Origin of the sequence: Peptoniphilus ovalis (assembly GCF_018919265.1) — a bacterium.
Taxonomy (GTDB): Bacteria; Bacillota; Clostridia; order Tissierellales; family Peptoniphilaceae; genus Peptoniphilus_A; species Peptoniphilus_A ovalis.
Genome location: NZ_JAHLQO010000004.1, coordinates 173,015 through 228,169, shown reverse-complemented (window position 1 = coordinate 228,169; position 55,155 = coordinate 173,015). Strand labels below are relative to the sequence as shown.

Sequence of the window (55,155 nt, the reverse complement as noted above, 5' to 3'; positions counted from 1 at the left end):
CATCAAATTTCTATCAAGCAACAAAAAATATGTGCGACTTTATCTTATTTAAGTCGCCTTATTTAATTTTATTAGAACTAAAATCAACAAAAGCAAATCAAATATCAATGGATGAGAAAATAGTAAAAGAACACCAAATACAAGAACTATATCAAGCCAAACACTTGAGTGAAAACATAGTTGCTGGATTCTTATTGAATTATAGAGGTAGAGAATTAAAAACAAAAACAGTATTACCAGAAACATATTTTATACCAATAGAAAATATGAAAAAAGTATACGAAACTCAAAAATCACTTCATAAAGAGCAGGCAAAAGCAATAGGAATAGAAATACCATTTACTAAAAAAATAACAAGATTCACTTACGATTTTCCTATAGATTTAATATCTAAAGAGTGTTAAAAAATTAATCAACTATTGACAAAATTAAATATGAACCATATAATAGGGTATGTATTCAAACCTGTAACCATATGGTATGGCTACTAGGGAAAACTAACCTATTTTGTAAAATGGCTTAAAATAGCCTACAAACGTTGAAATCATGTATCCTTAGCTCAGCTGGATAGAGCGTCTGGCTACGGACCAGAAGGCCGGGGGTTCGAATCCTCTAGGATACGCCATGGACCTCGAATACCGAGGTCTTTTTTTATATGCAGGTGTGCTGGAATTGGCAGACAGGCATGGTTGAGGGCCATGTGCAAGAAATTGCGTAAGGGTTCAAGTCCCTTCACCTGCACCAAGCTATATAGTATCTTTACATATCTTTACAGATTAGCTAAAAATAGCTATTTATAGAGATTTTGTAATTTGTGAAATTATGTTATTTTTACATATTTTTACATATCTTTACAACTTTATAGCCAACTTTTAGCCAACTTTTAAGTTGCTTTAAGACAAGCATTGTCTTAATTTCAAGAATAGTGATTCTGTATTTGTATCTAAAGTGAGTTGTAGATTTTATCAAATACTTGAATCGCTTTTTCTTTAGTATCAGGCATAACATGAGTATAAATATTAGATGTAGTCTCATAGTTAGAGTGGCCTAATAACATTTGTACCGTTTTAATTTCTACGCCATTTTCAAATAATCTAGTGGCGTAAGAGTGCCTAATTGAGTGAAAAGGACGTGGTTCAATACCTATTTCTTTACAAATTTTCTGTAATCTTCTATTCGCTCTTTTTTCCTCAATAATATTACATAAATCATCAGTAAAGATAAAACACTCATCATTAAAAAGTAAATCTATTCTAAAATGTTTTAACATAGATTCATTTTTCCACTTGTCTAAGTACTTTATCAATAATTCAGGTAAAGGTACTATTCTTTCGGAATTTTCAGTTTTAGGAGTGGTTAAAGCATTTTTATCCAATATCTTTTTCTTTCCATTGTCACTAAAAGAATAATCTCTAGATACTTGCTCTGATACATATATTTTCCCGTTTTTATATGCTTTCCACTTTAGACCTCTCAACTCATTCCTTCTTAGACCAGTAAAAAAGTCAGTATAAATCATTTGTTCAACTGGGTCAGATAAATCAAGATTCTTAATAATTTTTGACTGTTCATCTTTAGAGAATACCCTATATTTATTCATGTTATTTTTCTTAGTTCTTTTTTCAACTTTAGGTAAATCTACATATTCACAGATATTTTTGTTTATAATTCCAAGCTTAATACAGTTATCCAAAAACATTTTAATCACAGTTACTATATTCATTAAGCTACGATGTGAACAGTTCATTTCTTCCACAATATAATCAAAATATTTTTGCAACATAATAACCGTTAAGTCTCTTACATCTACAATCGCAAAAGGCAAGTCTAATAAGTATTTCCTTATAGAGCCTATATAAGCATCTAGTGTAGTTGATTTAATTTCTTTAGCCTTAGTTTTTAAAAGCCAGGATTCGAGAGATTGGCCTAGAGGACAAGAATCGGTATTAATAATACCTGCAAAATTTTCTTCTTTGCTTGCTTCTCTCATTTTATCTATAACATCAGATTTTTTATAACTAGAAAAAGACTTTCTAACTTGCTTTCCGTTTATATCTTTACCAAGTGTGATTCTTCCAGTCCAATACTTTTTTCCATTTCTTATGGTATAGGTTAAACTGCCTAGACCACCAATTCCATTTGCCATAATTACCCCCTAATTTATATTTAAAATTAAAATAATCACCACTTTCACCATTTATTTGATATAATAAAAGTGAGATTCAATTCCGTACCAAAAAAATTAATCTCAATCCCTTACTTATTGCAGTTGAGTAAGGGACTTTTTTAGCCGTATAATAAATTTGATTTTTATATAAGATTTATTTATAATATATACATCAAGCACTATAGGTGCATAGTCCCTAGGATTAGCTCTCTCAACATCAGAGAAGTGGCGAAACTAGGGACTTTTCAATTTTAAACTTCTAAATCATCTGTACTAGTCCACCATTCTTTATCTTCACTGGTCTTTATCCACCACTTATCTTCATAAAAAATATAGTCATAAACGGTTATTTCATCTCCTTTTATCCAATAACCAACTATACTTGCACTTGTAGAAGGTTCGGCTCTGTTATAAGCTTTGTCACTAATAACAGTAAGCTTTTGACCCTTTTTATAAGGTGAAACTTGACTAGAGTTATACTCATCTAATTTTTCCATTTCTTCAAGTTCTTCGTCGCTAGGAACATATTCCATAGGTTTACCATCATAAACATAATTATCTTCTAAATCTTGATTCATATAATTATAAGAATTATTAGAGTTTTTCACATTACGAGAAATTTCATATTCATTTTCGCTATTTTCATTAAGATTAATTTCATTATTATTACTAGTTTGAGTATAAGATTGAATACTTGAATTTGATTCTTCTTTGTTAAAACTACTAACAATAAGAAAAATTAATAAAGTAAGAATTAAAGATACAATTACTGAAAAAACAACTTTTCTAATTCTATCCATTTAAGACCTCTCATTCTATTTTAGAACCCTTCGACCTATTGCATCTCCAACACAAAGTTTGCAAATTAGAAATCTCACTAGTTCCACCTTTTGATAGTGGGATAATATGGTCTATTTCTAACAATAAGTTAGGTTCAAGGTATATGCTATTGCCACATTTACAACAAGTGTAATCATCACGCTTTTTTATCTGTTCTCTTAATTTAGAAGTCATTAAAGCACGTTGGCCTTTTATAGATTTTCTCCATTTGATATGAGTATCTAAATAATTAATAAAACTATCCAAAGTACCTGGATTTAATTCGATTATAGTTTTTAAAGAGGAGTTACCCCCAGCACTTATATAGTGAAAACAATATTTAGGGATATATAAATCAGAAAAATCAATTTCTTCAAAACCTAGTTCATATACTAATTTTTCAAGAGAAAAGAATAAAATATATTTAGGTATTGAATTTCTTATAGAATCTAAAATAATATTTTTCTTCTCAATCAAGATAGATTTACCTTCTTCAATAGCCATAAAATCATTCAGCATATTTTCAAAACAACCTAAAGATTCTTCATCTTTGCTTATATTGAAATACTTACATAAATAATCAAAAGGCTTATTTCTAGCAGCTCTGCATATATTTAAACTACAATTATAAGTTAAATCAGAATTTGAATAGTCATGCAATGAATCTCTTTTAAATTTATATATACTTTCATCTTCTATTAAAGCATTTCCATAATCATTTTTATTATAAATATTTGAAAAATCTTTTAAATTATCAATATGTTCGTTAAGTTCATTACATTCTTGTACAAAAGTTGAAATCCTACCTTTTAATAAAATAAATTTTTCACTTTTAAAGTAGAAATATTCAATCGCAACTAATAAACAATAAACGGCAAAAGTAAATAACAAAAATAATATTATATACATACAGATTCTCCTCTATAGATAGATTTTGTATTTAAACTTACGTTCTTTTTTCTTAAAAAAAATATAATTTTAACAACTCTTCACTAATTCCTAGCATATATGATAATTGTTTTAAATTATATCTTTCTAATTCTTCTTCCTCTAAAGCATTTATCAGCATCGCAACAGTAAATAGGTCAGCTTGGTTTTCTAACTTAGAAGTCACTTGATGAGTTTTAAGACTAGTAAAGATTCTGTTTTCGTCATGCTTGCAAAATATATGACCTAATTCGTGTAAAATTGTATTTCTAGTCTCAATTTCATTTAAATTTTCGTTGATATAAATAAGATTAGACCTATATATCTTTAAAGTATAACCTTTAATTTTAGCCGGCATATTAGAATAGATAACAGTACAGCCTATATTAAACGCTATCTTTAAAGGGTCAGTAGTATTGTATTTGTTATAAATTTTTTTCGCTAAATTAATAATTTCTTTCTTCTGCATATTATCACTTCGCCTTTTTGTAGTATAATATAGTTATTGAGTTATGGAATTACACATAGAACCACCTCATGTTATTGAATTATTTCGGAATAAGCATCAGTTTTATTTACTAAAATTGGTGTTTTTTTCGTTATAATCCTTTATCATTTCTATATTTCTTAGGCGTAAATTTTTCTTTAGATTTAATCTTTGCAATAGTTAAAGCATCTTCTAGATTATCTAAAATATATTGAATAATTTCATCGTCTAATTCTTCGCCATCTAATTGCATTTGCAACATACCATTACTAAAATTTTCTTTCATTTCTTGTAAATTTTTTTGAATATCTAATTCGTTCTTTCGGGACAGTTGAGGATTGCTTGATGCACCTAGCAAGTAGTCAGTTGTAACATTAAAAAACTTCGCAAACTGTGTCAATAAGTCGCCGGAAGGTTCTCTCTGTTCTAATTCATAAAAAGATATAGCTTTAGCGGTTAGGCCAAACTTATCAGCTAATTCTTTTTGAGTCATTTTTTCTCTTTTCCTTAATTCAGCTAATCTTTTACCTACCATTTTTCTACCCCCTTAATGTGAACTCTCTGTACATAAATTATATAAAAAATATTTAAAAAAAACAATTGACAAAGTACAAAACGTGCTGTACAATATGTACAGATAGAGAAACAAGAATACGAGGTGAGAATTTGACACGACTTAAACAGTTGAGATTAGAAAAAGGAATGTCTCAAAGTGAGTTATCGAAAGCGGTCGGAGTAAGTCCTAAATACATCAGTTTTCTAGAGAATGGCGAAAGGACGCCATCATTAAGGATAGCGAAACGAATAGCAGATTTCTTTAGAGTACAGATAGAGGATATTTTTTTGAAATAAAAAAGTACAAAACGTACAATTAAGGAGATAAGAAATGGGAGTTAGATTTTATACGCCTAAAGAGCTGGCAAGTGAAGAAGACTTCCCACTAGGAGAACACAAATTAAGAACTTTAGCTAACAGATATAAAAACTTCCCTCACTTAAGAAATGGTAACAGATTGTTACTTATTAGGTCGGAAGTCGAAAATTGGTTGGTTGAATGTAATAAGTTAGGGATTAAATTATAGTCTAAAAATAATTCAAGAGGTGGAGAATGAGAGCAATTAAATTTAGTACAAGAAACATTATTTTGACAATAAGAAGATTAATAGGTATTAGCTTAGCTTTAATCCTAGGGTATTGGGTAGTTAATTTCTTTATAAAATCCGTTTGTTACGCCATGTTTTTAGGAACAGAACTAATGGATAGCCTATTTAGATATTTAATGGGGATTTGAAATGGAAGGGAGCAAAAGTAAAAGCTCTACCACTACAAAGAGCGATAGAGCAATTAAAACATTTGAAATATAGATTGTCTTTATTATACCACAAGGAATCAAAAATGGAAATTGAAAGATTAAAAAATGATTATAAATTTGCAGAAATGCTTTATTACAAGCTGCAAGACAAAGGTTTAAAAGAAGAAATAAAAAAGAACATGGAAGATATAGAGAATAAGATAAATCAATTAAGAGGAGAAAAAACATGCGAAATTTAGAAAACTTAAACGACAGAATAAAAGAAGTAAAGACTTACACTTTAGACAATAAAAAGTTCTACAGCACAAAACAAGAACTTATCGAAGATTATAAAAAACAACTTATTCAAGAGATAATCGAAAGCTGTTTAAATAATGTATTTGATTACGACAAGTCATTTTACATCGAACAAACAACTAAGAATTTAATGAATAAGATAGACGACATTATAAATATTTACGAAACTAACGAAATTTAAGGAGATATAGAATGAGCGAATTTACATTATATGAACTAACTGATATGTACAGAAATCTTAAGGATTTAGATTTAACTGATGAAGAATTACAACAGAGTTTAAACAACATCGAAGATGAAATAGAAATAAAGGCAGAAAATATAGCAAAGGTCATTAAAGAAAACAACGGATATATTGACCTACTAAAAGAAGAGGAAAAACGATTAGCAGATAAAAGGAAAGCTATAGAAAATAGACAAAATTATCTTAAGGATTATATAGAAACTTCTATGATAGCTACAGATAAAAGAAAATTTAAAACTAATTTATTTAGCTTTAATATTCAAAAAAACCCTGCATCGGTTAAGTGGGAAGATGAAACAAAAATACCAGTAGAATTTATTAAGACTGAAACCAAAGTAATGAAAAAAGAACTAAAAGAAGCTGTACAAAACGGTCTTGAAATTGAGGGAGTAGAACTTGTATCTACTGAAAGTTTAAGGATTAGATAGGTAGTGATTAGATGATTAAAAAAGTTACCAATGAACAAGCTATTTTATCAAAAGAAAGACCAAATAATAAATATCAACAAGCTTTAAATGACCTAATAAAAAATAAAGAAAGTTGCGAAGATATAAAAAGTGATAGCTATTATCTTCTTCAAGAACTGATAGATAAATATATATTGATTGATTATGAAAGAGGTGCGGAATGAAAAAGATTAGAACATTAAAACCTAATGAAATTGATGCTAGAGTACAGTCTTTGAAACTTGATTATATAATCCTAGTGCTTTATAAGGACGCTAGAGTTGACATGAAAATTTTAGATGAAACTTATGGACCTATGAATTGGCAACGAAGACATGAGGTCATAAACAATAATCTATTTTGTACTGTATCAGTTTTTGATGAAGATAAACAACAATGGATATCTAAGCAAGACGTTGGAATACCTTCTAATACGCAAAAAGAAAAAGGTGAAGCATCTGATGCTTTTAAAAGAGCTTGTACTAACTTTGGAATCGGTAGAGAACTTTACACATCACCCTTTATTTATATAAAAGCTAATGACAAAGAAGTACAACAAAAAGGAAGCAAATTTACAATATATACACGATTCAGCGTAAAAGATATCCAGTATAACGATGAAAATGAAATAACATACTTAGAGATAATTGATAATAAAGGTGCTATACGTTTTAAATGGGGTCAAAAACAAGACTTTAAACAAAATGAAGGGAATAAGTCTATCGAACAAATAAGAAACGAAATAGCACAAGTTTTGAACATTAAGAAGATAACTGGAGATAAATTTATAGCTTGGTTAAAAACAACTTATGGAGTAGATAAGGTTGAAAAATTAAATAATCAACAATTGAGCACGGTAAGAAATGAAGTAGCAAATTGGTAGAGGAGAATTAAAAATGGGAGTTAAGAGAATAGTAGACACAGATTTTTGGACTGATATTGATGTTATAGACAATTATACGATAGATGATAAATTTTTTGCACTGTATTTATTAACTAACAAATACACTAAGCAAGCAGGTATTTATAAGTTGCCTAAAAAATATATATCGTTTGAAACTGGATTCAATAAAGAAGTGGTCGAAGTTCTTTTAGATAGATTTGAAAATACTTACAAAAAAATTAAGTACAATCATGAAACACAAGAAATAGCAATATTGAAATATACATCTTTTAGTATTGTAAAGGGCGGCAAACCAGTCGAAGACTGTATACGTAAGGATTTAAGAGAAGTTACTGATACAAGTTTAATAAATATGGTCTATCAGTCAATGGTCGAAATCTGGGATTCCAGCCTTAGGGATTTTGATTTGAAGATTAAAGATATATTTTTTGAATTTTGCGAAACTGACAATGACAATGACAATGACAATGACAATGACAATGACAATGACAATGACAATGACAATGACAGATTCGTAGACGTATCGTATAACGATTCGTACCACGATTCGTTAGAATCTAGTAATTCCAATACTTTGAATAATTTCATTAAAAATAAAAGTAGCAACGATTCGTACCACGATTCGTCTATCGTATCGTCCATCGATTCGTATAGCGATTCGTTCAAAAAACATAAGACAACATATTATGAAAATATAGATTTAGATGATGCAGTAAAAGAATTTATTAAACATAGAAAACTATTAAAAAAGCCAATGACTGTAAATGCTGTTAAAAGATTTATAAATAAACTTAATAGAGAATTTGAAACAGATGATGAAAAGTTAGAAGCAATAGATATGGCAATCATTAGAGGTTGGTTAAGCGTAGAAAAAGCATGGGTTGAAAATGCTAAAAAGGAAAGTAACGGTAATATAAAATCTTTTAAAGATTCTAAAGAAGATGCAGAAAAACGATGGGGTGGATTCTTAAATGCTTAGTAAAACAGATTTTATAAGAGCGGTTGAATATCTAATAGCAGTTTATCCTGAAATGGAAAAAACATTTAATAGACAAATTTCTCAATCCGTTTGGTATGAGTTATTAAGAGATATAGACGGTGAGAATTTACTATTAGCTGTAAAGATGTATACAACTACTCAAAAATTTGCACCTAAGCCAGCAGAAATAAGAGAGATGGTCTTAAAGACAACTACCGAAGAAAAGGACTGGACTAACGGCTGGTCACTAGTTCTTAAATCTATAGGGAAATATGGAATTTATAGAGAAGCAGAAGCTTTAAGGTGGATAGGTAATCAAGACCCTATAGCGGAAGAATCTATAAGGCGTATGGGATATAAATCTTTGTGTGAATCAGAAGACCAGGCGGCTTTTAGAGCGAATTTTAGACAAGCTTATAATAATCAGCTAGAAATAAATAAATTTAAAGTACAATTACCACCTGATGTTAGAGAACGAATGATTGAAAATAGAGAAAAAGCAAAAAGTGAACTTCTAGAACTAGGTTATGGGAATGATAGAAAAGTAGCAGAGCTTTTTAAAGCTATAGGTAGTTAATATGACATATCAAGAAGCTAAACAAGCGATGAAATCTAGGTGCAAGGTTAAACTAAAGGGAATTGTATATAAGCATATAAATGCAATAATTTTCAGAAAAACAGAAAACCTAGAAATCATACAGCTAGAATTACAAGATATGCAAGCAGATTCAGTATCTATATGTAGAATTGAACAAGCAGAGGTAGCAGATGAAACTTAAAGGGAAACTAAAAAATATAAGCTATAACAAGTTTGGAAAGCCTTTAATAACGCTAGAGCTTGAAAGGTATCTAGATGTAAACAGAATAAATGATTTACAAGAAGATGAGCTATTAAACATCAACTTATCAAACGCTAAAGACTCAAGAACCTTAAGACAAAACAATCTTCTATGGGCGATTATTTCAGATATTGACAAAAAGATTAACGGTATTCCATCAGAAATTACAAGATGGGAGCTATACGTGCAAGGTATAGAAGAAGTAGGAGCAGAATTTGAAGATGTGATTATACCTAGTAAGAGTTTAAAGATATTTAAAGGTGCTTTTAGAGCTTACAAGGTATTGCAAGAGCAAGGCGACAGAATACTTTTAAGATGTTTTATAGGCAGTAGCAAATTTGATACTAAACAGATGGGAGACCTAATAGACTATTTCATAAAAAAAGCAAGTGAATTAGGAATAACGATAGTGGACTACAGATTAGAATATGCGAAGTTATTTTGAGAGTTTATAAATAAGGAGAATTAAATGAAACTAACAAAAATAATTTTTTTAGAGAGTGATACAGCAGAAAAAGAAAATATTATTGAGACTGTTTTACATTTAGACAGCCACAACTTTATTACTAAAGATGCACTAATAGCAATCATAAAATATCAAAACGAATTAATTAAAGAAATGGAAGCATATATGGCAGATGAATCAAACAGAGTTAAAACTATTTATTAAGGCGAAAAAATGAAAGAGAAAAAAGAATGTGAAGTATGTGGTAGATATGAGTATTTAGAAGAACATCATCTAATACCAGGCAGAGGACTTAGAAAGTTGTCAGACCAATACCACTTAACTATAAACATATGCAGAAATTGTCACCATATGATACATCACGATAAAGAGTTCTTAGAAATTAGCAAAAAATGGGGTCAACAGAAATTTGAGAAACACCACCCTAGAAAAGAATTTATTGAAATATTCGGAAGGAGTTACCTTTGAAATATACACTTACTTATGAAATACAGTTACCAACGATGAATCAAGTTATTAAATCTAACAGAGGTAATAAATATGCAGCCGCAAGTCAAAAGAAGAAATACACTAAACTTATTGCATACTACACGCTTGCACAGATGAAAAAAGAGATAACTAAAAAAGTTGATATTAAATGCAATTGGTACTGCAAAGATAAAAGAACAGATAAGGATAATGTTTCAACAGGCATTAAATTTATTTTAGATGGACTTCAAGAAGCTGGAATACTTAAAAACGATGGTTGGAACGAAATAGGATACATACATCACTATTTTTACTTAGATAAAGACAATCCTAGAATAGTACTGGAATTACAAGAAATACAAGAAGAAATATAGAGCTGGAGAGATTAAGACATGGAAGCGTTAAAGATACAAAAAAGAAAAAAAGAATTGAAATGCGAATTATACAGAGATAATTTTCAAAACTTTAAAAGATACAACATACCTAAAGCACAACTCGTAATAGCAGATATACCTTATAGAATTGGAGAAGATGCATTTGCAAGCAATCCTATGTGGTATGAAGGTGGAGATAATAAAAATGGAGAAAGCAAATTTGCTAAAAAATCATTCTTTAAAACAGATGACACCTTTAGAATTGCAGAATATATGCACTTTTGCTCTAAGTTGTTAATTAAAGAACCTAAAGAAAGAAATAAAGCACCTGCAATGATAGTATTTTGTAGTTTTGAACAAATGCCAATGGTAATTGATTATGGGAAAAAATATGGATTTATGAAATCTTATCCGCTATTTTTTATAAAAAATTATTCAGCACAAGTATTAAAAGCAAATATGAAAATTGTAGGAGCAACAGAACACGCCGTTGTTTTATATAGAGATAAGCTACCAAAATTTAACAACGGGAAAAAAGAAACCGGAAAAGGAAAAATGATTTTTAATTGGTTCGAATGGAGAAGAGATAATTCAAAAGAATATCCCAAAATACACCCAACACAAAAACCAGTAAACCTATTAAAAGAACTTATCAAGATTTTTACAGACCCAGGAGATGTGGTTATAGACCCAGTAGCAGGAAGTGGAACAACTTTAAGAGCAGCACTTGAATTAGGAAGAAATTCCTATGGATTTGAGGTAGAAAAAAAGTTTTATGATTTAGCAGTGGAAAAAATGTTAAATAAAAAAGACATTTGGCAGTTATCACAAATAAACATGGCGGAATTTGAATAAGGAGAAGTTAAATGGAAGATACATTAATACCATACAGTCCTTTAGCGGATAAAGAAGTAGACCATTATGAATATAAGTACCTATACGGAAGTTTAGATAGCAACTACCCAATAGTAAAGCTAGATAGGGAAATGGAGAAAGAAGACTTACAAGGTCATTCTACAGAAAGTAAAAAACAATTAATAGAAAAGCCTATAGACATCAGTAGAGGACTACTGTATAAAGAAAAACTAACAGAGGAAGAAATTGAAAGTTATAACTTGATTCTATTAGCTAGAATCAGCGAGCCAGTATACGTGGAGTGAGAAAATGAAAGAAGAAATAAGATATTGCATACCATTACCTCATCTAAAAACAAATGATGGAAGCAAACAATACCTAAGCCACAACAAAGGTAGTTGGTTTGCTAGTAGATGGGATGATAGATTAAGACAAGCGTGGAAAGAAAAACACTTAAAGTATATACCTGAAGAATATAGAAAATATGCTGTAGAAGTTAAAGAGGTACAGAAATGAAAACTAAAGAAGAAAAGAAATATTATTTGAAGTATAAGCCTAGATTTTATGATGGGCAATCTGAAGAATATTTAAATTATAACAAAAAAAGCGAATCTTATTTTCTAAGCAACAACATTGGGGGATTTGTTGTTAAAACAAGTTTTACACAAAAAGAAATAGAAGAGATTAAAGAAAAATTTGATACAGATTTAGCAGATTTAGAAATGATTGAGGTGGAAAAATGAAAATAACTTTTAACAATCCGTATATAACAAAAACAATAAATTGCATTGAAAATAAGGAATATTGGGAAAATGGAATAAAGAATATAAATCTTGAAAATATAACAACAATTAAACTACACGGAGAAGAACACAAAGTAGAAAAAGATTTTTATATAAATCCAAAACATTGGGCAATGATTGAAGTGGAAGAATGAAAGAAGCAAAACAAGAAATTAATTTAATTTTAACAACACTACTCAAGATGCTAAAAGAATATAACTACAAATTAGAGATTTATGCAAATGGAACTTTTGTATTTGTAGATAATGAAAATGATAAAAAATACATGGTAGATGAAGAAGAACTTAATAGACTTTATAAAGAGATTTGAAAATGAGAATGTTAAGGCAAGCTACACTAACTAGATTACCAGTATTAAAAATCAAAAACGAATCATACGATAGATTTCTAGGCGAGAATATCCATGATTTGTATGTTTTAGGAAAAGATGGTGGTTTACATTATCTAAATATACAAGGAATGTATGGGACTGAACATGATGGACTGGAATTTGATGTAGAAGAAGATGAATACTGGGGAAAAATATTTGAATCATGGGACTTTATAGAACTTATGGAGCATGATGCAAAAAGATTAGGAATAGAAGATAACGAAGAATATATAAAAATCAAAAACAAACTTGATGAACTTTTCGAAGATGCGTTGAATAAAAAAGAAGAATCAAGAGATGAGCTAATAATGAAAATGATTAAAGAGTATGAAGATAAATACGAATATTAAGGAGCAAGCATGAACCTATTAGAGTTACAAGATATTTTAGGAAACACAATTTTAGAAGTTACAGATAAAAACAAAAGTGATGAAGAACATAAAATATCATTAACAAATGCTGAATATATAGCAAAAATAGCTAAACAAATGATAAACAATGCAGACATTGTTTTAAGAAGTGAAAAGCTAATGCAAGAAGGATATGAAATGCAAAATACTAGAGAGATGATAGGCGAAAAGTAAATGGGAAATAAGAGATATACCCAAACACAATTAGATTGGATTAAAGAGAATGTAAATGAATTTGAAAATTACAAAGAAATGACAATTGCATTTAACGAAAGATTTAATGAAAAAAGAACTGAACAAGGTATATCAAATACAGTTACAAAAAAATTAAAACTAAATAAGTTTTTTAATTCGGGTCAGTATTCAAATGTATATAAAAAAGAGGAGTTACCAATAGGAACAATAAGAGAATGTGGTAATGGAACAACGTATATAAAAGTCAAATTACTAGGAAATTGTAGACCTAAATACACAGGTTATAGAGAGCCTTATTGGTTACCTATACAGAAAAAAATATACCAGGATAGATATGGTGAAGTAAGCGAAGATGAAATGGTTATATTTCTTGATTGCAACAATAAAAATTTAAACATTGAAAATTTATATTGCATAAATAGAAGAATATCAGTTATTTTAGCGAAAAACAAATGGTACTCTACAGACCCGAATATAACTAAAACAGGAATATATTATGCAAAGTTAATTTTAACATTATTGAATAAGGAGAAATAAATGAACAATATAAGTTTACTTGGTCGTCTAGTGAAAGACCCAGAGTTAAGAAGAACACAGCAAGGAACAGCAGCCGCTAGATTTACAGTAGCGGTAGATAGAGGACTTAGCAAAGAGAAAAGACAACAAGCAGAAGCAAATAATCAGCCTACAGCAGATTTTATTAATTGCATAGCATGGGGAAAGGCCGCAGAACTAATAAGCAATTATTTTAGTAAAGGAAGCAGAATCGGAATAGTAGGAAGAATTCAAACTGGTAGCTATGAAAAGAACGGGCAGAGAATTTACACAACAGATGTAGTTGTTAATAGTATTAGCTTTATTGATAGCAAGAGCGAAAGCAACAATAATTTTAGCAATACTAACAACACTAATAACACTCAAGATGATTTTGAAAATCCTGGATTTTTTCCTATAGACAACAATGATATTCCTTTTTAAGAGGTAACTATGGTCAACATAAATTATAAAGAAGTAGAAAAATTAAGGGAAAAAATAAAATCTAAAATAGCTGAACAAAACGAGTTAATAATTAGAAACGAAGCAATTTTAGAAAGAATGAAATCAACCGGTAAAGAAAATTCTTTCGATGAAGTTATGAGATTAACAGAAGAGACCATAAGAGCTTATGGAATTCTAGAGGGAATAGAATTTATTATGAAGTTATATTAACCAAGTGGGTGAAAAATGAAATTTTTAGATGTATTTAGTGGCATAGGTGGATTCAGAATGGGACTTGAACAAGCTGGTCATACTTGTATAGGGCATATAGAAAAAGATAAGTATGCATTAGCTAGTTATAAAGCCATATACGATATAAAAGAAGATGAATATGAAGGTAAAGATGTAACAGAAATTGAAGATTTTACTGAACTTAAAGGCAAATATGATTTACTTGTAGGTGGATTCCCGTGTTTTAGTGGAGATACTTTAGTGACAACTATTACTGGAGTAAAACCTATTAAAGATATTAAAGTAGGAGAAAGGGTCTTAACACATAATAGTAAGTTTAAAGAAGTTTTGAACGTATGGAAAAAAGAAAGTGACGACCTATATAAAATAAAATATCAAGGTAGTGATGGATTAAGAGTTACTGGGAATCATAAACTTTATGTTAGGTCTAAAACAGAAAACGGATTTACTGATGCTTATTGGAAAGAGTGTAAAGACTTAGATACTGATTTAGATTATTTAATAGTACCTAGCATAAAAAATGCAATTGGTAAAAGTGTACAACATATTTCATTGGAAGAAGCATGGATTTTAGGAAGATACGCAGCAGATGGTTATATTCAAGACAACAAAAGAACAGATTCTAATACTTATAACAATAAGATAGTTTTGTGCATAGGTAAAAGCAAAATCAAGGATTTAGAGCACATAAAAGAATATCATTATACTATTAGCAAACAAAGAACAGTTTATAAAGTTATACTCTGTAGCGAAAGATTAAAAAACCTTGCATATAACATTGGTAAAGGTAGTGCTAATAAAAAAGCTGGGTTCATGTTCACACAGTCTATAGAAATTATTAAAGAGTTCTTAAAGGGATATTATGCTGGCGATGGTTATTTAAAAGACAATAAAGTTAAATGCAGTAGTGTAAGTAAAAGACTTATTTATGACATCTCAATACTTCATTCGATAGCTTATAACAGTAGTTTTTCAATATCTAATTTCATACCACCTAAAAAGAAAATTATAGAGGGCAGAGAGGTTAATCAGAATCCGTATTGGATATTTTCTTCAAGAATAGATTCAGATAGCAAAGGCCACATGTTAGAAATTGAGGGCGAAATATGGACTAAATTAAAATCCAAAGAAAGAATTTACAATACACACAAAGTTTATGATTTAGAGGTGAAAGATGAACACACATACACAGTTAACAATATCGGAGTACACAACTGTCAATCATTCAGCATTGCAGGACATAGAAAAGGATTTAATGACACTAGAGGAACAATGTTCTTCTATCTTGCCAAAATCCTTGAACAAACAAAACCATCGTTTTTTCTCTTTGAAAACGTCAAAGGCCTACTATCACACGACAAAGGGGACACCTTTGAAGTTATCCTCAACACGCTGGATGAATTGGGGTACAACACGTCCTGGAATTTGTTTAACAGCAAAGATTTCGGAGTTCCACAGAACAGAGAAAGGGTCTATATTACTGGATATCTTAGAGGACGAGGTGGACGAGAAATATTTCCTATCAGACAAACAAGCGGAAAGGATTATGGGAATGAATACACAAACACAGTCCCTACAAGATTCAGAGGGAGTGGCGGAGAAACATATATTAAGAGTGAACAGAAGATTAAACAAATAGGAAAATTCATTCAAAGTAGCAGAAAAAGTCCATCTAGATATAGAGTATTTGATGAAACTGGAATTAGTCCAACTATTACTACAGCACAAGGTGGGGGATTGAATCCACACATAATTGATAAAGGTAATAACAACACCAATAAAAATAAAATAATTTCAGTTGGTGGCGGTAAAAGTCAAGGAAACAAAGTTTACTCACCTAAAGGCCTATCGGTTACTTTATCGGCTAACGGTGGCGGGCAAGGTGCTAAGACTGGATTATATGCTATACCAATAATTACACCTAATAGATTAAAGAAAAGGCAACATGGAAGAAGATACAAAACTAATGGAGAGCCTATGTTTACACTAACAGCACAAGACCAACACGGAGTAATAATTAACAATAAACAAAAAGAGCTGGGTTATAGAATTAGAAGATTAACGCCTAAAGAGTGCTGGAGACTCCAAGGATTTCCGGACTGGGCCTTTGAAAGAGCAAAAGCTATAGGGACATCAGACACACAACTTTATAAGCAAGCTGGTAATGCAGTAACCGTAAATGTAGTCAAGGCAATAGGAGAAGAATTTAAGAAAATGGAGAAGGAAATAAAAAATGACTCTAAATAAATTTGAATTTAAGTGCTTAGTGATATCTGCTTTTAGATATTCGCTAGGCAGAATGACGGCAATGTCTGGTATTATAACTGAAATAATTTTAAATAATATAAAAGAATTAGAATCAGGAACAATTGAAGAAATGATAAGAGAAATTGAAGAAATAGAAAGCATTAATGTATCACGCTTAGGAATGGAAGGCGATATAGATTTATGGTTAGATTTTAAAGTAAAATTAAAAGATTATTTGAGAAGGTGAACATGAAACAGCTATTAGTTAAATACGAAAAAGAAATAAAAGACAAGAATAGAGATAGCTATATAAAGGCTATAGAAAAAGAAATACCAACAGCAAAAATAGAAAGCATAGAGGGCGAAGAAGCAATAACTGAATGTGATGCTTTATTGGTATTAGAGCCTTTAAGCCAACAGAATAGAGCAGCTTATAACTATTCTTTAAGGCAACGTCCTTATTTAGACATTGAGGGAGTACAATCAGAGCAATTAACAATAACAGCAGAAGCAATTTTAAGAACTATATATCAACACGCAGGTTACGACCTTGACGACAAAACGATATTAATAATTAATCAATCAGAGCATTTAGGAGCACCGCTTGCAAAAGCTTTAATCGATAATGGAGCTAATGCTATAAGTGCTAATAGCAAATATAAAAGCTTAGAGAATTTGTTAGCTTTAACAGATATAGATATTTTGGTATCAGCTACTGGTGATTCAAGTTTCAGCATAGAAAAGTATTTAACTAGAAATATATTTTTAATAATAGACCTATCATGCGATACAGAGGACGCTAGAAGAATAACTAGGATTCCAACTGTTAAAGTTTTAAAAGAAAGGCTAGAGAACTGGTGAAAAAGAAAAAAGTTAAAAAAGTAGCAACTTATAACTACACTTACGAACAGATAGAAAACTTAAAAAATCAAGCATATCATCAAGGATTTAAAGATGCAATAGAACAAGCATCTTTATGGAGTATGCTTGCTCCAATGATGGTATTAAGAGATTTCTTCGGATTTGGTGGTGAAAGGCTAAAAAGATTTTACTTAGCACTTGAAGATATGTACGACAGCATCGAAAAAGGTTATTTAAACCTTAAAGATATAGCAAAAACATTAAGGGAAGAGTGCAAAATAGATTTAGGGATTTAAGGAGCAAATATGGCAAAAATCAAATATAAAAATAGAAGAAAATATTTAGAAGAAGTCGAACCCAACTATCAAAGTATTAGAGATTTAAAAGTATCAAAAAAAAGAAGAAGAAAATTTAAAAAGCAAAGAGATATTTATGGCTTTGATGAAAGAGAAACTAGGAACTTAAATTATTTAATGTTGGAGCTTATTTATGAAAGATTAAGAATGTACAAAGATTTAGCATCAAAAATAATAAACCTTGATTTTCACAAGATTGAATATAAAGGAAAAACATATACGCAAAATGAAGTATTAAATAGGTTGATAGTCTTATCAAAACAAGCATTAAAGGACGATAAAGATATATGGATTGAACAATACAAAGAAGAAAAAGAATTTTGGGAGCTATGGTCTAAAGTATTTCTTTATTTTTGGTGGTGAGAAATGGGAAATGTAATAAATTTGGATAATTTGTGGTTATCAAAAGAGATAGGTCAGTTGTCTTATAAACAAGGGCAACTTGAAGAACTGTTAAAAAATAAAAACCTTGGAAAAATCGCAAGAGCGATAATGCAACTAGAATTAAAACATTGTGTCGAAACAATTGATTTATACAAAAAATTATTTGATGAAATAAATGAGGAGTAAAAATGGAAAAACTATTTAATGTAATGTTGTCTGATTTTACAGAAAAAGATTGGCAAGATGTAAAAGATGATATAAAAAAATTTATTGTAGAAGAATTTAAAAATATGTGGCAAGAACGATTTTTAATAGATGTAGAACTTGTAGAAAATAGAATTAATGATAATTTAGATGACTTCATATCAGAACAGTTTAAAGAGATGTTTAATAGTGTTGATATGAAAGAAATATTTATGAAAGAAATGAATAAAAAAATGGAGAGCATATTGAAATGACAACAAAAGAACTCATAAAACAATTAAAAGATTGGGATTACACAGTAAAAATAGATGATGATTTTATTGAAGTTTACGATTCAGAAGAATGTAAATATTATTTTAGCGTAGATACAAGAGAAGAGTTTCTTGTTGATACTTACAATAACGACTTTACGGAATTACCAGTTGAAGACAGGGAGATATTATTTGGTTTAATCTACAAATATACAACAACACCAGTAGAAGAAAGAGAAGAAAAAAAGAAATATTATTTAAAACATAAATTTGGGTTATTAACTGAAATTAGTGCAAGAGATATTTATTATACAAGAGGAAACGCGTTTTCTAACAATATATCTAAAATTCATTACGAGGGTAAAACTAGAGACTTATATTTATATAAAGATGATTATAATGACCTAAGTTTAATGACAGATAATTCTAGTAAAAATTGTAAATTTAAAGAAGCAGAAATCGAAGATATAAAAGAAAGATTTGGAACAGACTTATCAGACTATGAAATTATAGAGGTGGAAGGATGAATTACGAAAATATACAAAAATGCTATAGAGATATAGATAATGAAAGATTTTGGGAAGTACCTTGCCTTGATGAATTGGATAAAAAGTATGGAGATTATGTATACGCGTACCTGCAAGAAGAATTATATGCAGTTAGAAAACATGGATTTGTTGATGTGTTTATTTTAGTTAAAGCTGATTCTCCTATAAAGGCAGTGGATAGAGTCATGGAAATTTTTAAAAATTAAGGAGGACTAATTTATGGAAATTAAGATAGCTGTAGAAGTTCAAGAAAGATTTATTAAAGCGATTGAAAATATTGCTGGTGCTCTTGGAAGCAATGGACTAATAGAGACTGGAGTTTTAAATGAGCCAGAATGTTGCGAAGTTGAACAAGAATTTGATGTACCCATAGAAGCAGCAGAGGCAGAAGAACCTAAAGCAGAAAAAATAGTAACAATAAAAATGTCATATGACGATTTAGGAGATGTCCTTTGTGTATTTGAGGATTGGTTAAATAATATAAATCACTCAAAAACATTATCAAGAGAAGATGTAGCTAGAATATATTACAGACTTACAAATATATGGGGCAGCAATGCAAGCAAAGAATGATAGAAAATAAGGCGGGTTAGAATGAATATTATAGAAGTTACTGATTTAAACACTGGGAATTATTATTCAAATGAAGAGATAAGCTATATAGATTTTACAAATGATGAAGTGTATATATGCTTATTAACTTGGGACGGCTCAAAGGAATTTACGTTAGATTTAAATGAATGCACAGTATATATAAAAACTAACGACGAAGAATATAAAAATATATTTGGTGAAAGGGAAATTGAAATCGACAAGATAAATGAGATATTAGAAAGCCTAAAAGAAGAAGGTATATCAAGAAAAGGTATATCAGATGGTTATCATACATTTGAAGAACTTTATTATCATAGAATGATTTTATTTCTTAGAATTCTTTTAGACCATAAAGAAATATCGTGGAAATCTAAGCAGCATCACGACGGTACAATGTTTGATGGAGATTTCATATGTGGAATAGAAACACCTGAAGGTCAATATACTTATCACTATAATCTAAAATACTGGGACTTATTCAAAGATATAAAAACACTGGAAAAAGCACCTGAATATGACGGTCATAAGCCTAAAGATATAAAGAGATTGTTATCATTATAAACAAATATAGAGGGACAAAGTGAAATTAAATGACTTATTCGTGGAACTTGTAAGAAAGAAATTAGGAGTATATAAATCAAGTCTATCAGAATCAATAGTTGTACAGAATAAAAATGATGAAACGGTTCTAACAGCAAATTATAGAACACCGTATATAATCAACACAGACTTTGAGGGATTTGCAGAATTAAGACCTAAAGACCAAAAAGAAATATTTAGTCTATTTTATAAACTAATGGAAACTATAGAAAAAGGAGAAAATATAGAGCTATGAAAGAATTAAATGAAAAAATTATTAAATGGGCAAAAGATAGAGACTTAGACACTAAAGGAACAGTAGAAGGTCAATCCATAAAAACAGCAGAAGAAATTTCAGAGCTTATAAAAGGCATATCTAAAGAAAATTTAGAGATGATAAAAGATAGTATTGGCGATATCTACGTAACATTAGTTATTGGGAACATGTTAAGTAAAAACATAGAATTAAATGGCATATATGAAGAGGTTTTAAAATGGCAATTAAAATTTGTTGAAGAAATTAAAAAAGAAAATAATAAAAAAACTATAATTAATACTTTAGCAAGGAATATTCAAGATGTTTTAAGAGACAATTATAATAATATTTCTGGTTTAAAATATTTCTTAGGAAACTTGATAGGTATATCGATAATATATAATTTAGAATTCAAAGAGTGCGTAGAAAGTGCATATAATGAAATTGCAAATAGAAAAGGAAAAACTATTGACGGTCAATTTATTAAAGAGGAAGACCTATGAAATGTAAAAGTGACAGAATTAACTTAAGTGAAGAATTTATAGAAAAATGCAAAAAGATAAGATTTTATTATAAAACCATTAGAAACACTGCTAAGCACACCAACTTAAGTGTAGCTACAGTAAGGAATTTAACAGAGGGGGCAACTAAAACAATTTCAAAGGAAAACTATAACAAAATAATAAATCTATATAACCTATTCGAAGATGAGATTGAAAATAAATGGCAAGTAGGATTAATAAAAAAAGAAAAGAAGCCTAAAGAAGAGTCTAAGAAAATAAATATTGGTGAAACATACAAGATTGTAACAAGTAATAAAGGAACTGTAGAAGATACAATTGAGATGGGAAAAGCTGTAAAAGAATACCCTCATTTTTATGTATTACGAAGCAAGAATTATGATTTTACAGTCTTAAAAAATGATTTACTTAATAAAGAATTTGGAATATTAAAAGCTTAGGGGGGGGTGAATATGGGAATATTAGATATAACAATATTATTAGTTTATGGATTAGTTATTATTGGTGCTATATATATCTTGTATGATGCATATAAGGTCGACAAAAGGCAAAAGCCTTATATAAATAATACTCCTTTATGGTACTACGAAAGAAGACCAGTAGAAAACAAAGAACCAACAGAAGCAGATATTGAAAAGATTGAAGAAAAAATGAGAAAAAGATTGCTGGAAGCTTTAGAAAAAGCAGATGATGAAATAAAGGAACAAAAATCAATGAAAACTATAGAGGATTTTAAAAAAATATTAATGGGCGATGGATTTATTTTTAATGATAAGTACGAAAATGATGAAAGGCTTTTAACTATAGCAAAAAATGGAGAGGAAAATTTAACGGTAGTACTAGAAATTAATATTCAAACAAAAGCTGTCTTAATAGTTTATAGCGATTACGATATTGAAAATACAACACATATAAGATTAATGCATAAGATATTACATTTATCAACACTATTGAGAATGAGAAATAAAAAGGGAAGTGAAGCAAACAAAACAACAGAAAATGAACATGAAGATAATAAAGAAGATAATCAATCGAAAATAAAAACTATAGAAGATTTTAAAAATAAAATGGAAGATTACGGATTCGAATTTAATGATGAATACGAAAGAAATGATAGAATCTTAACAGTAGTAAAACATAAAGAACTGGATATAACACTAGTGTTAGAAATGAATACTAAAGAAAACATGGTGTTAATAATCTATAGCGACATTGACTATAGGAACGATGAACATATAGAAATAATGAACAGGGTATTAGCTTTAATGAATCAGTTAAGTAGAAATAAATTATTAGAAAAAAAGATAAATGAAGAAACAATTTCAAAAAAATATCCTAACCACTATTACATCAACGGACGAAATACACTAGATATTATTAAAGACATAGTAAACAATAACGCTAAATCAATAAACGAAGGAGTCTATCTTTTTAATGTTCTTAAGTACTTAATAAGATATAGGCACAAAAATAAAGCCGAAGACCTAAAAAAGAGTAAAAACTACTTAGAATGGTTAATTAAAGAAGTTGAGAAAGAAGATTAGCACACTGATTAATGGAGTGCTAAATATATAGCGGGGGACTTAATGCAAGATAAAGAAATAGTAACAGTAAATGGAGAAGTATTTGACAAGAAGTCGCTAAATGAAGCTATTAAAAAAGAGAGGGAGAAACTCACTAGGCTTGTAAGATTATCTAAATACATAGAAGGTAAAGAAAGTCTAGAAGAAGAGTTAAGGGAGCTAAACGGTAGCATAGGAGCTATAGACTACAGCAAAGATAGAGTACAGACTTCTAATTTATCGGGATTTGAAAAGCTATCAGATAAGTTAATGGACCTAGAACAAGACCTAAAAGGTAAAAAATTCGAGTATATACTAGCTAAAAATGAATTAATTGAAAAGTTAATATATATAAAGAGTATGCAAGCAAAGGTATTAGAATTAAGATATTTAGAAATGTTAGATATTAATGATATTGCGGGAGAAGTGGATAGGACAGCATCAAGAGTTAGGATTCTATTAAAAGAAGGAGTTTTACAACTAGCTATCAATAATTTAAGAGGTATCTAATTTTATTCTAAAATATGTAAAAATATGCGTAAATATGCAAAAATGTGCGTAAATATGCGATAACATTCATTTATATTCCCTACTAACATGGTATAATGTATGTGTGTAAAAAGGCTTGAAATACAAAACAATTAAAAATATAAAAATCAGTCATCAAGAAGAAACAACTTGATGATTTTTTTATGTGTAATTCAAGTAATCAATAAATATACGTTCAAGGTGGGGGGGGTGACTTATGAAGCGTAAATCAATAGAACCAAAGAGAATGAATAATCAGAAACCGTCAGTTATCGTCATTAAAAAAGACTTAAGCATTAAAGATATGTTACCTGATTATCAATTTGAATATGATGTAGAACTAACATCAGATGAGCCTATACAAATTGCTGAAAGCTATAGAAAGTTCCTAGAAGAAAATAGTGACTTATTACTAGATGGATATAACAGTAAGGACAGTGAATCTATAAGAGAGGGATTTAAAAGAGCGGTAGCAATTACAGAGTTATTCTTTAAGTCACTCTACATAGATAATTGACAGATAACAAAAAGACGATAACTAAAAAAGACTTACCGCCTAAAGTACAAGAGCTTATGGAACTGCCTTATGCAGATGACGTTATAAAAATGATAAAGGCTCAAAAAACACTTAAGGAGATAAGAGTGTATCTAGTAAGTAAAGGCTTTAAAATATCAACTGGATATATAGGTAAGTTTAAAGAATATATAAATCAAAACAATACCGAAGATAAATACTTATTAGAATTCTTAGACCAGGGAAGACTTAGTGATAGAATCTTTAGAAGTCCTAAAAGTTTAGTCACCAAAGAAGATAAGCTGAAATCAGACTTAGACTTTATAGATGATGTAATACAAGAGGGAGCTAAGAGATTCAAAGATGATATGCAGAATGTAGATATAACTCTATATGATGTATTCCAAGCAATAAGCCTTAAAGATAAAATTACAGGTGGTGCAAGCTATGGATTAACTAATTACGGGGTGAAATACCTTGCACAGTTAACCGAAGAAAAATACTACCGAATAATATCAATCCTAATGGAATATATACCTAAAGAAAAGAAAGAAGAAGTAATAAGCATAATAGAAGTTGCAGAAGAAGACTTCTACAGTCAGACTGAATACTACGAAGAGTATTTAAAAGCAAGAGGATATAAACAAGAAGAAATAGTAAGGCGAATGAGAAAAAATGATGAATCCAATAAATCCACTAATAAATAAAATAGAAGACAACAATAAAGACTTATTGCAAGAAACAATGAATCTTTTAGTAGAAAAATTTAATAGTGAACTTAAAAAAGGAAACATTGAAATCAAGTCAACTAATGAGTTTACAAGATTAGCAACATTAATGTTACAAATGCGAGGAGAAATAGTAACAGAAGAAGTTATAAGAATGCCTGATATATCAAATAGCGATGAAAAGATTATGGATAAGTTATATAACAGCCTTATTAATACAATTAATGACACCCACGATGAGGAAAACAAGTCATGAAGTATGAAGATATAGTTGAAACTATAAAAGAGAATCTACCTTGTAAGATAGATTATAAAGAATATTCTGTAACAGTAGACGATGTAAAATTCCCAATACTAGAAATAAAAGATGTTGAAGTAATAAATTTTATAGAACCTATGGAGTTTATGAAGCCTATAGACATTGAAAAGTATTACGGAGAGTACGAAATAAGTCTAACACGTTCTAATAACATCAGATTGATACTAAAAAACGAAGAATACGAGTATTTCGATAAAGAATACATTGTATTAGATATAAATCAATTATCATATGAAAATGGACTTCAAGAAATAGAAATAAATCATAATAGATTAAACGAGTTCGAGGTTAGGCGTTGGATATAGGGTGATGATATGGACCAAGAGCAAAAGAAAATATTTGACATAATGACAATGAAATATCCTGCTCTATGGGCGATGAAACATAAGACTATAAAAGGTAAGCCTTTAACTTTTTCATCAAGCCATAATCCATTTGCTAATAGGCCGTGGCAAGAAGAACTATTAAATGATAAACACCCTAACAAGATAGTGCAAAAATCAAGACAGTTAGGATTATCAGAAATGGCAGCAACAGAGGCCCTATGGTTTGCAGACACTCACGAAAATGTAAATGTAATGTATACATTCCCAACAAAAGCTCAAATGGAAGACTTCTCAAAAACTAGAATAGACCCAGTACTTAAAGCATCTCCACACCTAAGTAAGAAACTTAATAAGATGCTTAATAACGTATCAACTAAAGCAATAGGAACATCGAATATCTTTATGAGAACATCAGGAGATGGTAGCCAAGGTGAAGGTGCAGACGTTGATATGTATTGTGCAGATGAGTACGACAGAATGAAAGAAGGAGTAGAGCTTGCATTTGTTGAATCTTTAAAATCTAGTAAATACGGATTAATGAGAAGATGGTCTACACCAACTATACCAGGTAGAGGTATAAATGCTTTATTTCAAAAATCAGACCAAAAACATTACTTGCATAGATGCGAACACTGTAATACATGGCAAGAAATAACAATGGATAGTATATTTCAAGTAAAGCAAAATGGAATAAATAGGTTAACAAACGAAATAGAGCCTGGAACATTTAAATTCCTATGTAAGAAATGTAAAAGGGAACTCAACAGATGGAATAAAGGACAATGGGTAGCAAAGAATAAAGACGTAAGAGACTTAAGAGGATATTTCATATCTCAACTAAATTCTACTCATATATCAGCAGATGATATAAAGAAAAGAGAATACTCATATTCAAGTAAGCAATTATTTTATAATTACGTAGTGGGAATGCCTTATGCTAATACATCATTAATTCTTAATGAATCAGACGTAAGAGATATGATAACACTAGAAGATGAAGAACTATCAAGAAATGACAACTATATAGGTTATGTAGCGGGTATAGATTGGGGTGAACCTAGTTGGATATTAATCCTAGGCTTAACACGTAACTATAGACTTCAAGTGGTATCACTTAAAGCATTTTATAGAAGTGAAAGTCAGCCTTTATATGATGTTAAATGTGCAATAAGTCATTTGAAACCCTTTAATCCTAATCTAATAATAGCCGATGCAGGATATGGAGCAGATAAGAATACAGAACTATTCAGAGCATTTCCTAATGCGACTTATACATGTAACTGGAAAACAATAACAAGTCCATACAGTCTAATACATTTTACGGACAGATGGAATGAATCCTCAAGAATGGTAACAGTAGATAAGACTTCAAAGATGCAAAGAACATTGCAATCCATTAAAAGAGGTTACATAGGATTTTATAATTGGAATGATGAAATGACACAGACCCTAGCGAAGCATCTCCAAAATGTAAGAATCTTAGACAATGAAAAAGACGGTCTAGTATATCAATCAGCAACTAGAGTAGGAGCAGACCACTTAGCTTGTTGTTTGTCTTATGCACTTATAGGCATTGACCGACTAACTAAATATGGAATAAACGTCTCACAAGGCTATAAAATGGAGTTTATAAATCCATAGGGGGATTTGCTTATGATTAAAATAAAAGTCCAAAGAAACAGTGGATTAGAAGTCGAAGAAGTGTTAGAGAAAGCACTTAAAGGCTTAAAAGATAAAGAAAAAACAGAAATTAGAGACCCGTACATTAAAAAACTAATAAAAGAATCAAATGATTTATATGATTTAGTAATGGCGGGAATGATAGATGAGATACTAGAAGTAATGTATCAAGATTAAAGGCGGTTATATATCGCCTTATTTTTATGGACTCAACTACCACGTGTAGGTGGAGATTCTTATAACGTTAGTATTAAGATACTAGCGTTACATGTGTAGGCGATGGAGTTTTATAGGTTCGAATCCTATAGCCTACAGTCATATCAACATCTCCTAATTGATAACTTGAAAAAGTCCCTATATAACGTGGTAGGGACTTATGAGGAAGTAGTTTAACGGGTAAAACATTTCGCTCCTTAATTTATTATAGATATAAAATTAGACATACCCAGCCAAAAGATACTATACAATTCGTTCTTCCATTGCGACATAAAAAAGGAAATATGAAGGTTCGAATCCTTCCTTCCTCACCATAAGGTTTATACGGGAAAGTTTTACAAGCTGTTGAAATTAAACGCAGGGGTGGGAATAAAAGCTTGTATTAATTAATTTCAAGATACATAAAAGGTAGTGATAGATTGACACCAAATAAAAAAATGCAATTAATAAATAAAATATTCGAAAAGTATTACAGAATACTTAAGTTAATACCTATTGGTGGCAAAATCGACCGAAAAACAGCACGAAGATTAGGTATTGATGAAACAGTAGTGCCTATATTAAATAGAGCCTTATTTTACGGAGAGAAAAGGGGCAACACAGATAGAGTTATTACAGTACAAGAGATTGAAAAAGCTTTTGATGATAATAAAGAAAAGCTAAGTCCAAGTACAAGATTTTCGCTTCAAGAAGCGAGTCAGAATTTCGATGGAGCTATCACTAGAAACAAAACAGAATTATATAGAGCTGTAACAGATGAACTCAAAAAAGAATTTAAGGTCCTAGATACAGTATTCGAAGGCAAGAAAGTACCGGAAAGGGAAATGGCAAACTTATTAAGAAATATTACTAGGGACAAAAGACAAGATTGGGAAATGGTCGTAAGGACAGAACTTCAAAACAAAAAAGAAGAAGGCTTTATAAATTCCATATTACAGAATAAATCAATGTATTCAAGCAAGAGAGAACAGACAAGAATATTCAGAAGACCGAATCCTGATGCTTGTAAACATTGTAAAAAGTTATATACAACTAACGGAACAATACCAAGAGTATTTACTATTGAGGAAATACTAAAGAACGGTAGCAATGTAGGGAAAAAAGTTAGTGAATGGCAACCAGTAATTGGGGCAACTCACCCTCATTGCCAATGCGTATGGCAAGTAATACCTGATAACTATGAATTTGATGATTTAGGTAATCTAACGATAAAAAGGTGATTAGATGGCAGATTTTGAAAGTAAAAAAATAAAAATTAAAGGAAATAGTCTAAACGCTAATAGGTGGTTAGAAGCAATACCTAAAAGAGAAGTAGACAATTCAGATTATACCTTTGTAGGCTTAGGTGGATATAAAGAAAAGGGAAACAGCCTAAGTTTTGAAAATCTCAAGATTATAGCAAAAAAGGTTGCACCTATAAACGCTATTATCAACACTAGGATAGACCAAATAGGCTCATTTACTAAGCAAGCTAGGTATGATGAAGATAATAGGGGATTTAAGGTAAGACCTAAAGATTTAAATGTAACTATAACAGATGAAATGCAAAAAGATATCTTATTTCTTGAAGAATTCATCGCTAACTGTGGAAGTGCAGATGATGCAGACAGAGAAGGCTTTGATACATTCTTAAGAAAGATAATGCGAGATTCACTTATACTAGACCAATTGAACTTTGAGATAGTAAGAGATGAAGATAACAAGCCTATAGCATTTTATCCGGTAGATGCATCAACAATAAGAGTAGCTAAAGATGACCTAGAGAGCGAATTTGCTTATGCTCAAATAGTAGACGGTAAAGTCGTAGCAGAATTCGAAAAAAACGAACTAGTTTTAGCTGTTAGAAATCCTAGAACAGATATTGATACTTATCCTTATGGATATTCAGAAATAGAAACCATATTAAAGCAACTTAACTCATACCTAGAAGCCGAAGACTATAACATGCGATTCTTTCAGCAAGGTGGAATGACTAAAGGTATTTTAAATATCAAAAATGACCCTAATGGAATAGGAGACCAAAGAACACTAGAAGACTTTAAAAGACAATGGAGAACTCAAGTAACTGGTCAAAATGGGGCATGGAAGATACCGGTATTGCAACTACCAGGCGATGTAGAATTCATTAACGTAAGTCAAAGTGGTGGTGAAATGGTATTTGAAAAATGGGTAAATTACCTAATCAATATATCATGTGCGGTATACAGAATAGACCCAGCAGAAATTAATTTTCCTAACAATGGCGGAGTTGGTGGAAACGGTGGTGGAGTATTCGAAGGTAGCAATAAATCTAAGTATGAGAATTCCAGAGATAAAGGACTTTATCCACTACTACAATTTATCGAAAATATCATAAATAAATATATAATAAGTCAATTTAATGGCGACTATGTATTTAAATTTACTGGTCTTAATGAAAAATCTGAAGAAGAGAGACTTCAAGTTGATAAAGACAGAGTAGCAACTTATATCACTGTAAATGAATTAAGAATGGAGCAAGGCTTAAAGCCTATTAAGGGCGGAGATGTAATCCTTAACCCTTATTACATGCAATCTATTCAAAATGGCGGCGGTGGAGCACCTGAATTTGATTTTGGAGATGGATTTGATGAAGGTGGAGAAGATGAAGCCGATACCGAAGAAATCGATACTAATGAACAGGTAGAAGATGATACCGAAACTGATGAAGATAACGAAATAGATAAATCAGTAGATATTATTGTAATTGAGGAGATTTAGTATGCATATAAGAGTAAAACGAACTGATAATTTAGACTTAAATAAAGCTTTAGACCGTAGAAACTTAGTCCTAGTTGATGTAATGGTAAATGGCAGGAGTGGTTCATACAAGTCTAAAAGGTGGAAAAATCCAACTACAGCTTTAAATATTGCAAAGAACGATATTAGGAAACAAGCTAAAAACATTGGAAAAGATGAAGAAATCAAATTCAAAGATAAAAATACTGGTGAAGTAATAAAAGATAAAGAGGTAACAAAGAAATACCTATCAAATAACGACAAAAACCTAACTTTACAAGCGTACATAGCAGAAAACTATCAAACCATTGTAGATGGGAAGAAAACTGAAAATGCTGGCAAAAACAAAAGCGAGAATACAGTTGTTGAAGATAAAACACCAGCTAGTAATGTTAATAAAAATCAAGTTCAAAGAGTTTATTCTAGAAATGTTTATAGAAAACAACAATTTACGGGGACTTTCAGTTGTGGCCACGAAGATGTCATAACAATAGGCGGTTATACTTATGAGTATAGAAAAAATCAACTTGAAAATGAGTTAAAAAATGAGTGTCCTCACTGTAGACAAAAAAAGATAGATGAACAAAGAGCAATAGAGAGAGAAAAAGCTAAGGGAGTAGCTAAAGAATTAAACTTACCAGAGCTAAAAGGTTCAGAAAAACAAATAAACTGGGCAATTAGTATTAGAGATAAAGCAATAGATGAATTAAAGCCTTATATGAGTAGAGTAGATGAGATTCTAGAGAAAAATCCCGATAATCTAGTAGCTAAAGTACTTAGCGAAACAATGAAAAGTTATCTAAAAACTGATAGTAGCGAATATTGGATAAATACAAGAGATAGACAGCATATATTAATATGCAAAGACTTAGTACAAGCTTATTCAAAAAATACTAGAATACAATACGAAGAACTACCAAGAGGAATAAGAGACAAAAGAAAATTTGTTTTTAATATAGAAAACATAAAAGATTTAAAAAATGAAAAAGCAAATGAAAATAGAGATGAAGCAATTTATTACTTAAACGAAACTACAGAAAATTATCTACGATTAATAAACAAGAAAATTGAGGGAGAAGAATACAACGAATATCAGATAGCACGAACCGAAGAAAGAGAACAAATGCTACCGAAGATAGTTGGTTACCAAAAGCATATAGAAAATAATAAAGATGAATATTTTTGGTCCGTTCAGAAATGGTTTTTAAAGCCGGAAGATTATGAATTACAACCATCATTAAATGGAAGTGAAGAAGTAGGCGAAAATGGAGAGTTAAACCCCGATTTACTAAAAGCTTATGAAACAAGAGCACATTACGTATGGGAGATGACAAAAAAGAAAGGCAAGAAATACGAAAAAGGCGAAACTGATTCTATAACAGATGAAGCAGAGCAAATTCTGACTAATTTCTTCAAAGGCATTAAAGACCCTAGTATATATAATAATATAGGGTCAGAACTACCATTTAATGATTTTGTTGATTTAGTGAAAACTATACACGAAGAACAACAAAAGATTGTAAACAAGAGCCTAGAAAAGCCTAAAAAATATAATTGGTATGCTCAAATAAGATTTGGAACTAAAAAAATCGAATCTCAGTCTGAACATAAGCAAGTTAAAACCTTCACAGAATTAAATCAAAACTTATCCAATCTAAAGGGTATGCATACAGATTTAGTAGGAAGAGCTGCCTTAGATATGGCAGGACTCGATATCCCTTTATACGTAAAGAGAAATGGTAAAACATTCACATTAGGCAGGAGGTCTTGTAATGGATTTTGTAACAGAAATATAGTAAGTGGCGAACCTCTTGAAATTGATGTAGTTGATAGACCTAGAGACAGAGCTCAATCCTATAAGACAGTTATACACGAAACAATGCATGCTTTACTTGGACTAACAAAAAGTAAAAAAGATTCAAAACCTATAATAACTAAAATGCCTATAAGATTTGAAGAAGGATTAGTAGAAGTTATAGCTTGTACAAGTCTTAAAAAAGCTTATGGAAAAGAATATATTAAAAATGATAGAAGCTCATATAAATTGTATGTAGTAGACACATTATTAAGACTTAAAAAGACCAGAAGATTTAAAGGGCAAACTTTAAGCCAAATAGGTGAAACTATAGGAGCAGCGGCTTTTACAAAAGATTCTAAACTTCTAGAAAGCGTAAATAATGCACTTCTAAAATCATTCAAAAATGGTGATACAATTTATGAGTTAGCCAAAGATTATGATAACGTAGAAACTATGGAAAGAGCGGCTAAAAGAGACTATTCAGAAAAGAATAATGGAGACATGACACATTTTGAAGAAACAGAAATGGCAAAACTAGTTGATAGAATTAAAAATACCGACTTTACACTTGAAGAAGCATTAAATAATTCCGCAACTATGGGAGCTGCAGTTGCACTTCTTTATAGCATACTTGATGAAGAAGACGATGAAATACTAGGTCTATTATAGGGAGTAGAATATGGAAAATATACAAGAATTTATTAAAAGATGTTTAACAGAGTTAAAGAATCCAGAAAATGAAAGAGATGCTATATTGATTTTAGAAGGGCTTGATATAGATGTAATAACTAATGGAGTTCCACCAGAAATCGACGTAGCTTATCAACTTCATAATATTGGTGAAGATGATATAGTAGAGATATATATCAATCCATTAATAGCTGAACTAGATAATGGAAGAGAGAAAGAATAGGAGCGTAAGGCAAGGTTAAACCCTTGCTTTTTTAATGCTTAACTTTAAAAGGGGTAGTAGATGAAAGTAAGAGTGTCAAGAAATAATGACTTAAACAAGGCCTTAGACAGGACTAAGCTTGTATTGGTTGATGTTATGGTAAACGGAAGAACTGGTGCTTATAAATCTAAACGATGGAAAAGTGCTAACACAGCCTTAAAAATAGCTAAAAATGATATTAAGAGACAAGTTAAAGGCGTAGATGGAGACATTAACATCACATTTAAAGATAAGAGGACCGGCAATATCGTAAGTGAAGATGAAATCACTAATAGATATATTTCTAACCCAGCAAACAAAAACCTAACTCTACAAGCATATATAGCAGAGAACTACAATCCGATAGTTGATAGTCAAAAAGTCGAAAATAAGGGCGGAAATGAAAGCCTAAAACAAAAAAAAGAAGAGATAATATTATCAGATAATAAAAGCGAAATAAATGGAATTACTAATGGTCTACCTGAATTACAAGGCAATAACCTAGAAGAGGCATATAAGGCAAGAGAAAAGGCAATAAATGACTTAGAACCTTTAAGGCAAGGATTTGAAAGAGAGCTTGAAATATATTCAAACAATCCTATTGCTCAATTCTTATCAGGCCTTATAAACGATATTTACAACGAAACAGACAGTAAATTTTGGACTGATAACGAAAAATACAATATGGCAGATGAACTAATTAACGATGTAGGAGCAATCGAAAATGGACCGGAAAAGCATTATTATCTTCACAATAAAGAAGACGTAATAATGGGATTTGACGATTCAGATACGCCGTATGTTAGTTATGCAGAATTAGGACAACAATTAGGTATTCAAGTCGCAAATAAGATATTTGAAGAGTATGTAAATAAAGTTAAAAATTCAGCAAGTGAAGAAGATATAGCAGAAACTTATAGACAATATCTCATAACAGAAAATGCACTAAAACACAATTACGACCCTTATTACTGGATTGAAGCAACAAATATTAGGAGTACAGAAGAATTTGTTTATGGTGCACTAATGAGGTCTAATCAGCTAACAAACTATCCTACAGATACTAATAGCGAAGATGAAAAAGGCCTACATGATATCAAGAAAGCTGCTTATGATTCTAGGGGTAAAGTTGTAAAAGCTTTATTTAATGCATCTAGTAGTGGGGCAATCAGTAAAGAAAACGAAGAAAAGGTTCGAAAAATTATTTGGTCCGAAAGTAATATGCAATTTTACTTAGACATTGCAAAAATGAATTTTAAAAACGATGCGGAACTACTTGATTATGTTATAAATGGCAGAGAACAAATAAATAAAAAAGCAAAAGAAATAATAAAATTCAGAAGTATAAAAAAACAACAACGACCAACACCAGAAGGCAAAAACGGAACGATTGAATATACAGGAGAATATAGACCAGCTAAAGACTTTAAAGATTATCATACTAAGCTATCTAAACTTAAAGGACTTCACAGTAGCATAGTAGGAAGAGCTGCTATGGATATGTGTGGTATCACAGCACCTTTAAAAGTACAAGATAAGCCTTTTAGCCGCCTTAATGGCGAAGTAATAGGTCAATGTATATCATTACGATACACCGGAGAAGTTGTAGATATAAAAATAATGGACGAGCCTAATAACAGAATAGGCTCATACGCAACAACAGTCCATGAAACAATGCACGGAATGTTAGCAGGCGTTATGATAGACGGAGAATCATTTAACGGTACAACAAATACTAAAACAAAAGAAGGTATTGTAGAACTTGTAGGACATTGTAAAGCTAAGGAAGCATACGGAAAAGACTATAGAGGAAATCTAAGAAGAACATATCCAGAATTTGTAATAGAAACATATTTAAAATTAAGAAATTCTAAAGAATTTGAAGGGCAAACACTAAGTCAAGTTGCGAATAAATTAGGTGAAGCAGCTTTTAATAGAGACATTGAATTTTATAAAAATATTCAAAAACTAACAAGACATGGAACTAGATTAACAACAGCTGTAAGAGAATTTAATGATATTAATAAAATAGAATCGGCAACTAAAAGATTCCATGAAGAAGCTAAAAATGGGGAATTAACAGATTTTGATAAAATCCAACTAGAAAACAAAGAAAGAGCAGCAGCTAGATTGATAGAAAAAATAAAAAATACAGATTTCACTCTAGAAGATGCAATAAAAAGCGGTCATTATAGAGACACAGCGTTGTTTTTGTTGTATAATATTCTTGAAGAGGAAGACGACGAAATGCTAGGTCTATTATAAAGGGAGTGTTTTTATGAATAATATTTATGAATTTATTGAAAGGTGCTTGAAGTATTTAAAGAATCCTGAAAATGAAGAAAGAACTATTGAAATTCTTGAAGGATTAAATACCGACCTTATACTTGATGGAGTAGAACCACCAATAAGAGTAGCACAGGAACTTGAAGAAATAGGAGAAACTGATATTATGGAAACATTCATTTATCCTATTATTGCAGACTTAGACACTAAAAACTAAAACAACAATAAAATAAGAAACCCAACAAGCAAGGCAAAAGACCTTGCTTTTTTTATACCTATTTTCAGTCTATAGAAAGGGGGGATAAAAAGAGATGAAGTTTACAATACCTATTGACATAAAGAAGTCGCAAACATCACCTAAAGAGATGAGAATATGCGGCTTAGCTTCTACACCAGACCTTGACAGAGAAAATCAATCCATACTTCAAAAAGGACTTGATATATCAGAATTTGTTAATCACGGATTCTTTAACCTAGACCACGATAATTCAGTCATTTTAGGTTATCCGGATAAGGCAAAGACAAAGATAACTGATAGAGGACTATATGTAGAAGGAACGTTATTAGACACGCCCAAAGGTAAAGATATTTGGGATAGTGCAGTTGCTCTAGAGAAATCCGGAGCTAATAGGAAATTAGGTTTTTCAGTTGAAGGTAAAATACTGAAAAAAGATAATAGAGGAAATATATTGAAAGCAAAAATATATAACGTAGCTATTACACCTAATCCAGTAAATCCGAAAGCAACGTGGACCGCTCTATATAAGTCTATGAGTAAAGCTTTAAACATAGATAGTGGAGCACCACTAATGAAAGAAAGTCTAGAAAATGCTAGTAAATGTATAGTAAAAGCTATAAATGGCGACAAAGACCTAGAAAGCATTCTAGAGAAATTCATTAATAAGCTTAGACACTCACAAGATAAAGACGATATAGAACTTTACTTAGCCTTAACTAAAGGGATAAGTGGCAAGAGTGCGAATATAATTTCAAATATTTTAGAAGAAAAAGTGAGGGATAATATTGAACAAAAAGTATAAAGACCTAGACCAAGCTATAGATGAACTTTTAAAGTCAACTAAAGCAGAAAATCTAGACGAAGATTTAGAAGATGAAGAATTAGAAGAACCAACAGAAACTGTAGAAGATGAAGTTGAAAAAGCAGAAGATGACACAGATGAATTGGAAGATGAACCTACTGATGAAACAGAAGAAAAAATTGAAGATGAACCATTAGAAGAAGAGGAAGAAGTTGAAGAAGAGCCAGTAGATGAAGTCGAAGAAGACGGATATATGGAGCTTGACGAAGTAGTTGAAGAAGTTACAAATAGAATTATGGATAACATCAAAGACTACATCAATGAAATCTTAGAAAACAAAGAAGAAGATAAAGAAGAAGAGACAACAGTTGATGAATTAGCAACAACAGTCGAAAAATCCTTAGATATTATTAAACTTCTTAATGAAAAGATTGATGCAGAAATCGCAGATAGAAAAGAAGACAACATTGTTAAAGGTTTAAGTGCAAAAGTTGATAATTTAGACAAACTAGTTAAATCTAGAAAATCTTATTCTAATAATAAAAATCTTGAAGTAATCGAAAGATTCGATGAAAAAAGAGACGTAGAAGACCTATCTAAATCAGAAAGAGTAGATATTCTATCAAGAGCTTTTCAAGCTGGTAACAAAGATATCAATTTAGTTGATATAACAAATGCAGAGTTAGGCAGAACACTTAGCAACAATGCTATAAGAGTATTAAGAAATTCCATTGGAAAATAAGGGGGAAAAGATGAATAACAAATACGACAGAGCAACAAGACAAGAGGGCTTAGACCTATTTAAAGGACTAAATACTGGTAATTACGCACAAGCAGGAGCACCAGCAGATAGAGTAGGCGGAAGTGTACTTATTCCAGAATCTCTAGAATCAACTATGAGAAACATCACTTTTTCAGAAGAAAATTTAAAATTATGGAAACAAATTCCTAAATTAAACGCTAACTCAACAGTAGAACAATACAACGTAGTTAGTGACTATGGAGTTGGAGCAACAGCATTCGCTAGAGAAACATCAGCAGGTAGAGATACTTCATCAGTACTATCTAGAGAACTTGCAAAAGTTAAATTCCTAACAACAACTAGGTCAGTAACACAAGTACTAAATACTGTAGCTCAAGTTGAAAATGCAGAAGCTATGGAAATTAACAACGGTATTAAATTCCTATTAGGGCAAGCAGAAGAAAATCTATTCTACGGAGATTCTAAACTTGCAGTAGAAGGAGAAGAAGGACTAGAGTGGGACGGACTTTTAAACCAAGTTCACAAAGAAAACCACATCGACCTTAAAGGTGAAGGATTATCAGATAAAGTGTTAAATAGAGCTGGAGAAATCATTCTAAACAACTATGGAACACCTTCTAAAGCATATATGCCAATTGGAGCAGCAGCACTATTTTCAGAAAACTTCTACCCAGAGCAAAGAGCATTAATGAATGTTGCACCTGGAACTATTACAGCTGGTACAGTAGTAACTCAATTTAATTCTATTGGTGGAACAGTTGACGTAGAACCTGATGTATTTATGAGAAGAGGAGTTACACCACTTAGAAAAGATAAGCCAGCAATAGGACAAGCACCTACACCACCAACAGTTACAACAGCAGATGATGAAAAAGTTGCAGATTTTAAAGAAGGAACTTACAAATACGCTATCGTAGCAGTTAACGAACTAGGTGAAACAGCTCCAATCATGGTACAAGCACCAGTTGCTAAAGCTGCAGAATCAGCTAAGAAAGCAGTTAAACTTACAATTAAAAATGATGCTTCTCAAACAGTACCAGCAGAATTCTATATTATTTATAGAACTAGAGAAAATGCAGATGAATATTTCGAAATTGCAAGAGTGGGAGCTAAAACACAAGAACCTAACGGAGAAACAACATTTATCGATGATAATAGCAAAATCCCAGGTACTGGTAATGTAATCATTGGTGACTTTAGAACATCAGATACAGTAGCATTTAAGCAACTTGCAGATGTATTTAAAATTGATTACGCAATGGTATCACCAGTTAAGAGATTCGGTATCTTCTTATATGGTACACCAATCGTATATGCACCTAAGAAATTCGTAGTTCTTCACAACGTAGACGTAAAGAGAGGATTTTAATTAATAGATAGGGGGATTCCTTATGAAACTCAAAAGTGAAAAATTTAAAAACATCACTATAGCTTATGGTGATGAAAGAATTTCATTTGATGATACAGGAACTTCTAACGATGTAAATGAAGGGGTAGCAAAAGATTTAGCTACCCTTGATTTTTTTGAAATTGTTAACGAAACAAAGAAAACATCTAAAGAAGAAGTTAAAAATGAAAAAGTAGAAGAAAAGGAAAAAGAAACAAAAAAGACTACTTCAAAAGCAAAAAGCACCACTAAATAAGGTGATGCAAAATGAAAAAGTTAAATGAAGTTAGTTATTGCGAAAATCCATCAGACCCAGCGAGAGAGGAAGAAAAAAATCTAAAATTTGTCTTACCACAAGACCCAGAAGCAGAAAAACAAATAAAGCTTGAAGGACTTACAACAGATGAATTGTTAGATATGTGCTTTCAAGGTATTGACCTAAAAACCTATACTGGCGATGCATTCACCAGAAGTTTTCTAGTAGGAGCAATAAATTCAGCAATAGCAACAGCAGAGATGACATTCGATATAAGTATAGGACTTAAAGATATAGAAGATGAATATCATGATGTGGAATTAGGATATTTTAGTTCATTTTCCTATACACCACTTAATATAAGACCAGTAAAAGAGGTCAAGAGAGTGGATTATATGTTTGGGAACAGACAACTTATTCATATTCCTAAAGACTGGATTCAAACTCATGCAAGTGCTATTACAATATTTCCTACAAGTGGAATATTAAGCCAACAAATGGAGAATGCCGGATTCATACTGCCGTATATGGCACACTCTAATTACCTACCTAATGGAGTTAGGGTCAGTTATACAGCAGGAATTGAGAAAAAAGACATACCATATAACTTAATAGAATACATCTTTAAGTTAGCGGCCAACTCAATTTTTGAAGTATGGGGCGACCAGATAATTGGTGCTGGTATTGCAAGTTCTTCAATCAGTATCGATGGTGCAAGTGAAAGTATAGGTACAACTCAATCAGCAATGTATGGTGGAGCGAGTGCTAGAATCCTAGAATACAGAAAGGATTTAGATGCATTAGCAATAGCATTAAGAAGAAGATTTTCTAAATGGAATATGGCGGTTTTATAAGGTGGTGATTAAATGGCAAGTTTTACAATAGAGAAATTTCAAGATTTAGTAGAAAGACTAGGTTATACAATTTATTATCAGCAAGCAATTAAATGCGAATGTTATTACAATGAACAGCCTAGAACTACTTGTAAATATTGTCATGGTAGCGGTTATAGATATCTACCTATAAAGAAAACAAACGCTATAGCGACCACGTTACAAGGCTCTAATGAACTAAATATACAAGGACTTAGAGAACCTGGAACAGCCTATATAACGCCTAAAATCGAAATTGTTATGGGATATAGAGATAGAATTATATTCCCAGAAGTTGAATCAAAATATTCTCAAACGGTTGATATGCTTGAAAACTCAACATCTAACTTTTATCGAGAAATTAAAAGAGTTCTTTTTATACTTCAAGGCGACCACGTATATGAAGAAGGAATCGATTTTAAAATATCAGAAGACAGATACTCACTTATATTCACTTCTGCTGACAAGCCTAAAAAAGGCACAAAATTAAGTGTTTTATATATGACTAGTCCATCTTATTTAGTAATGGATTTAATACATGAATTAAGGTCAACAAAGGTTGACAAGGATTCAGTAAAGCCTTACACAGCTAAACTACCTAATCAGTATTTAATCAAGAGAGAAGACTTTGTATATAACAACACGATTAATGAAAAGATTCCAAGCATATTAGAGGTTGAAAGAGAAAAAGAACTTGAAAGAAGAAAAGCCGAAGAAGAGATGTGCAGATTTGATGAATGATAATTTTGATTTAGAAATAGGAAAAGCTATTGAAACAGCATTAATTGTAGGTCGTAACACATGGATAGATAAGGCACAAAAAGGCTTAAAATCCTCAAGAGAACAGTATATTAGGGCAATATCTGATGTTTATGTAGAAGATACAAATAGCGGCTATATAGAGCTTAGAGGAACATTCCCGGTAATGATTGAAACTGGATTTACTAGTTTTGATATGAAAATGAATTTCTCTAAATCTACCAAGAAAAGAAAAGGAAAAAACGGAAGATGGTATTTAACAATACCCTTTAGGCACTATACAAGTGGAACAACAAATGTTATGCCTAGTAAAATTCTTAAAGCAGCAAGAAAGCTTAGAAATGGTGGAGTATTAAGAGAAGCTATTGTTAGAGACTTAGGATTTGGCCCACAGACTTCAAAAACAGGCTATAGGTGGAAGAACTCTAAATATGATGGACTTAGAAGAGTGGTAAAGAATTACGAGAGCTCAACTAGAGGTTATTATATGACTTTTAGAAGAGTTGGAAGTGCATCAGACCCTAGAGCATTTATCCACCCAGGATATAAAGGACTACATGCTATTGAAGAAGTCAAAAAGAACGCCGAAAAAGCCTTTTTTGATGCATTAGGTGATTAAATGATACCAGTATTAGACTTATTAATAAAAGACTTAATGAAAGAGGGAATTGAGTATCTAAGAGCCAATTCTGATAAGGTAGAAAGATATTTCTCAATGATACCTCAAAAACACCTAGAAGATATTCAGTATATACTAAACAATACTAATATTCCCGTATTAAGTGGATTTCCTAGAGAAGAAAATAAGATACCTTGTTTCATCGTAATGATAGCAGGAGAAGATGAAACACCTTACGGAATAGGAGATGGAATTGATGAAAGATATACTGAACAATTCTTAGGTCAAGAAAACTACCTAGAATGGGACGAAGAGGAAGGCTCAAAGTATATACAAGAGAATATTCAACTAAACGCTCAAATAAGAGTAGAGATATGGTCGGACAATGCAGTGATGGCAAGCTTATTATACGCAATAGCTAAATACTGTTTTTTAAGAGCAAAGACAAGGCTAGTAAAGAAGGGAATTCTATTACCTACCCTAAGTGGTGGAGACTTAGAACCAGTACCGGATTACTTGCCTATTTTTATTTATAGAAAAGCACTCACAATTTCATGCGAATATACAGCAAGCTACCACGTAGGAGATTTACTGATTGGCAAAGAAGACGACCAATTCGATTATAAGACTACTATTGATGATTTAGATATTAAGTCTCATGGATTCTATGAGGGAGTAGACAATGGAGAATAAAGAAAATAAGAAAAAGGTCACTAGACCTACTGTAAAAGAGACAAAGAAAGAAGAGCCTAAAGTTGAAAAGAGCAAAAAGCTTATTTCTTTCAATGAATTTTTTACGACTTATCCACTTAGGGCAGAGTATAAGGCTAGATTAAAAATGGAACTAGACCAAGATATATATAAGCCTAGGGAAGAGTGGTTAAAGATAGTCAGACAATTTGAAGAAAATATTTAAAGTGGAGGGAAAAAATGGCATATAGAAAAGGTTATAAGTTCCACGGAAACCATTATTCAATACCTGATGTTTATACTCACGTAACATCTCACTTAAGAGATGACAACGTAAACGGTGCACAAAACATCGCCATTATTGGAGATTCTAAAGGTGGTATTCCGGGACAAATAATGTTTTTAGAAGACCCAGAAGATGCTAAAGAGATTCTAAAAGGTGGAGACCTATTAGATGCATGCTTAAGAGCATATAACCCAGTAACTGAAACTAAAGTTGGCGTAGAATTAGGCGGAGCAGATTTAATCTTTGCTATTAGAGCAAATAACGCTAAGCAAGGCTCAACAGAAATCTATCAAACTAAGGAAGTACCAGCTAAAGTTGGTGAAGTTGTTAAAACAGTACATGCAAATACAACTGGAAAACTAACTGTAGGTGGAACTTATACTGGAACTGAAAATAAAACATATAAAGTAGTTATAACAAGTGAAGGCTTAAATGACCTTGAAAATTGTACATTTAACTATAAGTTAGCTACTGATGAACAATATAAATCAAAAGATAACCTTGCATTAAATGACACTCAAAACGCTACTAACAAAGAGTTAGAAGATGGAGTAACTATAACATTTGAACAAGGCAAATACAACAAAGGCGATACGTTCCTAATTCCTTGTACAGCACCAGTAACAGAAAGTGAATTCGTTTATACTATCACTTCTAAGGATTATGGGGAAGAAACAAACTTGATTTCTCACAAATTAGAAGATGGTACATCAGAAGGCACTAAAAGATTAGTTGTTTACGAAGGCAAAAGGGACGAATACGAAACTTTCGACAATCTAGGTGGTTGCTTCTCTATCAAATATACTGGTAAAGAACAATACGCAGCTATGAGTATTACAGCTAATGGTAAAGGGGATTCAATCAAACTACAAACTTATATTGGAAAAGATGAAGCAACAGCTATAGTTGATTTAGATATTGATTTAGATGCAACTAGATTCAAGTCCTTAAAATCACTTAGTGAATATATTAAGTCTTTCGAAAACTATGAAACTGAAATGGTTGATTCAGCTAATTCAGAATTAACAGTAAACGACTTAGACTTCTATGAAAAAGAAAATATCAAAGAAGAAAAACCTATTACAGCTATTCTTAGAGACCTTACAAAGACTTTAAGATTCCAATCAAATTATGTGGAAGCAGAAATAGTTAATAAAGAAGTATCTAACTATAAAAACTATCCATTTACACCACTAAATGGTGGAGATGAAGGGACTTCTAGTTCTTCTTATGTAAAATTCTTAGACCTATTATCTAACTATGATATTGACTATATCGTACCTTTAACTACTGATATGTCAATCATTGCAGAGGTAAAAGAACATTGCTTACAAATGAGTAAAACTAAAGGTAAAGAACGTAGAATGGTATGCGGACTAGGTAAAGGAATAACAGCTGGTGGAGCAATTCAAAACGCTAAAAAATTAAGAGATGCAAGAGTTCAATATATGGGACAAGGTATGTATGATTATGACGAAAACGGAGAAATCAAGCTATATCCTGCTTATATTATTGCGGCTCAACACGCTGGAAGAGCAGCCTTTTTAAAGGCAGAAAGTGCTACAGCAGACACTTATAAAGGTATTAGACCTGAATTCGAATATTCAGACCTAGAAGTTAAAAGGCTTATCAACAATGGCGTAATGTTTTTCCAACAAATAGTATCAGATTACGACCACAAAACATTCTATCCTAAGTTAGTATGGGACTATACTACATTCACAGAATATGACGACCCACTACTAACAGAACGTTCTACTGGAGCAATAGCAGATATATTCTCTAAGAGAATTAGAAAAGAACTAGGAAAGATGCTAACTGGTAAACTTACACCATTTGGAGTATTAGAAAGTGCTAGAAATAAAGTCTTAACACTACTAAAAGATGGTATTAAGGAAGGTATTATCGTAGCTTATAAAGATGTAACTATCACTAAACACAGAGATAAAGTAAACATCAGATACGGAATTGCACCTACACTTGTAACTAACTTTACTTTCATAGACCAAGACTTTTATCTTCAAGATATTACGCTATAAGGGGAGTGATTTTTAATGGCAAGTATTAATGAACAAACAACGCTATCCGGTAACCTCATACTTATTAAAGTAAACGGAGTAGAAGTAGGAAGAGCTCAATCACTAGAACCTAGAATTGGATATGGTACAGAGGGAGTTTATGAATTAGGTACAATAATGCCACAAGAACATGTGCACCTAAGATATGAAGGTTCATTTACTCTATCTAGATATCTATTAAGAAAAGACAGTTTAGTAGAAGCTGGAATGGTAGGTATAGGAGAAGATATCCTAAAAATTGGGGTAATAGATATTGAAATTCAAAACAAAGTTGATAATAAAACTCTAAGAGTTTATAGGGGTTGCACATTCACAGACTACACAGAATCTCACAGAGCTAACGCTATAAGTGGTGAAGATGCAACAGTTCAATTCTTATCAGCAGATACTGGAAAATAAAAGGAAGTGCTATTATGGCACTTCTATTTTTTTATAAAAAAGGAGAATTTAAATGCAAGAATACTTAGATATTGATAAAAGACAACACACTTTTAACATCAAAACTACTGTATTTGGAAAAGAAGTTGAAGGCGAATTTACTTGTAAATATCCTAGTGTACTTGATTCAGTTAAGATTCAAGTTTTAGCTAGTAGATATCTTGAAGGGGCAGATAACGAAAATATATTCGACCGTGCAGTTGTACAAGCCTTTAAATTGGCAAGTCTAGATGTTTTACTAGTTAAAAAGCCAGATTGGTACGATATAGACAATCTAGATAGATTTGAAACTATAGATGATATTTATAGAGAGGTGGATAATTTCACAGCTACCTTTCGAAACGAAATGTACAAGTCAGAAGATACAAGAGATAGCTCTAAATCCGGTGATTCAGAGGTTGTGGAAGGCGAGTAAACTTTACGGAAAACCAATATTTGACCCTGTTGTTACAAGCCTAAATTCTTACGATTTATCACTAATTGAATGGTTAACACGATTCGATGACCCTGAAAACATAGACAGATACAAACGAACTATTGTAGATGATGATTTCGCTGAATATGAACGTGGTCTTGATGAGTGGGAAGAGGTAAAAGCTAATGAGTAACAAAAATATAAGGTTAAATATCACAGCAGATACAAGCCAAGCGAAAAAAGAATTTGAAAAACTCAATAAGCATATTGGCGATGGAAAGTTTAATGTAAAAAGAACTGGTAAGGTCAAAAATAAGCATGGAGAAACTAACGCTAATTCTAGTATAGATGAATTAACAAATATTCTTACTGGCCTTAACGGTACTATGAGGGATTTCGAAAAGGCCGTTAATAATCTTAATAAAGAAAGCCGAAAATCAAGAAGAAGAGAATATAGAGAAAATAAAAGTTCTCAAAGTTCTAGTAGAAGTTCTTCAAGAGGTCAAAGAGAAGAACAGAAATTAGCTACAGAAAAGTTAAATGGAGAACGAAAAAAACAACAGCAAGAGCAAAAAAATATAACAGAATTTGGCAATAAAATAGGCAACTTAGCTAGTACTATTTTAGCTGGAATTAACCTTAAAGCTTATGCTTCAAACTCTATTTCTACCGCTCAAAGTAATAACTTAACTTCTATGGGAACATACGCAAGATTAGGTATTTACGGAAATGATTTTAGTAGGGGAACAAAAGATGCTTATAAAATAGGCAAAAGTCTAGGATATAACGCCACAGATACAATGTCCTTGCAGAATCAACTTTTATCAACAACTGGATTTTCTTCTAAAGGCAGATTAGACCAAGATACAGAAAGTATTCAAAGATTTTCTAAGGCTTATGGACTTAATACTAGTGAATCAATAGGCACTTATTCAGAACTTGTAAAAAGAGGTGGTCTTGCACCAGGTCAAGCAAGTGATGTAACAGATATAATATCCACTTCTATTAATAAACAAGGTATGCAAGGCAGAGAATCCGAGCAAGTAAAAGCCATTGATAGAATCCTTGATGTAATGACAAGCGGAAAGATAAGCGTATCATCAGAGGATTTGAAAGCTAGTGCTGGAATTCTTGATGCTCTAGGTAGACAAAATGCAGCCTTAAAAGGTGAAAAAGGTGCAGAGTTCTTAGGTAAAACTCAAGGCTTATTTAATACATCTGACTATACTATGCTTAGGTTACTAGGTTACGGAGAAAACGGAAACGTAGGACCTGAAGCAATGGCGAAGATAATGGAGCAAGGCGACAGAGGTTGGAGCGACCCAGAGAACTTTAAACAAATACAACAGAATTTACCTAAACTTGCAGGATACAGCGAAACGAATCAAAAATTTTTCTTAAGACAACATGCTGGAATGAGTATGACCGAAGCTGGAGAACTCATTAAAGCACTTAAGAACAACAGTCCAGAAGATATATACAATAAATACGATAATATCGATTTAAGCGGCCAAGACAAAATCTTAAGTGATATAGAATCCTCAAGAACTAATGCTAGAGAATTACGTGATGTAAATAGAGAAGAAGCACAGAATACAGCTGGTGACGCTGCAATTAACGCTCTAGGGCCAATGGATAACTTATATAATTCAATGCCTATGGGAGCAAAGATAGGTGGAGATTTAGCCGGTGGAGTACTAGGCGGATTGATTCAAGGTGCTATAGTTCGAAGAGGGCTTAAAGGTATTGGAAGCTTTGCATCTAAAATGAATGGCGAAGCAATTAAGGGCACTGGATTAGGCAATATTTTCTCTAACATATTCAAGAATACAGCTGCTAGTAGTGCAGATGATGCAGTAGCTGGTGGCGGTAAATTACTAAGTTCATTAGGTGGGAAATTTGGAAAGATAGCACCTAAATTAGGTAAAGTTGGAGTTGCTTTGCCTGCAGTTATAGGTGGAGCTCAAGCCATTGGAAGTTTTTCTAAAGGTGAAAACGAAAAAGCAAGTGAACAGCTAGGAAGTGGATTAGGTGCAACTGGTGGAGCAATATTAGGGGCAAAGGCTGGAGCAGCACTAGGAACAGCAATACCAGTCCCAGTAGTTGGAACAGCAGTAGGAGCGTTAGGTGGACTTGCAATAGGTGGTCTAGGTGGTTGGTTAGGTGGAAAAGTTGGTAAAGGCATTTATAATAAAGCAGCTGGAAACAACACCACAGAAAACTTAGATGAAATTAAAGCGAGTTCAAAATCTTCTAAAGACGATAAAAGAGAAAATGAAATCTTAGCCTGGAAAGAAAGACTGTTAAGAAAAGAAGAAGAAATCTTTGATAATATCTTAAGTTTAAGTTCAGATAAAGATAAGACTAAAGAGAATAAAGAAACACCTAAAGATAGCCTAAAAGAAGGGGATTCACTTAGAGGTCAATTATTTGATGCTTTAGCTAGTGGAAATCAAGCAGAAGGCTATAAATTGATTACTGGTGAAGATTTGCCAGAAAGTTCAAGTGATTCAAAAGGTGGAGTCATTAATAATGCAAAAAACGCAGTAGAAGCTCAAATAGGGGACTTTTTAGGAAAGATATCAGCTAAATACGAGGTAGGCGGTCTTAGAGGAGATGCAATATCAAACACTAAAGGCGACTATGGTGGAAAATCTTATGGAGTACCTCAATTCTCAACAACAACTGGAAGTGCTAAAGCATTTGTAGGAAGTCTTAAAGGAACACCATTTGAAAAATTTTTTAGTGGTTCCGGAAATCCCGGCAGTAGTTCATTTGATAATGCCTGGAAAAAAGCATATAATTCAGACCCTAATGGATTTACAAAAAAACAACAAGAATACGCATTTAATAATTATGCAGTACCTTTAATTAATAAAATTAAAAAAGAAAAAGGCGTAGACCTAAATAGTTCTAGAGCATTACAAGAATTAGCATTTTCAACATCAATTCAATTTGGTGGTGGCAGTTTAGGAGTTAAAGCTCTAGGGAACATTAACGCAGGAATGAACGAAAAAGAAATTATAAACACCTCATTTGCAAACAAAAGAAATAATGTAGGTTCATTCTTCAAGAGTTCTTCTAGGGCAATTCAAAACTCACTTAAAAACAATAGATTTGTTACAGAAGAGCAAGACTTATTAGCACTTTTAAATCAAGCACCACTAAAAAGTTACGCAATAGGAACAGATAAAGTTGATAGAGACCAATTAGCATATATCCACAAAGATGAAGCCGTCCTAAATAAATTTGATGCAGAAAACTACAGAAAAGAATCAACTAATAATGTAAATGGAACAGTCAATTTAAATTTTAATATCAACGCTAACGGACAAAGTACAGATAACATAGCAGTAATGATAGAAAATGGAATTAAACAAGCATTACAACGCTTGGGAATGAATAATGGAAGTCAAATAGACTTATCAAAATCATATTTAAGATATCAAAACTAGGTGATAGAAAATGAGTAAAGCATTTGTTAGACACCCTTACGCTAAAGTTGAATTTGCAACAGAAACGGGAGAACTTACAATATTTCAAAAAACTAAAATAAATGAATCTCAACTAGACCTTAATATATTGAGTATCGAAACTAAAAGAGATATTGGGAGCGATGATTGTGCAACTTTTTCAATTACTCTAGTTTATAAAGAAGAGTGGTACAACTCAATAGGTGGCAATGACTTAGTTATTATTAGATTAGGCGATGGGGAGAATGAGAAACCAATATTTTATGGAATGGTAGATAGCATATATGAATCAGAATCCTACCCAGACTTAATAGCTACAAGAAGTTTAGTAATTAGTGGACGTGGATTTAATAAAGCACTTATACAATTTGGTATTGGAGCGATAACAGATTTACAAACAGTAGAATATACTACCGGATTTTTCCCACATCAGATAGATGTAATGTTTAAAAACAGTCCAGCGAAGATAATTGAAACAGCATATAATCACTACACAGAAAATGGAATAGATATAAACTTCGCTAATGGAGAAAGCTATAAATCTTTAGCAAGAACAATATTTAAAGATAATCCGGAAGATAACGAAGCATCTATAGGAGATGAACAGTTTTACACTCAATATCAAGGTGGATTATGGGAGTTCTTAAAAGAACTTAGAAATGCTCCATTTTACGAAATATATTGGGAAATAGAAGAGGATAAACCAACTCTAATAGTTAGACCAACACCATTTAATCCGGAAGAATGGAACGATTTACCAGAGATAACCGTAAAAAATACAAAAGTTGTATCAAAAAATCTAGGAAGAAGCGACTTAGAAACTTATACATGTTTTGTAGTTAAAGGAGAAACAGCCTATTCAGGTATAGCGGAAATGTTTGGTCGACCTTTATGGTATCCGCCTTTCTATAAGAAATATGGACTTAGAAGATTACAAGTTAATAGTAAATATAACTATGTAGGAGATGTCCCTCAAATAAGCGTAGACGGAGCTTCAAGTGATGGAATAGCAACAACAGAAACTACTGATAATGCAGCAGATAAAGGTGGAACATTTTTATATCCACTACCTAATGCAAGATTAACATCAAAATTTGGAAAAAGAACTGACCCAGTATATGGAACTAAAGGTAAACAACATAACGGAATCGACTTAGCAACAGATGCTGGAACAGCTATTCCATGTGTAGGAGATGGAGTAGTAAAGCAAGTTGGATATAACAACATATCAGGACACTGGATAGAAGTTCAGCACACAAACGGACTAGTTACCAGATATCAACATTGCTTAAAAAAACCACCACTACTAAAGGGCGAAAAAGTTACAAGAGGTCAAATAATAGGTCAAGTAGGAAGTACTGGAAAATCAACTGGACCGCATCTCCACTTTGAGGTTAAGAAAAACGGAAAAGCAGTAGACCCACTACCTTATCTAGAGGGTAAAGGTAATAGCGGAAGTGGTGGAAAAGGCGGACCTAATGATACGACAACGGAAATATCAAAAGTTGATATGAGTACTTTATTAAATGGTCCTAGTATAGAAGGCGAAAAAGAAAAGCTAAAAGACAATATCAAAGAATTTGGCGGAAAACCTACACAAGAATCTATAAATAGAGCTCAACAGAATTATGTAGAAGGGATAATTCAAAATGCTATAAACAATCCATGGGATAGTATCTTTAATCAAAAAAGTTATCTAGATTACGTAATTGAAGAAAGCGAAAATCAAGTCGAGGAAAGATTAAATAGAGTTGATGAGTTACTAGGCAGCAACGAAGGAAATGAATTTGCATCTAAAAAGGTTGTAAATCTATTTAATTGGAATATACACAATAATCAAATGGAAAATGGAAATATAACTCTAATTGGAGATGCTAAGTACAAAATCGGAGATAGACTTCTACTAGAAGAAACCGATATGGAATACTATATAGAAAATGTTAGTCATTCTTTTACTTACAATGAATCCTGGTTAACTTCACTACAAGTTACTAGAGGAATGAAAAAAGGCACTAGATTTGATGCACCGTGGAATCAATATAAGATTATGGATTATTCAGATATGCAAAGTATAACTGGAGTCATAACACCAGCAGATTCAAATGCAGATATTGAAAATTATTCAGATAACAATAAAGCATCAAATAATACAGATGGACTATCAAGTACTAGAAAAAATTTAGTGAATACATTCTTATCTAAAGCTGGAGAAACATATAGTCAAGGTAAAAGAATGGAAGATGGGTATTCCGATTGTTCTAGTTTTGTATATAAAAGGACTTGCGAAGCACTAGGAATTAGCTATAAAGGAAAATGGGCACCTAGTTCAAGTTCAATACCTTCGTGGGAACAATTATACGAAATATCATTTAATGAAGCTTTGCCTGGAGATGTTTTATGGAGACCAGGGCACACAGAATTCGTATCAGATGAAGGAATAAATGGAAGAAGCTTTGGAGCACATAAGCCAGGAACACCGGCTGGATATGGTGGAAAAATCAAGAATGGAAAATGGCAAAAATGCTATCGAATTAAGGGGATTAATTAACAACTAGAAATAGTTGTTATACATAAGGTGATTAAATGAAAATTAGAGTTTATAGAGATACAAGTTTAATAAAAGGACTAAACAAGACCAAGTTAGTTTTAATAGATGTAGAAGTTCAAGGCAAAAAAGGACCTTATAAATCTAAAAGGTGGAAGAACCCTAACGTCGCACTAAATATAGTTAAAAGAGCAATTTATAATAAAACAAACAAGGATAGAAATATACATTTTAAATCTAAAAAAACCGGTAACTTTGATACTGAAAAGAAAATAATAAAGAAATATTTAAAGAGCAATAAAAAAACATCGTTGCAAAACTTTATTGCGAAATATTATACTATAAATTTTACTAAGAAATATGCAGAATTTAAAGGAGTTAAAGCAGAGCAATTTAGAAATATTTTAATAGAAACTAAGAAAACAAATGACCCTACTGTTAGGTGGAGAGTTGATGTTCACCAAGTAGAAAATTATGAAAAAACTAGAAACTATACACAAAAAAATGGTTCGACCTTTGCAATTACCGGAGATGGTGATATAATAAGTGTATGTAAAAATGAAAACGACATAAACGCTAGGGGTAAAGATATAATGGAAGAAGCTGTAAGGCGTGGCGGTAAAAAGTTAGATTCATTTAGTGGGAATCACAGTTTTTATCAACAATGTGGATTTGAGCCTATTTCATGGTGCGATTTTGATGAAGAATTTGCACCGCCTGATTGGGACCCTAAAACTTGTAAAAAAGAGCCTATTATATTTTATATGTACACTGGTAATAAAATTAATAGAAAAGAAGTTGAAACAGCAGAAGAATTTTTCTCTAGGGTAAAAAAGTCAAAAGATTATGATGCAGCACAAAAAGTTAGAGAAGATAAATTAAAGGAGTACGAAAATGAAGAATAATAATGCACCTTCTTATAACGAATTCAGAAAGGCGACTTTAGAAGCTTTAAAGGGGTATAAAAGATTTGGAAAGTTCTACAAAGTTGAAGATATAGAAGAAGATATCAAATTCGAATATAAATCAGCTACACAATCACTAGAAAGTGGAAGAATTACAGTAGAGCAGTTTTTAAATTATGAACCGAAATCAGCTGCACACGAAATAGATATGTGCTATTAAATTAATTAAAGCATATAATTTTTAAAGTATATTAATTAAAAAAAGCTAAGCATTTTAGATAAATCTAAAGTGCTTTTTTTATTGTAAAAGGAAGTGATGTTTTGAGATTACAAGCTAATCTAGGAAGCGTAAAATATCCCGGCCGTGGTGATTTAGATAACACCGGTCAAATAATATTAGCTAAGGTCAAAAGAGTTAATAATAAGACCCACACAGCAGAAGTTGTACTAGAGCAAGGCTCATATATAGGTTCAAGTAAAAAAGGTGATGAAGAAACCGTTCAATGCTTGATACTAGAAAATTCACAAGGTTGGGACGATGAAAGAAATGTAGCTTATGGAAGAATCACACCACTTCATGAAGGACAATTTGTTTTAGTTGCACATATAGATTCCATGAAGAAAAAACCTATTATATTAGGCTCTATTGCACCCTTTGACAATGCACTAACTAATCAGCCTACAGTCTTTGCAGATGGAGAAATTGAAAGAGAAAAGGAAGAGATATTTAACGTATCAAAACTTCAAGAATACGATTATGTAGATGCAGATGGAAACTTTGAAAAAGTAAAAGCTAACGGAAGTTTTATTACTGGAAGAAGAGAGAAAATATCAGACCATAGAGAAAATGGATTTGGATACAACGATTTAACTATTAAGAATAAATGGACTTATAAGACCATTAGAGCACTTAAAAAGTTCTTTAGATATAAACCCTTTAACTACCTAATAAAAACACAAAATACTTATGAAGATACAAAGGAGACAGTATATAACAGATTCTATCACGATAGTGAAAAAGGGGTTACTAGAGTATCTAAAGATAGCAAGAATAAACTATTCTACATCGAACTTGATGATGAGTTTACTATTATGCAACAAAGGGATTCCAATAGGAGACCGAAAAAGCCTTATGAAGAAAGTAAGTATCCACACAAAACACTAAGAGAAAGTGATATCCCTAACATCAATAAGTTAAAAGAGCCTAAGCCAATACCGGAGTTTCAAAAGATTAATGATTTTACTAATATAAGGATTCTAGAAGATGGAAAACTTGATATACACTACCAAAACAAAGGCAAGGCCACTAATATTGTAATAGGTGAAGATATTGAAATTAATGCAACTGGAAATGTAAATTTACACAGTAAAGGCTCTATGTATTTAAGTTCTAAAGAAAGCTTTAAAGTAAGAGCACCAGTAATAGATATAAAAGAAGGCAACGGAGCATATCAAGACCCTAAGAAAGAGGATAGCGAAAATGAATGGAAACAGCAATGGATTAACCCATCTTAAAAGAATGGAATTAGAGTTTAAAGGCCATTCTTATTTATTTACTATAAATCCGGAACAGTACGAGCTAAAAATACCTAATAGGGCAAATGCAACATACACTAAGGCTGGAGTTTACCTTGATTTATTTGGTGAAGGACTTAGAGAATTAACGGTTAGTGGCATTACCGGATTTAAAAGCACAACAGAAGACCCCGAACATGGTTATAAGAAATTTTTGTTATTAAAAAGCATAATAAGAGAAAACATGCAAGATATAGAGGACGGGAAGCCAGTAAAAGATTTTTTAATGTTTTATAATCACACAGATGGTGAAGGCTACGAAACAATACCTACTAGATTATCAATATTAAGAAATGTGAGTCAGCCACTATTATATAAATATGATATGAGTTTTTATGTAATACGAGATGCTAATCAGCCTAGAGGTCAGAACGAAGGGCAAGGCATAGGAAATTCCATTGGAACGCCCAAAACAGCACCTAGAACAGTAGAAGATAGAGTATTAAAGGAAAAGGACGGAGCAAACAATAACTTCTCACCTCAAAACCTTAAAGACTTAGCAGCAGAACTTTTAGAATTTTAAGTGGTGGTAAAAATGGAAATACACGAAAGAGGAAAAGTAATACTAAATAACTTAGCACCACTTATTGGAGCTAGGCCTAATAGCAAAAGGTGGAATCCTAGAGTAGGTTCAGTAGTTGCTAAGAAATTAAGAATTGCATCTTTAGTATGTTTAGACCTACAAAGTGACATCATATATTCAGGTAAAATCAAATATAAGTTTAAGAATAAACTCACGCTACAAGCTTCAAAAATACACGAATTAGCTAGTTCTTATAGTCCTGCAATACTAAACACTGACTACATCTTAGAAAGCGTAAGAGGTGGCAAAACGATTAAAGAAATAACGGACTTATTATTCTTGAAGTCTCTAGATAAATCAATTAATGATAGTGCAATTTTAGATATTTTAGAAGAGACAAAAGAGTATGAAACAAAAGATGTATATATGTATATCTTATATATCTTGCTTGAAAGCTATTCAGTCTACTATTCCTTGTATCAGTTTTGCTATGAGAATGTAAAGCCTGATAAGATGCAACTAGGACATAAGAGAATAACTCAATTAGCAGATAATATTGAATATGTTAAGTGTAGGTTATCAAACGAAAATATAAATACGATAAACTTAACACACCATTTATCAGTTCTTTTAATGAATATTTTATCGATAAATTATGACATTAACAGATATTTTATTGAAAGTTAGGAAGTGATTATATGCACGGACTTAAAACCCATAGAATAACCGAAGGTGATTCACTACAGAAATTAGCTAGACTTTACGACATAGAAGATTGGCGACAAATAACAATACTTAATAGCCTCGAAGAACCCTATATAGATAGCGTATTTTTTAGTGATACTTATAAAGATAACCCAAAAGTAGCTAAAATAGGTGACATAATCCTACTACCTAAGCCTAATGGAGATGATATAAACATCTCTAATAGGAGAAATGAAGAAATAGAAAGTTTAGCCTATGGAATAGATATTGACATTAACGGAGATTTACCAGTTGCAACTACAATTCAAGGTGAAATTAGAGAAGGTGGAGATATTAAGTTAGTAGCTGGAGTTAATAACCTCGCACAACAACTTAATACAAGGCTAACGACAAAAAGAGGCTCTCTTATAGAACACCCCGATTACGGTTCAGATTTATATAAATACAACGGTCTACTTGATAATGGTAGAACAGATAACAAAGTAATATTTGAGGTCGAATCCTGCATAAGAGAAGACTTTAGAGTTAAAGACGTAACAAATATAAAGTTAATCCATAAAGGTAGTGCGAGGTACGTATCATGCACGGTGATTCCTATAGAGCCTGGAACACCTTTCAAATATGAATATATTCTTTTATAGGTGGTGAGAAATTGAAATTTAGACTAAATAGTGAAAATAAAGATAGCATTTTACAAAAACTAATTACGTGGACCAGTATTAAGACTGATAAATTAACAGATTTTAACCCAGGTTCAGCAGTAAGAACTTTACTAGAAGCGGTATCACT

81 protein-coding genes and 2 tRNA genes (2 of these 83 only partly in view) are annotated in these 55,155 nt (G+C 31.5%); 78 read left to right on the top strand and 5 right to left on the bottom strand.

Annotation, left to right across the window (positions count from 1 at the left end):
• The 3 genes from KQI68_RS06980 to KQI68_RS06970 all read left to right on the top strand — a co-directional run.
• A protein-coding gene (locus KQI68_RS06980) for a hypothetical protein (protein ID WP_216549417.1) crosses the window boundary here: on the top strand, positions 1-404 show its 3' portion. Its footprint begins 88 nt before the window's first position; only the last 404 of its 492 coding nucleotides appear in the window; its start codon lies beyond the left edge, outside the window; its stop codon occupies positions 402-404.
• A 144-nt stretch (positions 405-548) separates the two neighbouring features.
• A tRNA-Arg gene (locus KQI68_RS06975) sits at positions 549-625 on the top strand.
• A gap of 32 nt (positions 626-657) precedes the next feature.
• Positions 658-744, top strand: a tRNA-Leu gene (locus tag KQI68_RS06970).
• A 199-nt stretch (positions 745-943) separates the two neighbouring features.
• On the opposite strand, the gene KQI68_RS06965 is transcribed toward KQI68_RS06970, so the two are convergent.
• The 5 genes from KQI68_RS06965 to KQI68_RS06945 form a co-directional block, all read right to left on the bottom strand.
• Complete coding sequence (locus KQI68_RS06965; RefSeq protein WP_216549416.1) at positions 944-2,146, bottom strand: tyrosine-type recombinase/integrase; 1,203 nt, start codon at positions 2,144-2,146, stop codon at positions 944-946.
• Between the two features lie 272 nt (positions 2,147-2,418).
• Entirely contained in the window at positions 2,419-2,967 is a 549-nt protein-coding gene (locus KQI68_RS06960) for an SH3 domain-containing protein (protein WP_216549415.1), read from the bottom strand.
• A gap of 10 nt (positions 2,968-2,977) precedes the next feature.
• A complete protein-coding gene (locus KQI68_RS06955) occupies positions 2,978-3,895 on the bottom strand; it encodes an HNH endonuclease (RefSeq protein ID WP_216549414.1) in 918 nt (305 codons plus the stop codon).
• A 52-nt stretch (positions 3,896-3,947) separates the two neighbouring features.
• Positions 3,948-4,382, bottom strand: a complete 435-nt coding sequence (locus KQI68_RS06950) for an ImmA/IrrE family metallo-endopeptidase (RefSeq protein ID WP_343221680.1) — start codon at positions 4,380-4,382, stop codon at positions 3,948-3,950.
• Between the two features lie 130 nt (positions 4,383-4,512).
• Positions 4,513-4,935, bottom strand: a complete 423-nt coding sequence (locus KQI68_RS06945) for a helix-turn-helix domain-containing protein (RefSeq protein ID WP_216549412.1) — start codon at positions 4,933-4,935, stop codon at positions 4,513-4,515.
• Positions 4,936-5,000: 65 nt separating this feature from the next.
• On the opposite strand from KQI68_RS06945, the gene KQI68_RS06940 reads away from it, so the two are divergent.
• The 75 genes from KQI68_RS06940 to KQI68_RS06570 all read left to right on the top strand — a co-directional run.
• Positions 5,001-5,252, top strand: a complete 252-nt coding sequence (locus KQI68_RS06940; RefSeq protein WP_343221678.1) for a helix-turn-helix transcriptional regulator — start codon at positions 5,001-5,003, stop codon at positions 5,250-5,252.
• A 34-nt stretch (positions 5,253-5,286) separates the two neighbouring features.
• Positions 5,287-5,481, top strand: coding sequence for a DNA-binding protein (locus KQI68_RS06935; RefSeq protein ID WP_216549410.1), 195 nt, complete (start codon positions 5,287-5,289; stop codon positions 5,479-5,481).
• A 205-nt stretch (positions 5,482-5,686) separates the two neighbouring features.
• A complete protein-coding gene (locus KQI68_RS06930) occupies positions 5,687-5,950 on the top strand; it encodes a hypothetical protein (RefSeq protein ID WP_216549409.1) in 264 nt (87 codons plus the stop codon).
• A complete protein-coding gene (locus tag KQI68_RS06925; RefSeq protein WP_216549408.1) occupies positions 5,938-6,189 on the top strand; it encodes an SH2 domain-containing protein in 252 nt (83 codons plus the stop codon). The genes KQI68_RS06930 and KQI68_RS06925 overlap by 13 nt, the downstream gene beginning before the upstream one ends.
• Positions 6,190-6,200: 11 nt before the next feature.
• Complete coding sequence (locus KQI68_RS06920) at positions 6,201-6,680, top strand: siphovirus Gp157 family protein (protein WP_216549407.1); 480 nt, start codon at positions 6,201-6,203, stop codon at positions 6,678-6,680.
• 11 nt (positions 6,681-6,691) lie between these two features.
• Positions 6,692-6,883, top strand: coding sequence for a hypothetical protein (locus KQI68_RS06915; protein WP_216549406.1), 192 nt, complete (start codon positions 6,692-6,694; stop codon positions 6,881-6,883).
• Entirely contained in the window at positions 6,880-7,581 is a 702-nt protein-coding gene (locus KQI68_RS06910; RefSeq protein ID WP_216549405.1) for a hypothetical protein, read from the top strand. The genes KQI68_RS06915 and KQI68_RS06910 overlap by 4 nt, the downstream gene beginning before the upstream one ends.
• 13 nt (positions 7,582-7,594) lie before the next feature.
• Positions 7,595-8,581: a hypothetical protein gene (locus KQI68_RS06905; RefSeq protein ID WP_216549404.1), complete on the top strand. Its 987-nt coding sequence runs from the start codon at positions 7,595-7,597 to the stop codon at positions 8,579-8,581.
• Positions 8,574-9,158, top strand: coding sequence for a replicative helicase loader/inhibitor (locus KQI68_RS06900; protein WP_216549403.1), 585 nt, complete (start codon positions 8,574-8,576; stop codon positions 9,156-9,158). The genes KQI68_RS06905 and KQI68_RS06900 overlap by 8 nt, the downstream gene beginning before the upstream one ends.
• A 1-nt stretch (position 9,159) precedes the next feature.
• Positions 9,160-9,360 carry a hypothetical protein gene (locus KQI68_RS06895; protein WP_216549402.1) on the top strand — a complete coding sequence of 67 codons (201 nt, stop codon included), beginning with the start codon at positions 9,160-9,162 and terminating at the stop codon, positions 9,358-9,360.
• On the top strand, positions 9,350-9,865 hold the full coding sequence (locus tag KQI68_RS06890) for a hypothetical protein (protein WP_216549401.1): 516 nt from the start codon (positions 9,350-9,352) through the stop codon (positions 9,863-9,865). Before KQI68_RS06895 ends, KQI68_RS06890 begins: the two co-directional genes overlap by 11 nt.
• Before the next feature lie 24 nt (positions 9,866-9,889).
• The gene (locus KQI68_RS06885; protein ID WP_216549400.1) at positions 9,890-10,090 is read left to right on the top strand and encodes a hypothetical protein; all 201 of its coding nucleotides are present in this window, start codon (positions 9,890-9,892) and stop codon (positions 10,088-10,090) included.
• Between the two features lie 9 nt (positions 10,091-10,099).
• Positions 10,100-10,354 (top strand): hypothetical protein, encoded by a 255-nt coding sequence (locus KQI68_RS06880; protein ID WP_216549399.1) that lies wholly within the window; start codon positions 10,100-10,102, stop codon positions 10,352-10,354.
• The gene (locus KQI68_RS06875; RefSeq protein WP_216549398.1) at positions 10,351-10,728 is read left to right on the top strand and encodes a RusA family crossover junction endodeoxyribonuclease; all 378 of its coding nucleotides are present in this window, start codon (positions 10,351-10,353) and stop codon (positions 10,726-10,728) included. The genes KQI68_RS06880 and KQI68_RS06875 overlap by 4 nt, the downstream gene beginning before the upstream one ends.
• An 18-nt stretch (positions 10,729-10,746) precedes the next feature.
• The gene (locus KQI68_RS06870) at positions 10,747-11,583 is read left to right on the top strand and encodes a DNA-methyltransferase (RefSeq protein ID WP_216549397.1); all 837 of its coding nucleotides are present in this window, start codon (positions 10,747-10,749) and stop codon (positions 11,581-11,583) included.
• Positions 11,584-11,594: 11 nt separating this feature from the next.
• A complete protein-coding gene (locus tag KQI68_RS06865) occupies positions 11,595-11,888 on the top strand; it encodes a hypothetical protein (protein ID WP_216549396.1) in 294 nt (97 codons plus the stop codon).
• 4 nt (positions 11,889-11,892) lie between these two features.
• Positions 11,893-12,099, top strand: coding sequence for a hypothetical protein (locus KQI68_RS06860; RefSeq protein WP_216549395.1), 207 nt, complete (start codon positions 11,893-11,895; stop codon positions 12,097-12,099).
• The gene (locus KQI68_RS06855; RefSeq protein WP_216549394.1) at positions 12,096-12,326 is read left to right on the top strand and encodes a hypothetical protein; all 231 of its coding nucleotides are present in this window, start codon (positions 12,096-12,098) and stop codon (positions 12,324-12,326) included. Before KQI68_RS06860 ends, KQI68_RS06855 begins: the two co-directional genes overlap by 4 nt.
• Positions 12,323-12,520, top strand: coding sequence for a hypothetical protein (locus tag KQI68_RS06850; RefSeq protein WP_216549393.1), 198 nt, complete (start codon positions 12,323-12,325; stop codon positions 12,518-12,520). The genes KQI68_RS06855 and KQI68_RS06850 overlap by 4 nt, the downstream gene beginning before the upstream one ends.
• The gene (locus tag KQI68_RS06845) at positions 12,517-12,696 is read left to right on the top strand and encodes a hypothetical protein (protein ID WP_216549392.1); all 180 of its coding nucleotides are present in this window, start codon (positions 12,517-12,519) and stop codon (positions 12,694-12,696) included. Before KQI68_RS06850 ends, KQI68_RS06845 begins: the two co-directional genes overlap by 4 nt.
• A 2-nt stretch (positions 12,697-12,698) precedes the next feature.
• On the top strand, positions 12,699-13,106 hold the full coding sequence (locus KQI68_RS06840; protein ID WP_216549391.1) for a hypothetical protein: 408 nt from the start codon (positions 12,699-12,701) through the stop codon (positions 13,104-13,106).
• 9 nt (positions 13,107-13,115) lie between these two features.
• Complete coding sequence (locus KQI68_RS06835; RefSeq protein WP_216549390.1) at positions 13,116-13,340, top strand: hypothetical protein; 225 nt, start codon at positions 13,116-13,118, stop codon at positions 13,338-13,340.
• Positions 13,341-13,898, top strand: a complete 558-nt coding sequence (locus tag KQI68_RS06830; RefSeq protein WP_216549389.1) for a hypothetical protein — start codon at positions 13,341-13,343, stop codon at positions 13,896-13,898.
• Positions 13,899-14,339 (top strand): single-stranded DNA-binding protein, encoded by a 441-nt coding sequence (locus KQI68_RS06825; RefSeq protein ID WP_216549388.1) that lies wholly within the window; start codon positions 13,899-13,901, stop codon positions 14,337-14,339. It begins immediately after the preceding gene.
• Positions 14,340-14,348: 9 nt separating this feature from the next.
• Entirely contained in the window at positions 14,349-14,570 is a 222-nt protein-coding gene (locus tag KQI68_RS06820) for a hypothetical protein (protein ID WP_216549387.1), read from the top strand.
• A gap of 15 nt (positions 14,571-14,585) precedes the next feature.
• Entirely contained in the window at positions 14,586-16,838 is a 2,253-nt protein-coding gene (gene dcm / locus KQI68_RS06815; protein WP_216549386.1) for a DNA (cytosine-5-)-methyltransferase, read from the top strand.
• Positions 16,825-17,085, top strand: coding sequence for a hypothetical protein (locus tag KQI68_RS06810; protein WP_216549385.1), 261 nt, complete (start codon positions 16,825-16,827; stop codon positions 17,083-17,085). The genes dcm and KQI68_RS06810 overlap by 14 nt, the downstream gene beginning before the upstream one ends.
• Before the next feature lie 2 nt (positions 17,086-17,087).
• Complete coding sequence (locus KQI68_RS06805) at positions 17,088-17,699, top strand: Rossmann-fold NAD(P)-binding domain-containing protein (RefSeq protein ID WP_216549384.1); 612 nt, start codon at positions 17,088-17,090, stop codon at positions 17,697-17,699.
• Positions 17,696-17,995 carry a hypothetical protein gene (locus tag KQI68_RS06800; RefSeq protein ID WP_216549383.1) on the top strand — a complete coding sequence of 100 codons (300 nt, stop codon included), beginning with the start codon at positions 17,696-17,698 and terminating at the stop codon, positions 17,993-17,995. Before KQI68_RS06805 ends, KQI68_RS06800 begins: the two co-directional genes overlap by 4 nt.
• Positions 17,996-18,004: 9 nt before the next feature.
• Positions 18,005-18,418, top strand: a complete 414-nt coding sequence (locus KQI68_RS06795) for a hypothetical protein (protein ID WP_216549382.1) — start codon at positions 18,005-18,007, stop codon at positions 18,416-18,418.
• A 3-nt stretch (positions 18,419-18,421) separates the two neighbouring features.
• The gene (locus KQI68_RS06790) at positions 18,422-18,625 is read left to right on the top strand and encodes a hypothetical protein (protein ID WP_216549381.1); all 204 of its coding nucleotides are present in this window, start codon (positions 18,422-18,424) and stop codon (positions 18,623-18,625) included.
• Positions 18,626-18,627: 2 nt separating this feature from the next.
• Positions 18,628-18,897: a hypothetical protein gene (locus tag KQI68_RS06785; protein ID WP_216549380.1), complete on the top strand. Its 270-nt coding sequence runs from the start codon at positions 18,628-18,630 to the stop codon at positions 18,895-18,897.
• Complete coding sequence (locus KQI68_RS06780) at positions 18,894-19,421, top strand: hypothetical protein (RefSeq protein WP_216549379.1); 528 nt, start codon at positions 18,894-18,896, stop codon at positions 19,419-19,421. Before KQI68_RS06785 ends, KQI68_RS06780 begins: the two co-directional genes overlap by 4 nt.
• Complete coding sequence (locus KQI68_RS06775; protein ID WP_216549378.1) at positions 19,418-19,648, top strand: hypothetical protein; 231 nt, start codon at positions 19,418-19,420, stop codon at positions 19,646-19,648. The genes KQI68_RS06780 and KQI68_RS06775 overlap by 4 nt, the downstream gene beginning before the upstream one ends.
• Before the next feature lie 13 nt (positions 19,649-19,661).
• A complete protein-coding gene (locus KQI68_RS06770; protein WP_216549377.1) occupies positions 19,662-20,015 on the top strand; it encodes a hypothetical protein in 354 nt (117 codons plus the stop codon).
• Between the two features lie 21 nt (positions 20,016-20,036).
• Positions 20,037-20,597: a WDGH domain-containing protein gene (locus tag KQI68_RS06765; RefSeq protein WP_216549376.1), complete on the top strand. Its 561-nt coding sequence runs from the start codon at positions 20,037-20,039 to the stop codon at positions 20,595-20,597.
• A gap of 19 nt (positions 20,598-20,616) precedes the next feature.
• Positions 20,617-20,871: a hypothetical protein gene (locus tag KQI68_RS06760; RefSeq protein WP_216549374.1), complete on the top strand. Its 255-nt coding sequence runs from the start codon at positions 20,617-20,619 to the stop codon at positions 20,869-20,871.
• Positions 20,868-21,374: a MazG-like family protein gene (locus KQI68_RS06755; protein ID WP_216549372.1), complete on the top strand. Its 507-nt coding sequence runs from the start codon at positions 20,868-20,870 to the stop codon at positions 21,372-21,374. Before KQI68_RS06760 ends, KQI68_RS06755 begins: the two co-directional genes overlap by 4 nt.
• The gene (locus tag KQI68_RS06750) at positions 21,371-21,832 is read left to right on the top strand and encodes a hypothetical protein (RefSeq protein ID WP_216549370.1); all 462 of its coding nucleotides are present in this window, start codon (positions 21,371-21,373) and stop codon (positions 21,830-21,832) included. The genes KQI68_RS06755 and KQI68_RS06750 overlap by 4 nt, the downstream gene beginning before the upstream one ends.
• 12 nt (positions 21,833-21,844) lie before the next feature.
• Positions 21,845-22,936 carry a DUF3310 domain-containing protein gene (locus KQI68_RS06745; RefSeq protein ID WP_216549369.1) on the top strand — a complete coding sequence of 364 codons (1,092 nt, stop codon included), beginning with the start codon at positions 21,845-21,847 and terminating at the stop codon, positions 22,934-22,936.
• A 42-nt stretch (positions 22,937-22,978) separates the two neighbouring features.
• Positions 22,979-23,464, top strand: a complete 486-nt coding sequence (locus tag KQI68_RS06740; protein WP_216549367.1) for a hypothetical protein — start codon at positions 22,979-22,981, stop codon at positions 23,462-23,464.
• 235 nt (positions 23,465-23,699) lie between these two features.
• On the top strand, positions 23,700-23,999 hold the full coding sequence (locus KQI68_RS06735) for a hypothetical protein (RefSeq protein ID WP_216549366.1): 300 nt from the start codon (positions 23,700-23,702) through the stop codon (positions 23,997-23,999).
• Positions 23,996-24,703, top strand: a complete 708-nt coding sequence (locus KQI68_RS06730) for a hypothetical protein (protein WP_216549365.1) — start codon at positions 23,996-23,998, stop codon at positions 24,701-24,703. Before KQI68_RS06735 ends, KQI68_RS06730 begins: the two co-directional genes overlap by 4 nt.
• Positions 24,672-24,980 carry a hypothetical protein gene (locus KQI68_RS06725; RefSeq protein ID WP_216549364.1) on the top strand — a complete coding sequence of 103 codons (309 nt, stop codon included), beginning with the start codon at positions 24,672-24,674 and terminating at the stop codon, positions 24,978-24,980. Before KQI68_RS06730 ends, KQI68_RS06725 begins: the two co-directional genes overlap by 32 nt.
• The gene (locus KQI68_RS06720; protein WP_216549363.1) at positions 24,977-25,348 is read left to right on the top strand and encodes a hypothetical protein; all 372 of its coding nucleotides are present in this window, start codon (positions 24,977-24,979) and stop codon (positions 25,346-25,348) included. The genes KQI68_RS06725 and KQI68_RS06720 overlap by 4 nt, the downstream gene beginning before the upstream one ends.
• Before the next feature lie 9 nt (positions 25,349-25,357).
• Positions 25,358-27,010, top strand: a complete 1,653-nt coding sequence (locus KQI68_RS06715; RefSeq protein ID WP_216549362.1) for a phage terminase large subunit family protein — start codon at positions 25,358-25,360, stop codon at positions 27,008-27,010.
• Between the two features lie 12 nt (positions 27,011-27,022).
• Entirely contained in the window at positions 27,023-27,226 is a 204-nt protein-coding gene (locus tag KQI68_RS06710; protein ID WP_216549361.1) for a hypothetical protein, read from the top strand.
• Between the two features lie 590 nt (positions 27,227-27,816).
• On the top strand, positions 27,817-28,485 hold the full coding sequence (locus KQI68_RS06705) for a hypothetical protein (RefSeq protein WP_216549360.1): 669 nt from the start codon (positions 27,817-27,819) through the stop codon (positions 28,483-28,485).
• A gap of 4 nt (positions 28,486-28,489) precedes the next feature.
• Positions 28,490-30,004 carry a phage portal protein gene (locus KQI68_RS06700; RefSeq protein WP_216549359.1) on the top strand — a complete coding sequence of 505 codons (1,515 nt, stop codon included), beginning with the start codon at positions 28,490-28,492 and terminating at the stop codon, positions 30,002-30,004.
• A gap of 1 nt (position 30,005) precedes the next feature.
• The gene (locus KQI68_RS06695; RefSeq protein ID WP_216549358.1) at positions 30,006-32,489 is read left to right on the top strand and encodes a hypothetical protein; all 2,484 of its coding nucleotides are present in this window, start codon (positions 30,006-30,008) and stop codon (positions 32,487-32,489) included.
• 10 nt (positions 32,490-32,499) lie between these two features.
• A complete protein-coding gene (locus KQI68_RS06690; RefSeq protein ID WP_216549357.1) occupies positions 32,500-32,733 on the top strand; it encodes a hypothetical protein in 234 nt (77 codons plus the stop codon).
• Positions 32,734-32,793: 60 nt separating this feature from the next.
• Positions 32,794-35,016: a hypothetical protein gene (locus KQI68_RS06685; protein ID WP_216549356.1), complete on the top strand. Its 2,223-nt coding sequence runs from the start codon at positions 32,794-32,796 to the stop codon at positions 35,014-35,016.
• 13 nt (positions 35,017-35,029) lie between these two features.
• Positions 35,030-35,254: a hypothetical protein gene (locus KQI68_RS06680; RefSeq protein WP_216549354.1), complete on the top strand. Its 225-nt coding sequence runs from the start codon at positions 35,030-35,032 to the stop codon at positions 35,252-35,254.
• 94 nt (positions 35,255-35,348) lie between these two features.
• On the top strand, positions 35,349-36,077 hold the full coding sequence (locus KQI68_RS06675; protein WP_216549353.1) for an HK97 family phage prohead protease: 729 nt from the start codon (positions 35,349-35,351) through the stop codon (positions 36,075-36,077).
• The gene (locus KQI68_RS06670; protein ID WP_216549352.1) at positions 36,061-36,819 is read left to right on the top strand and encodes a hypothetical protein; all 759 of its coding nucleotides are present in this window, start codon (positions 36,061-36,063) and stop codon (positions 36,817-36,819) included. The genes KQI68_RS06675 and KQI68_RS06670 overlap by 17 nt, the downstream gene beginning before the upstream one ends.
• Positions 36,820-36,829: 10 nt before the next feature.
• Positions 36,830-38,209, top strand: coding sequence for a hypothetical protein (locus KQI68_RS06665; protein WP_216549351.1), 1,380 nt, complete (start codon positions 36,830-36,832; stop codon positions 38,207-38,209).
• A 22-nt stretch (positions 38,210-38,231) separates the two neighbouring features.
• Entirely contained in the window at positions 38,232-38,483 is a 252-nt protein-coding gene (locus tag KQI68_RS06660; protein WP_216549350.1) for a hypothetical protein, read from the top strand.
• Between the two features lie 11 nt (positions 38,484-38,494).
• On the top strand, positions 38,495-39,337 hold the full coding sequence (locus tag KQI68_RS06655) for a hypothetical protein (protein ID WP_216549349.1): 843 nt from the start codon (positions 38,495-38,497) through the stop codon (positions 39,335-39,337).
• 12 nt (positions 39,338-39,349) lie between these two features.
• Positions 39,350-40,096, top strand: coding sequence for a hypothetical protein (locus KQI68_RS06650; RefSeq protein WP_216549348.1), 747 nt, complete (start codon positions 39,350-39,352; stop codon positions 40,094-40,096).
• On the top strand, positions 40,089-40,733 hold the full coding sequence (locus KQI68_RS06645; RefSeq protein ID WP_216549347.1) for a hypothetical protein: 645 nt from the start codon (positions 40,089-40,091) through the stop codon (positions 40,731-40,733). Before KQI68_RS06650 ends, KQI68_RS06645 begins: the two co-directional genes overlap by 8 nt.
• Complete coding sequence (locus KQI68_RS06640) at positions 40,734-41,426, top strand: hypothetical protein (RefSeq protein ID WP_216549346.1); 693 nt, start codon at positions 40,734-40,736, stop codon at positions 41,424-41,426.
• Entirely contained in the window at positions 41,416-41,649 is a 234-nt protein-coding gene (locus KQI68_RS06635) for a hypothetical protein (protein ID WP_216549345.1), read from the top strand. Before KQI68_RS06640 ends, KQI68_RS06635 begins: the two co-directional genes overlap by 11 nt.
• 14 nt (positions 41,650-41,663) lie before the next feature.
• Positions 41,664-43,748, top strand: a complete 2,085-nt coding sequence (locus KQI68_RS06630; RefSeq protein ID WP_216549344.1) for a hypothetical protein — start codon at positions 41,664-41,666, stop codon at positions 43,746-43,748.
• Positions 43,749-43,763: 15 nt separating this feature from the next.
• Positions 43,764-44,186 carry a hypothetical protein gene (locus KQI68_RS06625; RefSeq protein WP_216549343.1) on the top strand — a complete coding sequence of 141 codons (423 nt, stop codon included), beginning with the start codon at positions 43,764-43,766 and terminating at the stop codon, positions 44,184-44,186.
• A gap of 52 nt (positions 44,187-44,238) precedes the next feature.
• Positions 44,239-44,640 carry a hypothetical protein gene (locus KQI68_RS06620; RefSeq protein ID WP_216549342.1) on the top strand — a complete coding sequence of 134 codons (402 nt, stop codon included), beginning with the start codon at positions 44,239-44,241 and terminating at the stop codon, positions 44,638-44,640.
• On the top strand, positions 44,624-44,833 hold the full coding sequence (locus KQI68_RS06615) for a hypothetical protein (protein WP_216549341.1): 210 nt from the start codon (positions 44,624-44,626) through the stop codon (positions 44,831-44,833). Before KQI68_RS06620 ends, KQI68_RS06615 begins: the two co-directional genes overlap by 17 nt.
• Entirely contained in the window at positions 44,826-48,095 is a 3,270-nt protein-coding gene (locus KQI68_RS06610) for a VgrG-related protein (RefSeq protein WP_216549340.1), read from the top strand. Before KQI68_RS06615 ends, KQI68_RS06610 begins: the two co-directional genes overlap by 8 nt.
• Positions 48,096-48,105: 10 nt before the next feature.
• Positions 48,106-50,661, top strand: coding sequence for a M23 family metallopeptidase (locus tag KQI68_RS10440; protein ID WP_281422245.1), 2,556 nt, complete (start codon positions 48,106-48,108; stop codon positions 50,659-50,661).
• A gap of 35 nt (positions 50,662-50,696) precedes the next feature.
• A complete protein-coding gene (locus KQI68_RS06600) occupies positions 50,697-51,563 on the top strand; it encodes a hypothetical protein (protein ID WP_216549339.1) in 867 nt (288 codons plus the stop codon).
• On the top strand, positions 51,553-51,783 hold the full coding sequence (locus KQI68_RS06595) for a hypothetical protein (protein ID WP_216549338.1): 231 nt from the start codon (positions 51,553-51,555) through the stop codon (positions 51,781-51,783). The genes KQI68_RS06600 and KQI68_RS06595 overlap by 11 nt, the downstream gene beginning before the upstream one ends.
• A gap of 101 nt (positions 51,784-51,884) precedes the next feature.
• Positions 51,885-53,078, top strand: coding sequence for a hypothetical protein (locus KQI68_RS06590; RefSeq protein ID WP_216549337.1), 1,194 nt, complete (start codon positions 51,885-51,887; stop codon positions 53,076-53,078).
• Positions 53,044-53,661: a hypothetical protein gene (locus KQI68_RS06585; protein WP_216549336.1), complete on the top strand. Its 618-nt coding sequence runs from the start codon at positions 53,044-53,046 to the stop codon at positions 53,659-53,661. Before KQI68_RS06590 ends, KQI68_RS06585 begins: the two co-directional genes overlap by 35 nt.
• A gap of 12 nt (positions 53,662-53,673) precedes the next feature.
• Positions 53,674-54,348, top strand: a complete 675-nt coding sequence (locus KQI68_RS06580; protein ID WP_216549335.1) for a hypothetical protein — start codon at positions 53,674-53,676, stop codon at positions 54,346-54,348.
• Between the two features lie 11 nt (positions 54,349-54,359).
• Positions 54,360-55,007, top strand: a complete 648-nt coding sequence (locus KQI68_RS06575) for a contractile injection system sheath initiator (protein ID WP_216549334.1) — start codon at positions 54,360-54,362, stop codon at positions 55,005-55,007.
• An 11-nt stretch (positions 55,008-55,018) separates the two neighbouring features.
• Positions 55,019-55,155: the beginning of a baseplate J/gp47 family protein gene (locus KQI68_RS06570; RefSeq protein WP_216549333.1), read on the top strand. The gene runs 919 nt beyond the window's last position; only the first 137 of its 1,056 coding nucleotides appear in the window; the start codon lies at positions 55,019-55,021; the stop codon falls past the right edge of the window.

Excerpts from the sequence above, each read along its gene's own strand:
- KQI68_RS06920 (WP_216549407.1), top strand. The coding sequence starts at position 6,201 with ATGAGCGAATTTACATTATATGAACTAACTGATATGTACAGAAATCTT.
- KQI68_RS06960 (WP_216549415.1), bottom strand. The coding sequence starts at position 2,967 with ATGGATAGAATTAGAAAAGTTGTTTTTTCAGTAATTGTATCTTTAATT.
- KQI68_RS06685 (WP_216549356.1), top strand. The coding sequence starts at position 32,794 with ATGAAAGTAAGAGTGTCAAGAAATAATGACTTAAACAAGGCCTTAGAC.
- KQI68_RS06595 (WP_216549338.1), top strand. The coding sequence starts at position 51,553 with ATGAAGAATAATAATGCACCTTCTTATAACGAATTCAGAAAGGCGACT.
- KQI68_RS10440 (WP_281422245.1), top strand. The coding sequence starts at position 48,106 with ATGAGTAAAGCATTTGTTAGACACCCTTACGCTAAAGTTGAATTTGCA.
- KQI68_RS06690 (WP_216549357.1), top strand. The coding sequence starts at position 32,500 with ATGGAAAATATACAAGAATTTATTAAAAGATGTTTAACAGAGTTAAAG.
- KQI68_RS06865 (WP_216549396.1), top strand. The coding sequence starts at position 11,595 with ATGGAAGATACATTAATACCATACAGTCCTTTAGCGGATAAAGAAGTA.
- KQI68_RS06675 (WP_216549353.1), top strand. The coding sequence starts at position 35,349 with ATGAAGTTTACAATACCTATTGACATAAAGAAGTCGCAAACATCACCT.
- KQI68_RS06810 (WP_216549385.1), top strand. The coding sequence starts at position 16,825 with ATGACTCTAAATAAATTTGAATTTAAGTGCTTAGTGATATCTGCTTTT.
- KQI68_RS06580 (WP_216549335.1), top strand. The coding sequence starts at position 53,674 with ATGGAAATACACGAAAGAGGAAAAGTAATACTAAATAACTTAGCACCA.
- KQI68_RS06680 (WP_216549354.1), top strand. The coding sequence starts at position 35,030 with ATGAATAATATTTATGAATTTATTGAAAGGTGCTTGAAGTATTTAAAG.
- KQI68_RS06770 (WP_216549377.1), top strand. The coding sequence starts at position 19,662 with ATGGAAATTAAGATAGCTGTAGAAGTTCAAGAAAGATTTATTAAAGCG.
- KQI68_RS06715 (WP_216549362.1), top strand. The coding sequence starts at position 25,358 with ATGGACCAAGAGCAAAAGAAAATATTTGACATAATGACAATGAAATAT.
- KQI68_RS06910 (WP_216549405.1), top strand. The coding sequence starts at position 6,880 with ATGAAAAAGATTAGAACATTAAAACCTAATGAAATTGATGCTAGAGTA.
- KQI68_RS06885 (WP_216549400.1), top strand. The coding sequence starts at position 9,890 with ATGAAACTAACAAAAATAATTTTTTTAGAGAGTGATACAGCAGAAAAA.
- KQI68_RS06805 (WP_216549384.1), top strand. The coding sequence starts at position 17,088 with ATGAAACAGCTATTAGTTAAATACGAAAAAGAAATAAAAGACAAGAAT.
- KQI68_RS06755 (WP_216549372.1), top strand. The coding sequence starts at position 20,868 with ATGAAAGAATTAAATGAAAAAATTATTAAATGGGCAAAAGATAGAGAC.
- KQI68_RS06620 (WP_216549342.1), top strand. The coding sequence starts at position 44,239 with ATGCAAGAATACTTAGATATTGATAAAAGACAACACACTTTTAACATC.
- KQI68_RS06625 (WP_216549343.1), top strand. The coding sequence starts at position 43,764 with ATGGCAAGTATTAATGAACAAACAACGCTATCCGGTAACCTCATACTT.
- KQI68_RS06710 (WP_216549361.1), top strand. The coding sequence starts at position 27,023 with ATGATTAAAATAAAAGTCCAAAGAAACAGTGGATTAGAAGTCGAAGAA.
- KQI68_RS06640 (WP_216549346.1), top strand. The coding sequence starts at position 40,734 with ATGATACCAGTATTAGACTTATTAATAAAAGACTTAATGAAAGAGGGA.
- KQI68_RS06880 (WP_216549399.1), top strand. The coding sequence starts at position 10,100 with ATGAAAGAGAAAAAAGAATGTGAAGTATGTGGTAGATATGAGTATTTA.
- KQI68_RS06825 (WP_216549388.1), top strand. The coding sequence starts at position 13,899 with ATGAACAATATAAGTTTACTTGGTCGTCTAGTGAAAGACCCAGAGTTA.
- KQI68_RS06610 (WP_216549340.1), top strand. The coding sequence starts at position 44,826 with ATGAGTAACAAAAATATAAGGTTAAATATCACAGCAGATACAAGCCAA.
- KQI68_RS06660 (WP_216549350.1), top strand. The coding sequence starts at position 38,232 with ATGAAACTCAAAAGTGAAAAATTTAAAAACATCACTATAGCTTATGGT.
- KQI68_RS06850 (WP_216549393.1), top strand. The coding sequence starts at position 12,323 with ATGAAAATAACTTTTAACAATCCGTATATAACAAAAACAATAAATTGC.
- KQI68_RS06745 (WP_216549369.1), top strand. The coding sequence starts at position 21,845 with ATGGGAATATTAGATATAACAATATTATTAGTTTATGGATTAGTTATT.
- KQI68_RS06790 (WP_216549381.1), top strand. The coding sequence starts at position 18,422 with ATGGGAAATGTAATAAATTTGGATAATTTGTGGTTATCAAAAGAGATA.
- KQI68_RS06630 (WP_216549344.1), top strand. The coding sequence starts at position 41,664 with ATGGCATATAGAAAAGGTTATAAGTTCCACGGAAACCATTATTCAATA.
- KQI68_RS06935 (WP_216549410.1), top strand. The coding sequence starts at position 5,287 with ATGGGAGTTAGATTTTATACGCCTAAAGAGCTGGCAAGTGAAGAAGAC.
- KQI68_RS06585 (WP_216549336.1), top strand. The coding sequence starts at position 53,044 with ATGAATGGAAACAGCAATGGATTAACCCATCTTAAAAGAATGGAATTA.
- KQI68_RS06945 (WP_216549412.1), bottom strand. The coding sequence starts at position 4,935 with ATGGTAGGTAAAAGATTAGCTGAATTAAGGAAAAGAGAAAAAATGACT.
- KQI68_RS06720 (WP_216549363.1), top strand. The coding sequence starts at position 24,977 with ATGAAGTATGAAGATATAGTTGAAACTATAAAAGAGAATCTACCTTGT.
- KQI68_RS06575 (WP_216549334.1), top strand. The coding sequence starts at position 54,360 with ATGCACGGACTTAAAACCCATAGAATAACCGAAGGTGATTCACTACAG.
- KQI68_RS06845 (WP_216549392.1), top strand. The coding sequence starts at position 12,517 with ATGAAAGAAGCAAAACAAGAAATTAATTTAATTTTAACAACACTACTC.
- KQI68_RS06925 (WP_216549408.1), top strand. The coding sequence starts at position 5,938 with ATGCGAAATTTAGAAAACTTAAACGACAGAATAAAAGAAGTAAAGACT.
- KQI68_RS06740 (WP_216549367.1), top strand. The coding sequence starts at position 22,979 with ATGCAAGATAAAGAAATAGTAACAGTAAATGGAGAAGTATTTGACAAG.
- KQI68_RS06735 (WP_216549366.1), top strand. The coding sequence starts at position 23,700 with ATGAAGCGTAAATCAATAGAACCAAAGAGAATGAATAATCAGAAACCG.
- KQI68_RS06600 (WP_216549339.1), top strand. The coding sequence starts at position 50,697 with ATGAAAATTAGAGTTTATAGAGATACAAGTTTAATAAAAGGACTAAAC.
- KQI68_RS06870 (WP_216549397.1), top strand. The coding sequence starts at position 10,747 with ATGGAAGCGTTAAAGATACAAAAAAGAAAAAAAGAATTGAAATGCGAA.
- KQI68_RS06775 (WP_216549378.1), top strand. The coding sequence starts at position 19,418 with ATGAATTACGAAAATATACAAAAATGCTATAGAGATATAGATAATGAA.
- KQI68_RS06950 (WP_343221680.1), bottom strand. The coding sequence starts at position 4,382 with ATGCAGAAGAAAGAAATTATTAATTTAGCGAAAAAAATTTATAACAAA.
- KQI68_RS06955 (WP_216549414.1), bottom strand. The coding sequence starts at position 3,895 with ATGTATATAATATTATTTTTGTTATTTACTTTTGCCGTTTATTGTTTA.
- KQI68_RS06785 (WP_216549380.1), top strand. The coding sequence starts at position 18,628 with ATGGAAAAACTATTTAATGTAATGTTGTCTGATTTTACAGAAAAAGAT.
- KQI68_RS06860 (WP_216549395.1), top strand. The coding sequence starts at position 11,893 with ATGAAAGAAGAAATAAGATATTGCATACCATTACCTCATCTAAAAACA.
- KQI68_RS06725 (WP_216549364.1), top strand. The coding sequence starts at position 24,672 with ATGATGAATCCAATAAATCCACTAATAAATAAAATAGAAGACAACAAT.
- KQI68_RS06855 (WP_216549394.1), top strand. The coding sequence starts at position 12,096 with ATGAAAACTAAAGAAGAAAAGAAATATTATTTGAAGTATAAGCCTAGA.
- KQI68_RS06900 (WP_216549403.1), top strand. The coding sequence starts at position 8,574 with ATGCTTAGTAAAACAGATTTTATAAGAGCGGTTGAATATCTAATAGCA.
- KQI68_RS06835 (WP_216549390.1), top strand. The coding sequence starts at position 13,116 with ATGAACCTATTAGAGTTACAAGATATTTTAGGAAACACAATTTTAGAA.
- KQI68_RS06645 (WP_216549347.1), top strand. The coding sequence starts at position 40,089 with ATGAATGATAATTTTGATTTAGAAATAGGAAAAGCTATTGAAACAGCA.
- KQI68_RS06765 (WP_216549376.1), top strand. The coding sequence starts at position 20,037 with ATGAATATTATAGAAGTTACTGATTTAAACACTGGGAATTATTATTCA.
- KQI68_RS06695 (WP_216549358.1), top strand. The coding sequence starts at position 30,006 with ATGCATATAAGAGTAAAACGAACTGATAATTTAGACTTAAATAAAGCT.
- KQI68_RS06965 (WP_216549416.1), bottom strand. The coding sequence starts at position 2,146 with ATGGCAAATGGAATTGGTGGTCTAGGCAGTTTAACCTATACCATAAGA.
- KQI68_RS06700 (WP_216549359.1), top strand. The coding sequence starts at position 28,490 with ATGGCAGATTTTGAAAGTAAAAAAATAAAAATTAAAGGAAATAGTCTA.
- KQI68_RS06890 (WP_216549401.1), top strand. The coding sequence starts at position 9,350 with ATGAAACTTAAAGGGAAACTAAAAAATATAAGCTATAACAAGTTTGGA.
- KQI68_RS06840 (WP_216549391.1), top strand. The coding sequence starts at position 12,699 with ATGAGAATGTTAAGGCAAGCTACACTAACTAGATTACCAGTATTAAAA.
- KQI68_RS06780 (WP_216549379.1), top strand. The coding sequence starts at position 18,894 with ATGACAACAAAAGAACTCATAAAACAATTAAAAGATTGGGATTACACA.
- KQI68_RS06905 (WP_216549404.1), top strand. The coding sequence starts at position 7,595 with ATGGGAGTTAAGAGAATAGTAGACACAGATTTTTGGACTGATATTGAT.
- KQI68_RS06830 (WP_216549389.1), top strand. The coding sequence starts at position 13,341 with ATGGGAAATAAGAGATATACCCAAACACAATTAGATTGGATTAAAGAG.
- KQI68_RS06895 (WP_216549402.1), top strand. The coding sequence starts at position 9,160 with ATGACATATCAAGAAGCTAAACAAGCGATGAAATCTAGGTGCAAGGTT.
- KQI68_RS06795 (WP_216549382.1), top strand. The coding sequence starts at position 18,005 with ATGGCAAAAATCAAATATAAAAATAGAAGAAAATATTTAGAAGAAGTC.
- KQI68_RS06915 (WP_216549406.1), top strand. The coding sequence starts at position 6,692 with ATGATTAAAAAAGTTACCAATGAACAAGCTATTTTATCAAAAGAAAGA.
- KQI68_RS06750 (WP_216549370.1), top strand. The coding sequence starts at position 21,371 with ATGAAATGTAAAAGTGACAGAATTAACTTAAGTGAAGAATTTATAGAA.
- KQI68_RS06820 (WP_216549387.1), top strand. The coding sequence starts at position 14,349 with ATGGTCAACATAAATTATAAAGAAGTAGAAAAATTAAGGGAAAAAATA.
- KQI68_RS06655 (WP_216549349.1), top strand. The coding sequence starts at position 38,495 with ATGAAAAAGTTAAATGAAGTTAGTTATTGCGAAAATCCATCAGACCCA.
- KQI68_RS06635 (WP_216549345.1), top strand. The coding sequence starts at position 41,416 with ATGGAGAATAAAGAAAATAAGAAAAAGGTCACTAGACCTACTGTAAAA.
- KQI68_RS06665 (WP_216549351.1), top strand. The coding sequence starts at position 36,830 with ATGAATAACAAATACGACAGAGCAACAAGACAAGAGGGCTTAGACCTA.
- KQI68_RS06650 (WP_216549348.1), top strand. The coding sequence starts at position 39,350 with ATGGCAAGTTTTACAATAGAGAAATTTCAAGATTTAGTAGAAAGACTA.
- dcm (WP_216549386.1), top strand. The coding sequence starts at position 14,586 with ATGAAATTTTTAGATGTATTTAGTGGCATAGGTGGATTCAGAATGGGA.